This window comes from Candidatus Protochlamydia phocaeensis (genome assembly GCF_001545115.1).
In the GTDB taxonomy this organism is placed as follows: Bacteria; Chlamydiota; Chlamydiia; order Chlamydiales; family Parachlamydiaceae; genus Protochlamydia_A; species Protochlamydia_A phocaeensis.
In genome coordinates this window covers 115,343-173,013 of the sequence record NZ_FCNU01000031.1, presented here as the reverse complement: position 1 = coordinate 173,013, position 57,671 = coordinate 115,343, and the positions used below count along the sequence as shown (strand labels likewise).

Below are 57,671 nucleotides of genomic sequence, written 5' to 3'. Positions count from 1 at the left end.
ATCATGTTTATTTGCCTTTTGATTTTAGTTTTATTGTACGACGACTGATCAAACGCGCCTCGCCTGACCTTGTTATTTTGTGTGAATCCGATTTTTGGTTTAATTTTATGCGCTTAGCCAAAGCGCAAGGCGCAAGTCTTGTCTTAGTGAATGGGAAACTTTCCGAAAAATCCACGCATCGCTTTTGCAAGGTGCCTTTCTTTTCTAAAGCGCTCTTTGAATTGTTCGATTTTTTGTGCGTCCAAAATGCCTTATATGAAAAAAGATTTATTGAAGCGGGAGCTTCTCCAGAAAAAATCCATATCACAGGAAATCTCAAGCTCGATGATGAATATCCTCAATTAACGGCTGAAGAGGTCACCCAATGGCGGCAAAAACTAGGCATACAACCGGATCAGCTTGTTTTAACAATTGGATCAAGCCACCATCCGGAAGAACAGTTGATTCTGCAGCTTCTAAAAGAAATTTGGAAAAGCTTTCCAACTCTTAAGGTTATTTTTGTTCCGCGCCATCCCGAGCGCTTTCAGGAAGTAGGAGAGCTGTTAGAGAAGGAACGCCTGCTTTGGGTGGCTTTTACAGATATTAATCGACGGACGGGGAAGGAGCAGGCCATTCTTATTGATGCCATGGGAATGCTGAGAATGTGCTATCAATTGTCGGATATCGCAATTGTGGGGGGCAGTTTTACTTCTAAAGTGGGCGGGCATAATATTTTAGAGCCTTGCTGGTATAGCAAACCGGTTTTATTTGGACCCCACATGTATTCACAGCCCGAATTAGTGGATTTAATCAAGGAATATGATGCGGGTAAACAAGTATCGGAAGAGCAGCTTCAAGAGACGCTGTTTCATTTATTGGGAGATTCAGCGGAGCGTCAGCGGATGGGACAGAATGGATTAGAATTAATTAGAAGCTTAAAGGGATCAACCAAGCGCACCTTACACGTCATAGACCCTCTTCTTCATCAATTATCCGTTCAGGATATGGATAATAATGGTGAAGAATAAAATCAGTCTCTTCTTTCAAGAACCAATCTTAGCGGTTTTAACCGTCTAAGTCGGCTGCTTAAAAATATTTGATATATGAGCAGGTGAATATCTAAAAGGATTTACAATAAATGGAGATGTTTTTAAGGCTCTAAAAAATGTGTAAAGATGAAAAATGAAGAAAAAAACTTCTCTTTTTAATTTTTTTTATCCTTTCCACAGATACCTCAAAGCTGTAAAACTTAAAAAAAAGTGAGAAATGCGTTAAATTTCATTTGTTCTAAATATCACGCTTTGCTATAGTTATTCTTTCTTCAAGCAAACACTAACCTAGTTTGCGAGTGACGCGGGGTGGAGCAGGGGTTAGCTCGTTGGGCTCATAACCCAAAGGTCGGAGGTTCGAATCCTTCCCCCGCTATTTTTTTTATGGGGCGGTATAGCTCAGTTGGTAGAGCAACGGAATCATAATCCGTGTGTCGTCGGTTCAAGTCCGGCTGCCGCTACATCGTTTGTCTTTCACATGTTTTCATTTTAAACTACCCAATAGTTGCTTAGCTAAAATCACTTTTTAAATCTGAATTTTTTCCAGAAGACTTTTAAACCGCTCTCTTATTTCATGCACGACATGGAATTCCTTCATCCTTCAGATGCGGTTCAGCAGTTTAATATAGATAGCCAATCCCTCAGCGGAATTGTTGCCCAATATCCCCACTCTATTCAACCTTAAGATAAGGAATCAAAAAGGTAAAAGATTACTTAATCCAATGGCCTGCCATGTATTGATGCGGTGCACTAGCTAAAGAGGATTAGGTTCTTTCTGTTTATTTCCTTATCTTCCCACTTCCAAATTTCGTTAATCGCAAGCTGTTTAGAATGACTAAAAGAGTGACGCCGACATCAGCAAAAATGGCTAAAGCTAAATTAGATAGGCTTAAGAGAGCCAGGGTAATAAAGACAAGTTTCACCGCAATGGCAAATGTAATATTGGCTTTAATGGTTGATAAAGTCTTCCGGCCAAGTTCAATTAGAAAAGGGATTAACCTTAATTGATCGTTGAGAATGATCACAGATGCGGCCTCGATCGCCGTATCATTTCCAAGCGAACTCATAGAAATACCAACATTGGCCAGTGCAAGGGCCGGTGCGTCATTGATCCCATCGCCAAACATGGCTACCTTTCCATACTTTTGTAAAAGGTCTTGAACGGCTTGAGCTTTGCCTTGGGGAAGAAGGTCTGCTTTTACTTGGTCAATGCCAATTTTTTTAGCAACAGTTTGAGCGACATTTAAATGATCTCCTGTTAGTATAATGGGTTGAATGTTCAATCTTTTTAGAGTTGAAACAAATTCTTGGCTATCAGGGCGAATCTCATCTTCGAGAGCAATCATTCCTTCAACTTCTTTATGTGTGCTAACGGCAATGACGGTTTTTCCCTGGTTTTGATAAGCCTCGATTTGTTCAATAAAGGCTTGAGGGACTTTATGTTCTTCGAGAATGAATTGAAGCTTTCCGATGCAATGGTGCTCATCCTCGCAGACCATGCAATCCGCTTTTGCCCCCTTTCCAACAATACTTTCAAAATTTTGGACTTCATGAAGGGGCAAATTTTGTTTTTGGGCAGCATTGACAATGCTTTGAGCTAAAGGATGTTCAGACAATTTTTCTATGCCGGCCGCGCAGCTGAGCAGCAGTTCTTTTGAATGCCCTCCAAAAGGAACAATATCTGTCACTATAGGTTCGCCTATCGTTAAGGTGCGTGTCTTATCAATAGCCATAGCTTTAATTTGTCCAAGCGCTTCTAAATAGCGTCCGCCTTTAATAAGGGCGCCTGAAGAAGAGGCGTTTCCAATAGCGGAGAAAATGGAAACGGGCGTTGAAATGACAAGCGCGCATGGGCAGGCAATCACTAATAGGGCTAAAGCGTCTGCAAATCCTTGCGTAAAAGGGCGATTAAGAATCATCCAAGTAAAGAATATCCAAAAAATAGCTAAGAGAATAATGGCAGGAGTATAATATTGGGAAAAGCGTTCAATAAATTTCTGCGTTTCAGCTTTATGTTGGATTGCATTGAAAGTCATTTCCCGGATTTTTTCAATTGTTGAGTCCGCGAAAGGCTTTGTGACTTCTAATTCTAAAAAGCCTTGTTTATTTAAGCTTCCGGCAAAAATAAGATCGCCGGGACGTTTATCTTTTGCCAGCGGCTCGCCCGTAATGGCAGACTCATCGACAAAGGAAACTCCAGACTTAATGATACCATCCAGAGGAATCATCTGACCAGGTTTGATGAGGACAATTGTTCCGACTGAGACTGTAGAAATATCAACCGGCTGTTCTTGATCTTTGACCCATACGGTTTTAGGCATTTTATTGGCGAGAGAATCAAGAGCGGACTGACTTTTGGCGATTCCGATATCTTCCAATCTTTCTGCTAGCGTAAATAAAATAATTACAATTGTTCCTTCAGGGTATTCTCCTAGGTAGAAGGCTCCTGAAACAGCAATCAGCATCAAAAGATTGATGCTTTTAAAGTCTAGCTTCGCTAACGCCTGGAGGCCATGCCATATTGTTTGATAGCCGAATAAGAGAGTAAAGGCCAAAAAAAACGGCAGAGCGATCAAGTGTGGAAGCCGAGTCCCGCTTAACGATAAGAATTCAAAGAAGCTAATAAAAACTGCACCTATAATAAGCCAGCGGAGTTTGAGTGTTTGTTCCATCATAAATCCCTAATTCCTGTCTTGATCGTTAACAAAAAATAGCTACGTATAATCTACTTCATTTTTGCCCATTGCCATTAAGAGGGGAGTAATCAGGCCGCTTATAGCTTTTTGAGAAAAACCTTATATAAAGCGGGCAAAACGAGTAAGGTAAGTAAAGTTGCGCTAATCAGCCCTCCAATCACAACCGTTGCCAAGGGCTTTTGAACCTCCGCACCTGTGCCTGTGGCAAAAGCCATGGGAACAAAGCCCAAAGACGCAACGAGGGCCGTCATCAAGACTGGGCGGAGTCTAGTTAGGGCGCCGGTTGTAATGGCCTCTTCTGTTTCTAAGCCCTCTTTTCTTAATTGATTAATATAAGTAATTAAAACCAGTCCATTTAAAACGGCAATACCAGAAAGGGCAATAAATCCAACAGCCGCCGAAATAGAAAAAGGCATATTGCGCAGCCACAAAGACATAATTCCTCCTGTTAAAGCAAGCGGAACCCCGCTAAACACTAAAAGCGCGTAACGGGCAGAATTAAATGCAGAATAAAGAAGAAGAAAAATAAGGCCGAAGCACATAGGAACGACTATAAGCAACCGATTTCTTGCAGAGAGAAGGTTTTCAAATTGTCCGCCCCAATCTAGCCAATAACCTTCCGGGATTTTGACTTTTTGACTAATTTGCTGCTTGGCTTTCTCTACAAAAGTTCCCAAATCAGATCCTCTGACATTCGCTTGTACTGCAACAAATCGTTTGCCATTTTCGCGCTGGATTTCATTTAAGCCTTCATTGATCTCCAATTTGGCCACTTCGCTTAAAGGAACGTAAGGAAAGTGCACTTTCTTATCCCCTTCATTAGCGGCTAAAGGAATAGGCAAATTGCTTAAAGTGGTGGGATTTTCCCTTAAGGCATCTGGCAACTTGACGATAATATCAAAGCGCTTGTCTCCTTCAAAGAGTTGTCCGGCCTTTCCTCCTCCCATGGCGATACCGACCACTTCTAAAGCGTCCGAGACATTAAGCCCCAGGCGGCTGGCCGCTTCGCGGTCAATTCTAATATCCAACACTGGCAAGCCGCTGGTCTGAGCAATTTTGACGTCGGCTGATCCTGGAATGCTCTTTAAAATGTTTGCGATTTGTTCGGCCGTGCGTTGCATCTGATTAAAATCATCTCCATAAATTTTGACCGCTAAATCACTTCTAACGCCTGAGATTAATTCATTAAAACGCATTTCAATAGGCTGGGTAAATTCATAATTGTTTCCAGGAAGCGTAGAGACCGCTTTTTCAATGATGCCGATCAAGCTTTCCTTGGGAAGGTCCGGATCTGGCCACTGTTCCCTTGGTTTGAGAATAATGAACGCGTCGGAAACGTTGGGAGGCATAGGATCGGATGCCATCTCTGCAGTTCCTGTTTTAGAATAAATGTAGAGCACTTCTGGAATTTTCATTAGCGTTTTTTCAATTTCGCGCTGCATCTCGGTGGATTGGGATAAAGACGTGCTAGGGATGCGGATGGCATGCATCGCGATATCCCTTTCATCTAAAGTCGGCACAAATTCCTCTCCTAGGCGATAGAACAATAAAAAAGAAGCAATGACTGCCGCTGTAGAGGTTCCGATGGTCAACCAGGGAAATTTTAATGTTCCTTTAATTAAAGGCCTATAGAGATGCTTAGCTCCACTGACTAAAACATTTTCTTTTTCTTTGAGGCGCCCTTTGACAAAAAGGGCAATCATGGCAGGTACAAACGTCAAGGACAAAATAAAAGCGGAGATTAAAGCAAAAATGACTGTCATAGCCATGGGATGGAACATTTTACCTTCCACGCCTGACAAAGCGAGGATAGGGAAGTAAACGGTAATGATAATGGCTTGGCCAAAGACTGTAGGTTGAATCATCTCTTTGCTGGCAATCATGACCTCTTGCATACGCTCTTGAGGGTCTAAGCCGCGTCCGATAGCGTGCTGTTTTTGAGACAGTCTCCTTAAGCAGTTTTCTGTAATGATAACGGCCCCATCCACAATAAGGCCAAAGTCAATCGCCCCTAAGCTCATCAAATTGCCGCTAATTTTAGAGTGAACCATTCCAATAGCGGTCATGAGCATCGAAAGAGGAATAATCAATGCTGTAATTAAAGCCGCTCGAAAGTAACCGAGAAATGCAAATAGAATGACGATCACAAGGACCGCCCCTTCACTTAAATTTTTGGCGACTGTATGAATGGTTGCATTAACAAGCTTAGTCCGGTTGATCACGGCTTTAGCTTCAATGTCGGCCGGAAGCGTTTTATTAATTTCCTGTAGCTTTTTATCCACGTCCTGGGCGACAGTGCGGCTATTGGCTCCAATGAGCATTAGGGCTGTTCCAACGACCGCTTCATGGCCGTTATGTGTCGCGCTGCCGGTTCGCATCTCTTTTCCAATGCCGACATCTGCAATGTCGCGAATGCGAATGGGAATTCCATCGCGAGCGGCGACTACAATGCTCTCAATTTGGCGAGGGGAATCTAGACGTTCATCCGATTTAACAAGCAAGGATTCGCCTCTCTTTTCAATATAGCCGGGACCAATGCTGATATTATTTTTGCGCACCGCTTGAATCATTTCATCAAAGCTAAGGCCAAGAGCGATCATTCGCTCTATATTGGGTTCAATGTGATATTGGCGGACATAGCCGCCAATCGAATCGACACCGGCCAGTCCTTGAATGCCTTTTAATTGAGGCTTTACAATCCAATCTTGCACTGTCCTAAGATATGAGGCTTTTTCAACATCCGTTTTTAGGACCTGTCCCTCGGGGGTTAAATACGACCCATCAGATTGCCAACCAGGCATGCCATCTTTAATTCTAGCTCCTTTCCCGTTAGGGGATTTAAAGTCCACCGTCCACATGTAAATCTCGCCAAGGCCTGTCGAAATCGGACCCATGCGCGGTTCTGCCCCTTCCGGTAAATTTTCTTTGACTTCGCTTAGGCGTTCATTAATTTGTTGGCGAGCAAAGTAAATATTGACGTCGTCATCAAAAATGGCGGTCACTTGAGAAAAGCCGTTCCTTGAAAGAGAACGGGTCATTTGGAGTCCTGGAATTCCGGCAAGCGCAGTTTCAATAATGTAGGTGACTTGTTTTTCGACTTGTAAGGGAGAAAGTCCGGCTAAAACAGTATTGATTTGCACTTGATTATTGGTAATATCGGGAACGGCATCAATGGGCAGGCGGATAAAGGAATAAATTCCATAAGCAGCGATAATTAGAGTAAAAAGTAAAATTCCGAAGGGATGCTGGACAGAAAATTTTAAAATTTTTTCAATCATAATTAATGCTCATCTTCAGCGCTGCTTTTCTCAAGTTCCGCTTTAAGTAAAAATGTTTTATCCGCCACATATTGTTCGCCAGGCTTTAGGCCGGAAACGATTTCAATATTTTCATTATCGCTTCTGCCGAGCTTCACAAAGCGCCTCTCCAGCCCATTAGGCGTGGAAACAAAAACAAAATCTTTGCCATCGCTATTTTGAACAGCCTCTTTAGGTATCACAAGCGGAAAAGTCGCTTCTTCAGTGGCAATAGTGACGTTAACAAAAACGCCCGGCCTCCAGATGCCCTGTGGATTATCTAGTTCTGCGATGGCTTTCGCTGTAATTGTCTCCTCGGCAATAATAGGGCTAACGTAGATGAGCCTGGCTTGGGCGCCCTTGTTCTCAATGGGGATCATCACGTCCACTAATTGTCCTTCTTTCACGCGGTACAAGTCTTTTGGATAAATTCCTATTTCGACCCATACTGTGCTTAAATCTGCCACCTCGTAAATGGTTGTGGTGTTTTTAACAAATTCCCCTTTAGTTATATGGCGCATAATGACGGTTCCGTCGATCGGCGAGCGAATCTGATAAGTGCGAAGGTCGGGGTCTGCCTGATCTGTTAAGTGTTGGATTTCTTCATCGCTTAATCCATCAGCGCGCAGTTTTTGACGAGCGAGCTGCACATTGATCATTGATTCTTCATAGACATTTTTAGCGTTGAGATAGTCTTGTTCGGCCGATACTTTTTCTTTGTATAACCTCTCTTCTCGTTCCAAAGCAGAAATCGCAAGCCTTTGTTTGCTTAAAGCGGCCAAGTAGGAGGCTTTAACATCTGCTATATCGCGGCTTTCTAAAATGGCCATGACATCGCCTGCTTTTACAAAGTTGCCAATATTTTTATTGGCTTCTCTTGCAACGCCTGAAACTTTGGGAATGATATGAGCTAAATGGTCTGGTTGAAGAATAATTTTACCGCGAGTAGATAGTGTAAAGAGAAGCTTGCCAGGGCCGGCGGGTTTAAATATAAGCCTCATTTTTTGAATTTGATCTTCGGATAATTCCACAATATTTTCATCGTGGTGAGGGTCTTCTTCACTTTGCTTCTGTTCTTTTTCCTCTTCCGCCTCTGCAATCTCTTTTGGCGGTTGAGATTGCATGAATCCGCCTAATTGAGAATTCATGTCTTCCCAATAAAGACTGATCACAGAAGCAAGCGCTGCCCCGAATAAAATGGCAAATCCATAAGAAAAGATTTTCTTCATAACTTCAATCCGTTTGACTGTTTAAATAGTCAATATCTGCTCGGCTTGTGTGATAATTGACTAGGGCTTGAATATATCTTTCTCGCACCTCAAATAAGGTCCGCTGGGCATCTAAAACATCCAAATATTCAAACTTTCCCTCTTGGTAGCCTTTTTGTGCCAATTCAAATGCTTGAGTGGCGTAGGGCAGGGAAATATTTTTAATGCGCTCAGCTTCTTCATAAGCCTGGAGCAATTTTTCGTAAGAAATCGCAAGTTTTGATTCTAAAATAAGCCAGATCAGCCTGCCTTGATCGCCTGTTTTGAGCATGTCAAAGTAGGCATTCCCAATGTTTCCTTGATTGCGGTTAAAAAGGGGAATCGGAATAGAAACCCCAGCGATCATCCCTTGATTATTCTCTTCATAGTTGGCTTTGTAACCCACTTGCAAAGTGACATCCGGAATGCGGTTAGCTTTTTCTAATAACCAGTTTTTATTGGCGCTTGAATAGTTATAAAGTGCTTGTACGACCTCCGCTTGGTTGCAAAGATCGGCTAAGCACTGCTCAAGGGGAATAGGGGCTGTGATTTCAAAGAGAGGAAAGAGGGCTTGCTCAAAGTCTGGGCAGGGATTAGACCAAAGAAGAGAGAGGCGTCTTTTGGCATTGTTCCCTTCCGCTTTCGCTCTATCAACAGCAACAAGGGCAGTCGAATAAGCAACCTCTGCTTTATTTTGTTGGATAGGGGAAACTTTGCCCGCTTCGACTTTTTTAGTGGCGATCCGTAAAATTTCCTTGGCAGCTTCTGCCTGATCAGTCGCTAGTTTCAATAACTCCTGCGTTGCCACGACATTAATAAATGCCCGATGCAGACGGTTGAGCACGACTAATTTGGAAATATCATATCCGACAAGCGAAGCATAATATTGGTAAGATGCCGCTTGTGTACGAAGATGCCTTTTGCCTGCCGTTTCAAAAAGTTGCGAGTAAAAATAGCGCTCCTCTCGATTTTTCCATCCTCTCCACTTATTATTTCCTGCAAAATCTTCAATTTCATAGTTAAAGCTGGGATTGGGATAAAGGCGTGCTTGCTTGACTTGATAGCGCCTGGAAGCTGCTTCTTTACTTGCCATATGTAGACTAAGGGATTGCGTTAAAGCCCGATAGACAGCAGTGTCAAGATCTAGATCCTTTATCGGTGCTTGTTCCATTTTAACACAAAAGTCATGTGCATGAATGACAGCAAAAGAAAAAGAAAAGAAGAGAAAAAGAAGCCGCATATCTTAGAAAATCCAATGATCATTAAAGCTTATGTAGTCGCTACCTAGTGGAAAGTCGCTAGATTAAATTCTAATTTTTTTTAACACATACCGGAATAATTAAATAGGTAGGATTAAGAAATTTTGGCCTCTTCATTTGAATAGAAAACGCCCCTATCTTTTATAATGATTTATGAGGCGCTTTCTTGACCTAAAAAAATCCACGTGTTGCAATTTCATAGGGGCTTTCCAATCTAACCAGTTGAAATGTTCTAGAAGGGAGGGGTAAAATCTTTTAGAGGGATATTAAAGCTTTATAGGAGGAAAAACGTGTCAACGACGGAGCTTAGCGTTCAAATATGCACTACACCACAGGAAAAAGAAACCGCTCAGCGGTTCAGGCAAAGGCATTTCTTTGATAGGTTAGCAAGCAAAGATCCCTATGCATGGACTTTCAATCAGGAAGGGCATGCTCATCTTATGCTTTATAAGAAAGGGCGAATGATCGGCTATGCCCACCTTCAATATTGGCCAGGCTATAGAGCGGCTCTGCGCATGATTGTGATAGACGAAAAAGAGCGTAAGCGCGGTTATGGCTCGTCTTTGCTAAAATCCTGCGAGCAAAAGCTCAAAGAAGAAAGAATCAAAATCCTTCAGACAGAAGCAGCTCCTGACGCGATCGAATTTTATCGGAGCTTAGGATATACTGAAATGCCGTTCGACGATCCAGAAAAGCATCCGTCTGACGAGAGAGACATTCCCTTGGGAAAAAAATTATAAACGAAGTTGTCGCTGATATCGATTGCCTATGGATTATAGGCTCGCGTTTTAAATTTATTTAACCAATTAAAAATTATTAAAGGTTTCTTCTTAAACGCTGCAAAAGAGAGTAAAGATGCATAAAAAACGGCCGCTTATTTCCATTTACATAGCAACAAGCATTGATGGCTATATTGCACGTAAAGACGATAGCCTTGATTGGCTTGATCGGGTGGGCGGCTTTAATGAGGATTATGGTTTTCAGAAACTGCTTGATAGCATAGATGCGGTAATTCTAGGGCGCAAGACCTACGAGATAGCGGCCAGTGTCCCTGATTGGCCCTATAAAGGGAAAAAAATAGTTGTTCTAAGTAAAAGCCTAAAAACTGTGAGGGAAGAGGCGGAGCTCTTTCAAGGAGATTTGACTCAATTAGTCTCTCACCTTGATTCAGATGGAATCAAACATGTTTGGATCGATGGCGGATTGACAATTTCGCAATTTCTAAATTTGCAAATGGTGGATTTTATGACTCTGTCTGTGATCCCCGTGTTGCTTGGGGAGGGAATACCTCTGTTCAATTCCATAGCGAAGGAACTCTCATGCCGTTTAGTTTCCTCCCAATCTTATCCAAGCGGATTAGTTCAATTGCACTATGAAATAGTAAAATAACTCCAAATACAGGTTATTAACCATTCTTAATTTTACGCATTAATTGTCTATAGGGTATGGAAAAAATAAAATAGGCAAAAAAATGTTCTTGCTTAGGGCGTGTTGCCAATCAACCACTGAATGGCTAGGATTTGAAGTTGTGTTCCTAGAGAAAATTAAATAGGGTATATTGCCTGTTGGCAATATACCCTAGGCAAAGAAATTAAGATTTCTTAAAAAATAGATCTGGATCAGAAGGGGAAATAAGAGGCCGGACGACTAGATCAGCGCTGTTTAAACTAATAGGCATTGCTTTTAATCTAGCTTCTTTTTCGCTCGAGCAAGCCTTACAGGCCTTTTCTAATTTAAGAAGCGAAGTCAGCTTTTGTATAGCCTGTTGTTCTTCATCTTTTCCTGTCGCCCTGTCTTCTTTTGCCTGTCCGGACTCTAAATTTCTTTTAGCGTTAATTAAAAAGACGCAATAGGCTTTAAAGGAAGAAATCTGTTTGGTTGTCGCCTCTAACTCTTTTATCTCTGCTCCTAAGAAATTCTTATCAGTGAAAGGAGAAATAATCGTCACTTTTTTGTTATTTAAATTGCCCTTTGGAGGTTCGATATTTGTTAAATGGCGATTAATCCGGCACTCGAAGGCTGCAAAATCAACAGAAAGAGAAAGGAAGGCTGATTTGATAAAAAAAGGAGTCGCAATGATGTTGAATTGTTTGCAAGTGAATAGGCAAGCCTTTAAATCCCTTAGTCCAAGAAATCCAAACAGATGCTTCTGCAAATCTAAGGGAAAAATAGCTAAGAATAAAGAGGTTGTTTGCGCTTGTATGGGCGATAAGCCGGTACGGGGAGACAAAAGAGCTTCTTGGATCTCTTCTTCACTGAGCACGTTATAGTTAAGGTAAGCTTTATCGCAAAATGACTGTTGCTGTCGAAGCTGATCATCCAAAATTCCATAAAAAGCGAAAGCTGAGTTCATCGGATTGACTTGCATGATTTTCCTCCAGAATAAAATTGTTGGCTATGCATAATAACAAATGTTTTGTTTAATTAGAATTAATATTTTTTATCTTTGTTTGAAATGAAAAGAAATAATTATTTAAATTATCTAGTTTGTTTTTTTTATTATTCGCATGCCTGCTGGCGCAACATGCGCGTCCCTTCCTCATGTTCGGGTAGAATGTTTCCCTTTTCGATTGCAATCGGATTTAATAAATTCTTTTTTATAAATAGGTAAATGTTTATTTTAAGATTGAGTTGCTAAAATGGCTTAAAAAGGAGGTTCTTATGGCTAATCAATCAAAAGATCCTGTTTGTGGAATGCAAGTCGATCCCAATCAGACGCAATATAAGACTGATTACCAAGGTAAGCACTATGCGTTTTGCTGTCAGCAATGCTTAGCTAAATTTAAACAGAATCCCACCCAATATAGTCACAAATAGGTATGGCAGACGAGCAAGTAGATGTGGTTTGCGGGATGTCTGTCAATCCCGAACAGACAGCTTATAAAACGATCTACCAGAATCGTCAATATGCATTTTGCAGTCAGCACTGCCTTGATCGCTTTAAAAATAATCCGGATCAATATTTAGATCCGGATGTAAAAAAAGCGCTTCCAAGGGGAGCTATTGAATATACCTGTCCCATGCATCCCGAAATCGTTCAAGACCATCCTGGAAATTGCCCTATTTGCGGAATGGCTTTGGAGCCTAAAACAGTGGTGAGCGAGGAAGATCTATCTGAATACAACGCGATGCGGTTGAGATTTTGGATAGGGCTCATTCTGTCTATCCCTGTCCTTGTGTTGGCGATGGGAGAGCTAATCCCTGCTTTAAGACCGCTTACAGAATCGAATTTGTCCCGCTGGCTGCAATTTCTTTTAAGCACTCCTGTCGTTCTATGGGCCGGCTGGCCTTTTTTTGTAAGGGGATGGCAATCTCTCGTCAACCGCCATCTCAATATGTTCAGCTTGATTTCATTGGGAATAGGAATTGCCTATCTTTATAGTTTGGTCGCTTTTTTCTTTCCGGGCTTTTTCCCCCTTTCTTTTGTCCATCGAGGCCAAGTTCCTCTCTATTTTGAAACGGCCTCCGTTATTACAGTTTTGGTGCTGCTCGGTCAAGTGCTAGAGCTGAAGGCTAGAAGCCACACAAGCCGAGCGCTAAAAGCATTGCTGGGAAGGGCGGCTAAATCTGCCCGACGGGTGAAGGATGGAGAAGAGCAAGAAATTCCAATCGATCAAGTTGGTGTAGGAGATATTCTGCGCGTGCGTCCAGGCGATCAAATTCCGGTTGATGGCAAGGTCATAGAAGGGCAAAGCTCCATTGATGAGTCCATGATTACAGGCGAGCCCATTCCTGTAGAAAAAGGAAGCGGCAGCTCGGTTGTAGGCGGGACAATCAATCAGACTGGAAGTTTTCTCATGCGAGCCGAAAAAGTCGGTAGTGAAACATTATTGTCGCGCATTGTTCAAATGGTGGCAGAAGCCCAGCGCAGCCGCGCGCCCATTCAGAGCTTGGCCGATAAAGTCTCCGGCTATTTTGTGCCGGCTGTTGTCTTAGTGGCTATTCTTACTTTTATCATATGGACCTGGATAGGGCCTGAACCTTCTTTTGTTTATGGGCTCGTCAATGCCGTCTCTGTTCTCATTATTGCTTGTCCTTGCGCGCTGGGGCTTGCCACGCCTATGTCCATTATGGTTGGCATGGGACGAGGAGCAGAGGCCGGCGTGCTTATCAAAAATGCAGAAGCTTTGGAAAAATTGGAAAAAGTCAACACGCTTATAATTGATAAAACAGGGACATTAACTGAGGGAAAGCCCCAGATCAATCAAGTGATTTCCAAGAAACCGGGACAAGAAAATGAAATCCTGCGCTTGGCTGCAGCAATTGAGCAAAATAGCGAGCATCCGCTTGCCGTTTCGGTTGTCCAGGGAGCCAAGCAGCGATCATTGGACGTGCCAAAAGTCGAGAACTTTCAGTCTTTCCCTGGCGGAGGAATCAGCGGGCGGGCCGATCAGCATGACATTTTAGTTGGCAAATTCGCCTTTTTAAAAGAGAGGAATGTGAGAGGGCTGGAAACTCTTCAACAGAGCGCTAATCAATTGCAGGCTCAGGCTTTGACAATGATTTTGGTCGCTATTGATGGGCAAGCAGAAGGCGTGATTGCAGTCAATGACCCTATTAAGCAGTCGACGCCTTCTGCCGTTAAAGAATTGCATAGGCTTGGACAAAAAATTACCATGCTTTCGGGCGATAATGAGCAAAACGCACAAGCGGTAGCCAAAGCCCTAGGCATTGATCAGGTGCATGCAAATGTCGCTCCGGCCGATAAACAGGCTTTTGTCCAGCAAGAAAAAGGAAAAAATGGATTAGTCGCCATGGCCGGCGATGGCATTAACGATGCGCCTGCTTTAGCGGCCGCTGATGTGGGCATCGCAATGGGAACGGGAACTGATGTGGCAATGGAAAGCGCAGAAGTGACCCTTGTAAAAGGGGATTTAATGGGGATTGTACGCGCTATTCATTTGAGCCGAGCAATGATGGCCAATATCCGCCAGAATCTATTCTTAGCCTTTATTTATAATATTTTGGGAATACCCATTGCTGCAGGCCTCCTTTATCCGTTTACCGGCTTGCTGCTTAATCCCATGATCGCAGCCCTGGCAATGAGCTTAAGTTCCGTTTCCGTGATAGGAAATGCACTCAGATTGCGCAAAGCGCCATTATAAATTCAAGTTATGCCTGGTTTGTCATTGGCTGATTGATCGTTCATCTTAATGTTAAATAAAATAGCTAAATCAGTTTCTCTGCAAAGTGCTTAAGCGCTTTTATCATTTGATTTTCTAATTCTCGATAGATTTTCTCTAAGTGGTCTAAGACTTTTTGGGGAATAAGAACGCAATAGCGCCTCTTGTTAAAAAAAATTCGCGTTTCTTCGAGAGTCGGGTCTTTCTCATTTAAAGGATTGGGGAAATGGTGCAGCCCTGCGATAATATAATATTTCCGGGCAGGAAATTGATTAATAGTTTTAAACAAGGACTTCTGTCTGGCTTGAAATGTCTTTTCCGTATTCTCGAGATTTTTTCTCTCTATTTTATATCCAATTACATATAGCGCTTCTTTCAGGCTGGAATATAGCCAAGATAGGTTCTCAGGAGTTAAGAATTTATCGGGATATTTTCTTGTAATGAAGTATAAGTGTTTCAGGCTTTTACTTTGCCAACGTTTTGCAAAATTTTTAAGTTCTTCTTGCTGGCAGAAAGAAATAAGGCTTTTATCATTAAAGCTTTTATCCAAAGCAGCTAGGTAATTTTTAATAAAGCCTTCCTCTTTCTCGTGGCAATTATATTGTTCTTCAAATAAGGCCGTGTCATCCCATCCCCGCGTACAAGTCGTTAAAATGACTTTTTTTATTTGGGGGTTTGTGCTTTCTCTTGCCTGCTTCCCTGCTGGGAAGCCTTCAAGAAGAATGAGATCTTGCGGCGTGCTAACTTGTTCTAGGAATTCCCATTCTTGCTTCTCAACGCTTGCCATTTTATGGATATCGCTAAAACAACATAATTGCGCTTCACCAAAAGAAGAATTGCCCCAAGTTTTATACGGATAGCCATGGAGGGTTAAACTAGGCATGCTTTGCATGCAACGGATCGCGCTTTGCTTTGTTTTGATCTTCTCTAGTTCTTCTGTCAGATACTCTTTAGGGTGGATAAAGTCCGGTTCAGCCATATTGATAAATGACATATTCCTATCCTTTAGGTCATCCATTGTTAGATTCGATAAGCCGAACTGTCTGTAAACAAGGTTAATTTAAATGATAATTATCTCCGTATAAACTAGGGGCAGGCTCGATGCGAATATTTGCTTGAGAAAGAAATTGTAATTGCTGCAATAGCAGTTGATGCACTCTTTCGGCAATTTGGTGCCCTTCTTTTATAGGAAGCGCTCCGTTTATTGTAAGGGTCATCTCCGCGTAAAGATAGTGTCCCAACCATCGCAAACGCACATTCTTGACCTCTTTTACTCCTTTTACTTGATTGGCAATCTGTATGATTTGATCGACTAAATGCGGGTCGACTCCATCTAACAGACGCGTCATGACGGCGATAGAAGACTCCCAAACAATTTTAAAAATAATGGCTGTCATAATCAGCCCAATAATCGGATCTGCCAAAGGATAGCCTAGCCAAATTCCAATTACGCTAAAGACGACGCCTAAACTGACAATGCCATCCGTTCTTGCATGATAGCCATCTGCAATAAGGGCGGCGCTGCCGATCTCTTTTCCAACCTTAATACGAAAAATTGCCACCAATTCATTGCCGATAAAGCCGATAAGTGACGCTAGTATAACAGCGTCTAGATGTACAACTTGTCGAGGAAAAAAGAATCTTTCGATAGAGGCATAGCCAGCGAAAAGCCCGCTAATCAGAATGGTTAGGACAACAAAAACTCCAGCTAAATCCTCTAAGCGTCCATAGCCATAAGTAAAGCGTTTAGTTGGCTTTCTTTGACCGATCATAAAGGCTAATCCAATGGGGACGGCTGTGAAGGCATCTCCAAAATTATGAATCGTATCGCCTAGAAGGGCGACGCTTCCGGAAAGGGAAACAAAGAAGGCTTGGATGATCGCTGTAAGCAATAAGGCTCCAAAAGACCATTTAACAGCCCATAACCCCCTTTGCGTGACTAAAATACTGGGATCGATCACTCCATGTGTATGTTCATGCGGATGGTTAGGCATTGATCACTCCACGGTCGCTTTGAGGGGCTATATCTCCATTCATGAGACGCTAGCTTAAACTCATTTAATCTATAGATTCTTAAATGAAAGAGGCTGAACCAAATTCCCTGGGTTAAATTAGCGCAGGCTATAATAAGCTGTGCAGGCTTCTGTATATTGGACACCAAGAGAGGCCGTGCCATTATGGCCTTCTTCGATGCACTTTTTGCAGCATGCTGCACAAACGCTCATGCATTCCATCATGGCATGCCTATGGCGCGTATTATAGTTTTCTCGTGTCTTTGCCTTGCAAGCTGATTCATAAAGTTCCCTTATGTGTTTAGTTTATTTATGATTTTCACCTTGCTTCATCATGTTTTGCTGCTGCATCATTTGCATTTGAGATCGGCAGGAAAATTGATTGGCAGCCTTGAGAACTAAAGCTTTCTGCTGAGGATTGAGTTGCTGGTAGATGGCTTTATCTTGATCGGTAAAAGAAGAAATCATTTCCTCTTCTGTAATATTTTCCATCATTTGCTTCATCATTCCCATCATAGGATCGCCTTGTGTGGGATTCTCTAGCGCTTGGTTGCTCATTGGATGAGCATATATCTGATCGACAAGGAAAATTGCTGAAAAAAAGACGGGAATAAAAAGCTTCATATTTTTTTTCTTTGGCTTAGTATTAATTTTAATTGCGACAGGCTAATAGTTGTCATGATGCATATGGGGGTTATCTGACATTCCTTGCTTATCTATTCTATTTAAATGTTCATTCATATGCATATGGCGATATTCCATACTGTCTTCAGGCCTGCTCTGCATCCAATTGATTGGCTTTTGGTTGAATGAGGAGGCACTATTTTCTTCTTGGCCGAGCCAACTTACCTTGCTCATATCCCTAATGGGGACATTTTGTCCATTTCTTTTATTTGCCCGGGAGAGGTCGAAATGGCATTCCAAAAATTCTTCATCTTTACTATCAATCAGTTGAGCCCCTGTTCCTGGAGGGTGTTGATACCAACCTGGATCGGCATACCTCTCCAGATTCTCCCTTACTTTAAAAAGCGTGAACATGCCTCCTAGTTCGATAACGCCGAAAGGACCTGGATTGCCAATAGGGGAAAGGTTGGCGGGCAATTTAATGGGCATGCTCATTTTATTCTGATCCGTTCCGTACATTTCAAACATTTCGCCCATTCCGTTGATGCTCATCAATCCCATAAAATCAGGAAAATAGGAGCGAATCTTTTCTTCAATGGACGCTTTGTTAATGCCTATCAAATTTGGCAAATCATGGCGCATTTGATTCATGACATGATGAGACTTATGGCAGTGAAAAGCCCAGTCACCAGGATTGTCGGCAATGAATTCAATATCTCGCGTTTCACCCGGTGCGACGTTCACAGTGTTTTCTGTATATTGGGCTGATGGGGGAATGCGCTGGGCTCCTCGCCTGGTGACGACGAATTCGTGACCATGCAAGTGGATGGGGTGGCTATTCATCATGACATTGGCTAAGCGAATGCGGACACGGTCTCCTTTTTTAGCGACAAGCGGCTCAATTTGAGGATAGAGGACACTATTGAAAGTAAAAATGTTAAAATCAAGCATTTCAAAAGGCAGAGGCGTTTGGGTTCCCATGGGAATGCGCCATTCATGCAGAAAAATGGCAAAGTCGCGGTCGATAGGAAAATCTTCTGCCTTTTTTGGATGAATAATAAAAAATCCCATCATGCCAAGGGCGATTTGCGTCATCTCATCTGAGTGGGGATGGTACATAAATGTGCCGTTTTGCTTGAGAGTAAACTCATACTTGAATGTTTCACCCGGTTGAATCGATCCCTGAGTCAAGCCTGATACGCCGTCCATGCCGTTAGGAAGAAGGATGCCATGCCAATGTACAGAAGTGGGTTCATTCAGTTTATTGGTAACGTAAATTCTTACACGCTCTCCTTCAACGGCTTCAATAGTTGGACCAGGGCTTGAGCCGTTATATCCCCAGCAATTGACCCAAAATCCGGGAGCAAATTCTCTTGTGATAGGTTCTGCAATCAAGTGGAAAACTTTGACTTGCCCATCCATTTTCCAAGGAAGCGAGCCTGCATTGGGAGTAATGATCGATGGATATTTTGAAACTCCTTTTAGCAGAGTTGGCTTGCCTTCTTTTTGGCAACTCGTTTGGTGTTGATCTGCTATCGATTGGCTGTTTGGCATAGGCATAGAGGATGGAATAGAAGAGACATGATGGAGGGACATTGGCATATGGCTGCTTGATTCGTGCTCGTTTTGAGCAGATAAAACAGCAAACAATAAGCTTATGGCGCTCGTGCAGAATCGTTTCATTCTTCCTTCCCTCCTTCTTCGCAACAGTCGTTTTGATAGGCGGGACCAATTAAATACAATTTGCCGCCGATGGCTTTATCTAATTTTACTCTTGCAATCCAATAATCCCGCAAAGCTAAAAGATAATTGAGATAGGCTTGAAGCTGATTGCGCTTGTTATCTAAAAGCTCAAATACTCCCACTCCCATGACATTGTATAATTCTTCGGTTGAATGGACGATTTGTGCTTGGTTAGGCAAAATCTTGCCTGCATATAAGCTCACTTGATTGCGTGAGACGAGTAAAAGTTCTCTTGCTTCACGAACTTGGGCATAAGTATCGATTTCCAGAGCCGCTAAGCGATCCACTGCTTGCCTAAACTGGGCAAAGAGGCGATGCCTGTCTGCTTGTCCGAAATTGAATAAGGGAAGGCTGGCGGAAAACTGTGGACCTGTGACGCGTATGCCGTCCGCATCTCTTTCTGAGGAGAAGCCGGCCTGCAAGCCTGTAAAAGTCCACCATTGGACGGTCGGGAAAAACCTCGCCAGGCGCTCAACATTCCAGCGGGCTGCTTGAATATCCAGCCGTTCATAAAAGGCGATAGATTCTAAACAATCGAGATTGGGCTCTGAAGAAGGTATATAAGGCAATTCATTTTCTACCGTCCAACAGACCTTACCACTTGCAAGGCCCATTAGGGAATTGAGCTTTTCTTTTAGCTGAATAAGCGCTCTTTCCGCGTCAGCTAGCTCGACTGTCTTTTCAAGATACTGCGCTGTCCGCAACTGTAAGTCTAATTTGTAAATCGTGCCCACTTGAATCTGAGCCAACGCGATTTGATTGGCAATATCGGCCAGCTCAATCATCATCTTTAGAAGATCTCTTCTTTGATAGGCCGCCACCAGGGCGTAGTAGGTTTCCTCTACTTCAAAGGATAAATCAAGAATCTTGCTGCTTGTTTCGTAGAGCGTTTGCTGTAATTCAGCCGAGGCAAGGCGTCTTTTTAAAGGGATGAGAAAAACATCTAGAAAATTCTGCATGACAGAGATTTCAGCATCAATTTTTGCTCTTTTTGCATCAGGATAGCGCATGAATCCTTCAAAAACAGGATTGGATAAAAGGCCCGCTTCAATTAAATCGGCCTGTGCGATTCCAATCTCTTCAAAAGCTTCTTGTAAACGGGGATTATTCAATAGCGCTACTTGGACAGCTTGATCAACGCTAAGCGTTTGACTGACTGCATTTTGAATGAATTCAGCGATAGCTGGATCTTGATGGCAAGCCTTTTGCCAGCAGGTATTTTTTGCGATTCTATCTTGAACTAAACCTGAGACGTATTCCTCATTTTGCTGAGGAAGTCTTGTGCAATTCGATAATAAGGCGGCAAGAAGGACCGCTGCGCTTAATTTCTGCCATTTATTCATTTTGCCTGCCTAATTGAAATCATATAAGGCCCTCCATTCTCTTTATGTTAAAAATGAAATTTTTTGTGTAAAAAAATCTTGAAAATATGAGGGTGGATTTATACTTTGCAGATAAAGCGTTTTGTCGCATTCGTCTAATGGGAGGTCTTTATGTTAGTAGAGGTCTTTGAGACAACCGTGCAAAAAACTTATTCATGGTTGCGCGATTTAATGGAAATTCTGGATTGGAATGATGAGCATAAAGCTTATTTGGCTTTAAGGGGTACACTGCATGCTTTGCGGGATCGGTTAACCGTCAATGTATCCGTTAAATTAAGTGCCCAGCTGCCTATGTTGGTTAGGGGATTTTATTTTGAGGGATGGGTGCCCGCCACCACTCCAGTGAAAGTCAAAACGGCAGAAGAGTTTTTTGGGTTGGCCTCTTTTCATTTTAATAGCTTGGAATTAGGACAAGAGAACAGTGAAGTCATCGTACGAGCCGTCTTTCTTCTTCTTAGTCAACATATTTCTGTAGGGGAGATCAATCGCCTCAAACAAGCCCTTCCCGTTTCCATTGCAGAGCTATGGCCCTCTTCAGAATATAAGGAAGGGCAAGAAGTACTGCGGAAAGAAGCCAAGCATGCGTATAGGCATCGATAAATTGCCGTCAACACTTTGCTCTTTCATGAAGCTGTCCATTAGGGCATGCAAAAGGTGTTTACTCAAGTATTTAAAGAGTTTGAGTGAAAATAAATTTTTAATTTTATGCTAGACAAGGAGACTGGCTTCATGTAAAAGTAATTAGACCCAGGTTTAGAAAGTCGCTCTCATTAATTGGCTGTCATTTTTCAAGTAATTTTATGAAAGATAAAGAATTTCAATTCAAGCTCTCGGTGATTCTTTCAGCCGTTGTCATGCTGGTGTCAACCGCTTTGGTCCTTATTTACAGCGACAAAATCGCCATGCTAAATCCAAAAGGACTCATTGCTCTCAAAGAGCGCGATCTTATTTTCATTTCAATCGGATTAATGCTCCTTGTTGTCATTCCCGTGCTGTTGATGACGCCTTTTTTTGCCTGGCTTTACAGAGCAAGTAAAAAGCATAATAAATATGAGCCTAATTGGGATTATAGTTTTATTGCCGAGGCCGTTTGGTGGGGAGTGCCATGCATTATTATTTTCATCATTGCCATCATTACTTGGAAAACGAGCCATGAACTGGATCCCTTCCGCCCTATCGAATCGGATAAAAAAACATTAACCATACAAGTTGTCGCTTTGCAGTGGAAATGGCTTTTTCTCTATCCCGAGCAAAATATTGCAACCGTTAATTTTTTGCAGATCCCGGAGAAGACTCCCATTAAATTTGAAATCACGGCTGATGCTCCCATGAATTCTTTTTGGATTCCTCAGCTCAGCGGTCAAGTGTATGCCATGCCGGGCATGAGAACCTTATTGCATTTAATCGCGGATGAACCTGGCGAATACAGGGGATCTTCAGCGAACTTAAGCGGAGAAGGATTTTCCGGCATGTGGTTCACCACGCATGCCTCTTCAGAAGCCGATTTTGAGCGATGGGTGCATTCCATGCAGCAGTCGGCAGATAAACTAGATCAAAAAGGCTACGATCAGCTGGCTAAGCCCAGCAAGAACAATCCCCGTTCTTCTTTTATATTGGCTGATAAGGGGCTGTTTGATCAAATTATGATGAAATATATGATGCCAATGCCTTCTAAGTAGAGAAAAAAACTATGTTTGGAAAATTAACTGAACAAGCTTTCATACATAATGCGATCGAAGACTTTGTCGGAATGGGCATTATTGCCGTTTCCATTCTTCTTATCGTGATTACGACTTATTTTAAACGTTGGAAATGGCTTTGGCATGAATGGATCACGACAGTGGATCCAAAAAGAATTGGAATCATGTATCTCGTGGTCGTTCTCCTCATGCTTTTTAAGGGAGTCACAGAGGCTTCAATGATGCGTGTCCAGCAGGCTATCTCTACTGGGGATTCACATGGCTTTTTAGCGGCTGATCATTTTCAGCAGATTTTTTCCGCTCATGGGACCACTATGATCTTTTTTGTCGCCATGGGAGTTTTTTTTGGGCTCATGAATTTAATTATTCCCTTGCAAATTGGGGCGCGCGACGTTGCTTTTCCTTTTTTAAATTCAGTCAGCTTTTGGTTATTTGCAGTTGGAGCGATGCTCCTCAACATATCCATGCTTGTGGGAAAGTTTTCTGAGACGGGCTGGCTGGCTTATCCACCGCTATCTGGATTGCAATTTAGCCCGGGAGAGGGGGTGGATTATTGGATATGGATTGTACAAATTTCAGGGATTGGAAGCCTGCTAGCAGGGATTAATTTCCTTGTGACCATTCTTAAGATGCGCTGTCCAGGCATGACGTTAATGAAAATGCCTTTATTTGTATGGACATCCCTAGGCAGCTTAATCCTCGTTCTTTTTGCTTTTCCCATTCTGACTGCTACGCTCTTTATGCTATCGTTCGATCGCATCCTTGGCATGCATTTTTTCACTGCAGATGGGGGTGGGAACTTCATGATGTATATCAATCTTATTTGGGCTTGGGGGCATCCTGAAGTCTATATTCTCATTCTGCCTATCTTCGGCATCTATTCCGAAGTCGTGGCCACCTTTTCGGAAAAACGCTTGTTTGGTTATACAGCCATGGTCTGGGCGACAATGGCCATTGCTTTTTATTCTTATATTGTCTGGGTGCACCATTTCTTTACTATGGGAGCCGGTCCAAACATCAATGCGTTCTTTGGGATTATGACGGCCATTATTGCCATTCCAACAGGCGTGAAGATTTTTAATTGGCTGTTTACCATGTACCGCGGGCGCGTGCATTTTACGACTCCCATGCTTTGGTTTTTTGCCTTTCTCTTCTCTTTTAGTATCGGAGGAATAGCAGGCGTTTTGCTCTCGATTCCCGCCGCGGATTTCCAAGTGCATAATAGCTTGTTTTTAATTGCCCACTTCCATGCCATGGTTATTGGCGGCGTTTTATTTGGCTTTTTTTCCGGCTATTCTTATTGGTTTCCCAAGGTTACGGGGTTCAAGCTCAATGAGACGCTGGGACATTATGCCTTTTGGTTTTGGTTTATCGGCTATCTGATTGCTTTTATGCCGCTATATGTGTTGGGATTTATGGGAGCGACAAGACGACTAGACCATTATGAACTAGATACAGGATGGCAGCCTCTTTTTATTACTGTCGCCACTGGAGTGATTTTTATTATTCTGGGAATCCTCTTTCAGAACATTCAATTGTTCTATAGCATTTGGAAGCGCAAAGAGTATAAAGATGTCACAGGCGATCCATGGAATGGTAGAACATTAGAGTGGTCGATTCCTTCCCCTCCACCTATTTATAATTTTGCCCTGATTCCCCAAGTAGAAGAGCGCGACTCATTTTGGGCGACCAAATTGGTCAGAAAAAATGAACATCCGCAGTATGAAGATATTTATATGCCTAAGAATACACCGATGGGTTTTTTTATTGGTGTTTTTAGCCTCTTCTTGGGGTTTGCCCTTGTTTGGCAGATCTGGTGGCTTGTCATTGCTGGATTGTTAGGGAACATTGCCTGCTTAATCATCCAGACTTCTAAGAAAGACTCGGAATACGTTATACCAGCTGAAGAAGTAGCAAAAATAGAAGCTTCAAGGAAACAGTACGCATGACAGATTCTATCACCGCCCAACATCATACACAGGACGTCTATTCACGGACTGTTTTTGGCTTTTGGCTCTATTTGATGAGTGATTGCATCTTATTCGCCACTTTATTTGCCACTTACGCGGTCTTGCACAATAATACTTTTGGTGGACCCAGTTCTCGAGAGTTGTATGATTTGCCTTATGCTTTGATCGAAACGCTCATTTTATTGACAAGCAGTTTTACGTGCGGCTTGGGCATGTTATATGCTCGCCGCTATGAGTATGCAAAGGTGTATGCTTTATTTGGCATTACCTTTTTGCTGGGCCTTTCTTTTTTGACTTTGGAATTAAGGGAATTCGTCCATATGGTCCAAGAGGGAAATAGCTGGCAAAGAAGCGGATTTTTATCCAGCTATTTCACCTTGGTCGGTACACACGGATTGCATATCACTTCTGGCTTACTATGGATGATAGTCGTTATGGCGCTCATTCTTTTTAATGGCTTAACAGATGCAAACTTGAGAAAATTGATGTGCTTTAGCCTGTTTTGGCACTTCTTGGATGTGATCTGGATCTTTATTTTTACGATTGTGTATTTGATGGGGAGCTTCACATGAAACAAGAATTTGGTATGGGCGGAACGGAGACAAATCCGGAAAAAACCTCTGTTGCATCCTATATAATCGGATTTATTGTCTCGCTTGTCTTAACGTTGGCTTCTTATTTTTTAGTTACCGAACATATGCTTAGCAAGTGGGCATTAATTGCCACTATCGCTGTTCTTGCCGTCATTCAAATGATCGTTCAAGTGTTGTACTTTCTACATTTGGGTGAAGAATCCAAGCCTCACTGGAATACATTGTCTTTTCTTTTTATGGCCATGGTCGTTGTTATTTTAGCATTCGGCTCGCTCTGGATTATGTTCACTTTAGACAATCGAGTTATGCCGGAAATGAATATGGACCTCAGGCAGCAGAGAAATTTATAAGGCTTTCCCAATGATTAAAACCTACTATATGCTTACCAAACCGGGAATCATCATGGGCAATGCCATGACGGCTGCCGGTGGATTTGCCTTGGCTTCAAGGGGACATATTAACGTGTGGTTGCTTTTGGCCACTTTATTAGGAGTTTCCCTCGTTGTTGCTTCATCCGGCATTTTCAATAATTACTTGGACCGGGAAGCAGATGAGAAGATGGAAAGGACTAAACATCGCCCTCTTGCCCGGAAGTTGATTAAGGGGAGCAATGCCCTTATCTTCGCTAGCTGTTTAGGAATAGGCGGATTTCTTATTCTGGCTTTGTATACCAATATGCTAGCTGTCTTTACTACAGCTGCCGGGTTTGTTATTTATGTGGGTCTTTATGGCGTTTGGAAATATCGCTCCATTCACGGAACGCTTATCGGCAGCCTTTCAGGGGCTGTTCCGCCCGTAATTGGATACTGTGCGGCCAGTAACCGCTTCGATATGGGGGCTTTAATTCTATTTTTAATTTTAGTTCTGTGGCAAATGCCGCATTTTTTAGCGATTGCCATGTACCGGTTCGATGATTATAAAGCAGCTGATCTTCCCGTTCTGCCCATTAAAAAAGGAATGCATGTGACAAAAGTCCATATGCTCCTTTACATTCTTGCCTTCATTGTTGTCGCTCTTATGCCGACAGTTTTTCATTATACGGGATATGCCTACTTATTCATGGCAGCCTTGTTAGGCCTTATTTGGCTCGGGTTGTGCATACAGGGCTTTATGAGCGATAATAATCGCTTGTGGGCGCGCAGCATGTTTCGTTTCTCGCTTGTGACAATAACGCTCCTATGCGTAATGTTATCCATTGATACGGCTTGATCGAATAAAGGATTTTATTTCGAGTATTTTATTTTTTTTATTAAATATAAAAATCAAGAGCTACTTGTTTAGATAGTATTTTTATAATTGAATTTTTTAAACTATGTTTATTCTGATTTTAAATAAATATGATTTATAGACGATCGCTGAATTCATAATGGCCTCAGTCAAATTCCTAGAGCAGGGATTAAACTCAAAATTGTCTGGCATAGAGAAGAAAAAGGCCTGCTAATTAAATAAACTACGCAAGTCATGCATGGGCAGTAGCCTCGTCAGTGGCGATGTGAAATCCCATCTTTTTCAAAAGCTGCTTTTAGCGATGTTTTTTAATTTCTTATTCTAAATTTTATCTTTAATTAATCCACATTTGAGAAAAATAAGCTTTAAACTCAGGTTGTTATTTAAATTCAATTCAGAAATGGTACAAAAATGAATTGTTATTATCATCGGGAATCAGCAGCTAGTGGAATTTGTAAGAATTGCAATAAAGGCGTATGCACACAATGTGCAATTGATGTGGGGAATGGAATTGCCTGCCGGAATTCTTGCGAGCAAGCCGTCAAGGAAATCAATGCAATTATTCAAAAGAATAAAAAGGTCTATAAAATCACACGGTCCAATTATTATAGAATGGCCGCCATTTATGGATTATTGGGCTCTTTTTTTATTATTTATCCCTTAATCGACTCTTCCCCTATAAGCCACTTTTTATTTCCCGTTGGAGCCTGTTTTTTAATGGGAATGCTCCTAGTTTTTTATAGTGGAATGAAATGGGAAAGCAAATAAGAAAAAGACCAATAAAAATTTGCTCTAAGAGGGGATTTTGAAATTCATTAACTATTAATATTTAATGATTTAGTTTGTGTGAATGATTAAATATAAAATTAGAATGAGTCGAAAGAGTAAAAAAAATCAAACGTAAGTTAGTATTAGAATCTGCTATCTTCATCGTTGAAAATATTTTAAGTCTGAGAAGCCTTTTTATTGACTAAAAATTCTATTTAATTCTCGATTAGTTGCTTTTTTTGTTTGGGTAAATTTGTTTTTGTTTAACAATTATTAATGTGATAAAATAAAATTATACAAATATTATTTTTTAATTTTAATTTTTTTATGATTCAAAATAGTTATAATTTTCCAACGAAAGAGCAACAAATCAAGGATATGATTCCTTTAGAAGAAAGTTCTTCTCAAAGAAGAACAAAAGTGATGTCTTCTTTTGAGTCAGGAATGTTTAAAATTAATCGCATCAAGGAAATTGCTAAGGTAGAACTAGAGGGAAAGACGGAGCAACCGGACATCGCTCAGTGGCATCAAGTTCTAACCGATCAAATTGAAGTTTGCAAGGAAGCAATTAGATGGTTAAAAGATAAAAAAACGGATAGTTCCACATTAGCAAAATTAAAAGAATTAAAGATCGAACTACAGATATTAGAGAAAAAAGTTGCTGAGCAAGAAAAAATCATGACCAATCGCGAGCAACTGTACGGAACGAGGGAATTAAAGGGCGTTTCTTCTTTTGAACACACATTGAATGAATTGACTATTGAACACCCATATTTAGCAGAAAACTTTGAACATTTGCAGAATATTTTAAAACGGCATGGGCATGTTATCGGTGAACCCATCACTTATGCCGACTTCTGTAAATTAAAAGATTTTTACCTAAAAGTAGAGGGAAGTAAAGAGGAAAAATTAACTGAAATAGCAGCCCTCGTCAAACATGAAATTGATTTAGTGGAAAGAACCTTTAGAGGAAAAAAAGAGTTACTGAAGGATTTAAGCGCGCATCTGCCTGAGCTTCAAGAGCAGGTTCCTTTTGCTCAGTGGTCAATTGAAAGTAAAATGCATTTTTATGTCAAAAGTCAACAAATTTTGCATAATCCTTTCGAGGCTCCTCTTGATTTTCTCGATTTTCAATCCCATTCGCAAGAAGACAAAACAAATCGGGCATTTAATGCGCTTTGCGGACTTATAAAAACGGAGCAAACCGTTACTAAACACGCTAAAGAAGAATTTTGGGATGGTGTCCCTCTCTTTGAAAAAAAAGCACATGAATTAGCGACGACCAAAGAGCTGAAGACGTTTTTATATCAGGTAAAAATGGAAGGCTTGAGGCATATTTTATCTAAGGTAGAAAAACAAGCGGAAAAAGAAGTTCTTGTGATTGGGGGCGGGCCAGGAGGACTGATTAGGGCCTTTGCTTTAGGCTTTACCGGTCATGATTATCGAGTTATCGAAAAACGTTCTAATGAAATCGCTAAGCGGAGCAATGTGATTACTTTTGGAAAAGGGGATCCAAAAGATGTGTCCATTTTACTCTTTTTAGGACTCATTTCAGCAGCAGATAGAGATGGAAAGGCGAGTTTTGGGCATTTAAAGCCTAACTTGGTAGAAATTCAAATTGGAGATGTGGAAAAATATTTCATGCAAATTTTGGCTGAAATAGATCACACGAAAAATATTTCATTTCAAACAGAGCCGCTTTCCATTACCAAGAATGGAGAGGGACAAGCAGAAGTCAAAATTAAACACCACAATGGCCGAGAGGAAACCATTTATCCCTCTATGGTAGTGGCGACTGACGGAGCTTCTAGCCCGACTCGTGCCATGCTTGGAATTTCTAGAGTGATCTTAGCAAAGACAACTCAGATTGCTTATACGACCTTTAACGCTATTGCTTCTCCTTCTTCTTTTCATAGCCTCATGTATCGCGTGCATAACTTTTTAAGAGGAGTGGCATTAGCTGCTGCAGTAGGGATTTATGCCTTGGTTTTTCAAGTGTCATTGGAAAAGGCATATGGACATGTTGCTGAAGGAGGACCAACCGCAATTTTTCGTATACCTGAGCATGACTTTGTCCCGGGTCTTGATCTTCCTCTTTCAGACAAGGGGAATGAAGCAAAAGGAAAAGTTCCTGCCCATGACTATTTAATTCGAGTGTTGAGAGAGAAAGAGCAAACCTTTATTGATTCCTATAAAGATAAAGTAAATACGGCCGCTTTCAAAATTAGTAAAACTGAGCAGAAGATTAAAAAAGAGAGCAATAGAGATAAAAAAGCCAAGCTGGAGCAGAAACTAGAATCGCTTAAATTAGAATTTGAAAAGTTGAAAAGACAGCAAGAAGAGGTTCTCACCCAAAGAGCGCAGCACATGCATGGGCTGCTCGATGTTGTCAGCAGTTTAATGAGCAAAAACCATTCTATTCAGCAAATGTCTGTAGAAAAAAACTTTTTGGTCGATATCTTTGTTGGAAAAGCGGAGCAAAGTTTAGTTCAAGTGGGAAAAACGCCTTTTGCTTTAAGGGGGGATGCAAGTCATACGACCGATCCTTATAGCGGCTATGGCTGTAAGACTGCTATTGAAGAGATACTTGCGGATCAGTTTTTATTTAGTTTTGGCCATTTAGGCGGAATGAACGAAACGGCTCTTAGCTGTCATAATTGGATGCATCAATTTTATCAAGATAAGATGATCAATCAAGGGTTGAGAGAGCGTTCTCTTTATCGGACGGGGACAGAACTTTTATCTCGCTATCTTGATCGCGGAATAAGGGAAGGGGTATTAACAAGAGAAGAGGCGCGCAATTTTCAACTCATCGCAGATAAAGCTGAATTAAATCACACGCATGGATCTTCTTCTTTTATTTCTTTTTCTTCTTCGGAAGAGCAATTCATGAAAGAACAGGGGCGCATTCTTACTGAAAATTTAAAAGCGCAATGGAAAAGCCAGGGGAAAACGGTAAAAGGCTTAGATGCGTCCTGGCAGCATTCCTTGACGCATGCAGAAGCTAAAAAGCTAAATGCCTTCATAAAGAATTTAATTGATTTTCCTCATCTAGTGAATGCCAAGGCAATTGAGGAAATGACACCTATCTTAAGTAAAATGGCTTATGAAGAGGCAACGTTAGCACCAACCATTAGCCTGCTTATTCATTGCCTTCCGTTTATGTCTGTTTAACAAGCTTATTCAATCTCTTGCAAAGCGTGGTCTAAATCTGCGCGCAAATCCTCGACGGCTTCAATACCGACCGAGAGGCGGATGAAATTATCTGTGATGCCCAACCGCGCGCGCTGATCGGGAGGGATGCTGGCATGCGTCATAATGGCCGGATGTTCGATCAAGCTTTCTACTCCGCCCAAGCTTTCGGCCAAAGCAAATAGCTGGCAGCGCTCTAACATGCGAAGCGTATCAGCTAAGGAGCCTTTGAGCTGCACGGAAATCATGCCGCCAAAATGGCGCATCTGCTCTTTGGCCAAAGCATGCTGGGGATGAGAAGGAAGTCCCGGATAAATGACGCGCTGCACTTTGGGATGCTGGCTTAGCCAATCAGCTAGTTCCATCGCTTGTTGGCAATGCCGTTCCATGCGAACGGCCAATGTCTTGAGCCCGCGCAAAGCCAAGAAACTGTCGAATGGACTGGCTATGGCTCCGACGGCATTTTGCAGAAATTTTAATTGATCAGCCAAAGCCGTATCCTCGCCGATCACAATGACGCCGCCGATAATATCGGAGTGACCGCCCAAGTATTTTGTAGCTGAATGCACGACTAAATGGAAGCCATAAGCCAAAGGCTGCTGAATAAGAGGCGTGGCAAAGGTGTTATCCGCCACGGCAATCAGATTATGTTTGCGTGCGATAGTGGCAATTTGCTTGAGGTCAATTAATTTGAGCAGGGGATTGGTTGGCGTTTCAACCCAAATCATGCGCGTTTCCGGCCGAATGGCCGCTTCAACTTTATCTGGCGAAGACAGGTCGACAAAAGAAGCCTGAAGTCCGGCGGATCGCTTGCGAACCTTTTCGAATAGGCGATAGGTTCCCCCATAGACATCATCGCATACAATCACATGGTCGCCGGGTTTCAAGATTTCTAGAGTAGTGGCAATGGCTGCCATTCCTGAGGCAAAAGCCAGACCACATCGTCCGCCTTCCAAATCAGCCATGCAGCGCTCATAAGCTAAGCGTGTTGGGTTGCCGGTGCGCGAATATTCAAATCCTTTGTGTTTTCCTGGGCTTTCCTGGACATAAGTAGAAGTCGCATAAATCGGCGTCATAATGGCGCCGGTTGTAGGATCCGGCTCTTGGCCGGCATGAATAGCGCGTGTAGCGATCGCGTAAGGCTGTTTAGTCATGGGAAGTCTCGCATTAAAGTTAAACTTGAAATCCTTGTTCTTGCATCCAACGAGTATCGACGAATTTGGAAAGATAATTGCGAATGCTGTCTGGTAGGATGATCAAGCATCGCTGCCCTTTTTTTAGGCTTTTGGCCGCTTGCAGAGCACCCCAGACGGCAGAGCCGGAAGAGCCGCCAACTAATAAGCCTTCCTCTCGGATTAGACGCCTGGCCATTAAGAAAGAGTCTTGGTCATTGACTTTGACATATTCATCTACCAAGCGATTGTCCAATACAGGGGGAATGAAATCATATCCGATGCCTTCAACTTTATAGGGATGGATATCTGTTCCGCCTCCTAAAATAGACCCATAGGGGTCAATGCCTACAATTTTCACTTGGGGCATGCGTTCTTTTAATCGCTTGGCAACACCAGTGATGGTTCCGCCTGTTCCCACGCCGATCACGACCATGGCAAGCTGATCGCCCATGTCATCCAAGATTTCTTGAGCAGTCGTTTCATAATGGACAGCGGGATTGGCGGGATTGCTGTATTGATCGAGAAAATGAGCGTTAGGCAGCTCTTTCGCCAGTTTTTTGGCAAGCGAAATATGGCTTTCAGGCGAATCCCAAGCGGCTTCGGTTGGAGTGCGGTAAATTTTTGCACCCAAGGCCTCAATGACCACCTCTTTTTCATGGCTCATCTTGGCAGGCATTGTAATGATGACCTTATACCCCTTAATCGCTCCTGCCAAGGCAAAGCCGATTCCCGTATTACCGGAGCTTGCTTCAATAAGCGTATCGCCGGGCTTGATTCTGCCTGTTCTTTCAGCCTCTTCAACCATTTGGTAGGCGATGCGGTCTTTGATAGAACCTCCTGGATTCAAAAATTCGCACTTGCCATAAAGGTCGCAATCGAGATCTTGGCCGATTCGATTTAGCCGCACACAGGGCGTTTTGCCTATTGCTTCAAGAATATTATTGAGCTTCATTTAGCCTCCTTGCAGATGAAAGAGCTGAAGTTGGATAATCGGAATGAATGCTTGTTCATTTTCTCATTAAGGTCATCTTCATATCATATAATAATCAAATTTTGACAAGCTTTATGATGAAATGACGCTTTTTGGGCTTCTAGACCGACGTCAATTTCTCCACAATAGAAGATTCACTTAACTTAAAAGCCTGTCGACTATATAGTTAAAAGGTTGTTGGCTTGAATGTGAGGAGAAAATGTCTACTGTAATTCAAACAGAGCGATTAATTCTGCGTCCATGGTGCGAAGAAGATATCCACTCATTTGCCCGATTGAATGCCGATCCGCGTGTGATGGAATTTTTCCCCGCAGTGAAAAGCGAGCACGAGACAAAAGAAGAATACTGTCGCATTCAAGAGCATTTTGCAAAATATGGCTGGGGATTTTGGGCTGTCTCTCTAAGAGAGGAACCAGCCTTCATCGGATTTATTGGGCTTCGCTTCGTTGATTTTATTGCTCCTTTTACGCCCACTATTGAGATAGGATGGAAATTAGCCTTTGATCATTGGGGGAAAGGATATGCGCCAGAAGGAGCGTGCGCGGCGCTAGACTATGCATTTGAAAAGCTGCATGCAAATGAAGTCGTCTCTTTTACGGCTGTGCCCAATATACGCTCTCGCTCGGTCATGAAGAAGATTGGAATGGTTCATGATCCAGAAGGCGACTTTGATCATCCCAAGCTTTCCGATGGGCATTGGTTGAAGAGGCATATTCTTTATCGGATAACGCATCAAGCTTGGCAGAAAAGGAAGAAAACCCACTCTTAATGAAATCCGTTATATAGAGACTGTCATCTAATTGCTAATCGTCTATTCAAAATTATTTTGAATTATTATTATGAATTTGGATGACAGTCTTAACGAAAAAAATACGCTAATTTAAAATATAATAAAATTGCCTGCGCGCTGAGAATTAATCTTTATTTTTTTTTAGGCATAAAGATCTTAAAGTCCAAGAAAAAAGTAGTCTCGCATTTTATTTCTTCCCATGTCTTTTCCGTAAAGGCAGTGACATTCTCTTGATCGGCATTGGTTTTAGAATCTAGGGGCCTTAAATCCTTGGAAACCTCTTCTTGGGAGTTGATTTCGGAATCTAAAATTTTTTTGTTTTTTTTAGGTTTAAAAATCTTAAAATGAGAGAAAAGCGTATTATCGCACTTTATTTCATCCCAGTTATCTTTTGCAAGGCTTGTGTTTAACCTCTTGTCTGTGCCCTTAGCCTTATCTACAGGTTTAGATTGATAAGGCTTAAATCGATAAGTCTTATTATTTTCTTTCCGCTGAATTTCAGGTAGGGAGGAAACGGGGGGATGAGAAGAAGAAGGGGCAAATTGGTTTGGAGAGCGAAGAAAGGACTTCACTTTATGCTTTGCAAAGTTTGCAAGATAATCGCTTGCCTTGCCTTTCAAACTTTGAACAAGCAACTGAGAGGTATCTTCTTTTCCATCAAATAACTGATCAAGTTGAGTCTCCGTAATCGTCCTTGATAGTTGTTGATTTTGAGGAAGAAGAAGTTGGGCTGCATAAAGATAAGAGGATTCATAGGGAGGAAAATTCTCTTTGTTTTGACTGGAAAACAGGGCTGTAGAAGCCGCCGCTTTTGTAGAAGAAGAAAGTTGATGAGGGGCCGTTGAGTCTTTAGACTGTTCTAATGACGAATAAGAAACAGAACTTGAGGAAAGCGGTCGTATTGTAAAATCCATAAACCTTTCAATAAAAATAAAGTTAAGAAATTTATATGCAAAATTAACTAAAATTAAGAACTAAATCAAAATATAGCGATCAATATTAAGAATAAATAGACTAAAATTATAAGGCAAAAAAAGCAAATTTTAAATTCTGTTTTATTGCTTAATTTATCACAAATTTGACCCTCATTTAAAGCGGCCTCTTTAAGCTACAGAACAGGTTGGGGTAAGTCCTAGGCTTTCTTGCTCGGAATAATTTTTTAATGTCGCTGACCTAGTCAGTTTTTTGGTGGCATAGCCAATTTTTGATGGCTAAGAGTAGAAAATTCCCTGTCCAAATTCAGGTTAATAGACAGGGAGTTTGATTGCATAAGAAAGAACTTAGTGGGAATGCGTATTATACCATTCAACGGTGTTTTGAATCCCTTCTTTTAGAGAAATGGTCGGTTTCCATCCCATTTGCCTAATTTTATGAATATTCAAAAGTTTTTGAGGAGTCCCATCGGGATAAGAGGGGTCGAAAACCAAATTTCCTTGATAGCCGACCGCATCTTTAATCAGGAATGCCAGTTCGGCAATTGTCAAGTCTTCTCCACAGCCAATATTGACCGTTTCATTGCCTTCGTAATAGCGCATTAAGAATAAACAGGCGTTGGCCAGATCATCAACATGGAGAAATTCTCTGCGTGGAGAGCCGGATCCCCAGATAGTCACTTGATCTTTCGATTGCTCTTTTGCTTCTTGAAATTTACGAAGGAGTCCGGGAAGAACGTGAGAAGTTTGTAAGTCAAAATTATCATTGGGTCCGTAAAGATTGGTGGGCATGCAGGAGATAAAGTGCGTCCCATATTGACGGTTATAAGATTCGCAAAGCTTGAGGCCTGCTATTTTTGCAATGGCATAAGGCTCATTTGTTGGTTCAAGCGGGCCAGTTAACAGATAAGACTCTAACATGGGTTGCGGGCATTCTTTAGGGTAAATGCAGGAAGACCCCAAAAAGAGCAACTTTTTGACTCCGTAGACATAAGCGGCATGAATGACATTTGTTTCAATCATCAAGTTTGTGTAAATAAATTCGGCCGGATAGTCCATATTAGCCTTAATGCCGCCTACTTTGGCTGCTGCAAGAAAGACATAGTCAGGACGTTCTTGTTCAAAGAAATTATTCACAGCTTGTTGAGAAGTAAGATCTAGCTCTTGTGAGGAGCGTGTGAGAAGATTGGTATATCCTTCGCTTTGTAATTTTCGTACTAGAGCGCTTCCAACGAGGCCGTTATGGCCGGCGACATAAATTTTCGCATTTAGAGGAATATCTGTGGCCTGAAGGATAAAAGAATAAAGGAGGCAAGCAAAAATGAAGCTAAGATAAGCGATCCGTTTTTCCATAAAATCCCAATTGTTTAGTGGTTAGGTGAAACGGTGGTCACTATACGGAAGAAAATTAAAATTAATCTATTATTTTTTCGACCTTCATTTTAAGAGCTAAATGCATGCTAATCGCTCTTGTGATTTACTTTGGAGCCAAGCCTTTTCACTCGCCGGCTAAGTGCTAAATTGCCTGGACAGCGATCCAATTTAAAAGGCTAAGAACAAGAAGTTTTCTCTAGTGCATCCTTCTTCTCTTCTGTATTTCAGGCAGCTTTTATTAAAGTCTATACGCGCTTGTATCCCAAATAATCTAGGCCATCGTGAAATCGATGGCAGCCTTTTAGCTGATAAGCCATGGAGGCCAATCAAAAGCTGTAAAGGAGCCAAATTAACGTTTCCTTGTTTTTGCTTGCTTAAGGGAAGTGACAAAAGGTCATAGCAGCCGTATAGAAAAGGAAGTACGAGTTTATTATCGGTAAATTAGCAGTTTTAAGAATTTATTTAATAAATGCCAGAAAGAGAATTAAACGATAATAAGCCTGCTGATATGCGGGTGTGGAGACTTATTGGTGATGGTTAAAATTTTATTTGATTCTTTTTATTTCCCTCTTTATGGTTACAAGACCATATCCAAAAATGAATAGGCCGAATAAAAATCATGAATTCAAAGAAAATTCTCATTACTTCAGGACGTTCTCCAGTCACTCTAGATTTAGCAAGACAATTCCATCAAGCAGGACATGAAGTCTATGTTGCTGAAACCATGCATTTGCATATTTGCCGTTTTTCTAATGCTGTTAAAAAGAGCTTTTTGATTCGTAGTCCTCGGCTTCAGTCAAAAGAATTCATTGAGGATATGGTTGACATTGTCAAAAGAGAAAAGATTGATATGCTCATTCCCATTTATGAAGAAGCGCTTTATCTAGCTCAGGAAAAGCATCGATTCCCTTCTCATTGCCAGGTATTTGTTTCATCTTTTGATTTATTGAATCAATTACATAACAAGTGGCTTTTCAATCTAAAGCTTAAAGAATTGGGGATGGAAGCTCCCGAGACATTTTTAATTAAAAGTTCTGACGATCTTAAAAAATTAGATCCTTCTCGTTCTTATGCTTTAAAGGCTTGTTATTCGCGTGCAGCAATTAATCTTAAGGAATGGACGCTTGGCCAGCCGTTGCCTGCTATTCAAATCGAGCCTCATAATCCTTGGGTTGCTCAAGAATGGCTGCAAGGAAATAAGTATTGTACGTATAGCATTTGCCACCAAGGAGTTGTTCAAGCGCACGCCACTTATCCCGTAGGTTATACTGTCCATGGCAGGGGATGTGTGGCTTTTAAAGCCATCGATTATCAGCCTATTTTGAAATGGATTGAACGATTTGCCAAGCAAACACAATTTACCGGCCAGATCGCTTTTGATTTTATTGAGTTGCCTGGACAACGTTTATTTGCCATTGAATGCAATCCGCGGGCAACAAGCGGAGCCCATTTATTTAGTCCAAGCGATCGGTTAGATAAAGCCTTTTTCAATAACACGTCTTTCCCGATTTATCCTCAAACCGGCTATAGCAAGCAATTGGCCATTGCCATGTTGCTATATGGATGGAAAAAATCTGCTTATCCGGACAACAACATGAAGAAATTCTTGAAAGCCCTTTTTAGCGTAAGAGACATCGTTTTTAATGGGCAAGATATTATGCCGTTTATTACTGAGCCTGTTGTATTTGCCGGCATCTGGATGAATAGCTTGAAGTACAAGCTGACTTTGCCCGCTTTCTTCATGTATGATTATGAGTGGAATGGGGAAATGAGCCAGAAAATCTAGAGGATGGCTTGCTGCTTTTATTCCTATGCTTCCTTAAAGCAGTTCGATCCAATTTGATTGCCTATTCATTCATGCCATGGCTTACCCAAGAAAATCAGCTGGACTGCATAGCTGAAATTTAGGTTAAGGCTCGGAAATGGCATGGTTCTTGGTTTCCGGCATGAGGATCAGAAAAAATAATACTCCCACGATTCCGATGCCGGCAAGGGCTAAAAAAGCTGCGTTAAAACCGAGCGATTTAGCCACGAATCCAGCGAATACATTGCTTAAAGAAAAACCGATGCTGGTCGATAAAGACCCTAGGCCTTGCAAAAAATTGAATCGTCCGGTTCCTATAGCAAGATCCGAGTTAATAACAGTTCCAATGACACCTAGAATGCCCGCAGCAGTTCCGTCTAAAATTTGAATGGCTAGCAAGAGATAGGCATTATCCGTCACTGTATAGAGAAAGGCCCTGATAGGCAAAATAATAAACGCAGTGAGAAAGATCTGCTTTCGGCCAAAGCGATAGACGACGTGGCTCATGATATAGGCGACAAGGATCATGACAAGTTCTGCAATAATCATACAGGCGGCTAAGAAAAAAGCCCCGCTGCCAGGATAATTATGAGCTAATAGCTGGCCCACTAACGCTATTTGGGCTCCATTCGTCATATAGTAGAGAATCATGGACGCATTAAAGATTAGCACGGCTTTTCGCCTTAATAAGGCTTTTAATGGAGTCGGTTTGGGGATTTGAGACTGAAGGGGAGATTCAATCAGTTCTCGTGCCACATTATGATCAATTTCTTTGGGGCGGATAAAAGAGAGGGAAATTAAGCTTAAGAGTCCTAAAATGATCACAGTATAGAAAATCCACTGGTAACCCAGAAGATAGCCCAGTAAGCCGGCTGAAAAGGCCGTAAAAACATTGCCTGCATGATTCCACATTTCATTTTGGCTAGCCCGTTTAGGAAGCATGCGCCTGCCAAAAAGTCCAAGAGTAATTCCTCCAATAGTGGGAGGAATCATAGCAATTGCTATCCCCATTACCAACTGGGCACTAATAATTATGCCAAATGTCGGATGATTTAAAATCAAAATGCATCCGCTCATAATCAATAAACAAGAAAGAGCAATGAGGAAGCGTTTATACTTTGTTGTATCGACAAGTAATCCGGCAGGGGTTTGGGCAATCGCTGAGGAAACATCTGTCATGGCAAGCGTTATACCGATGCGGGCAGCATCCCATTTTAAGCTGCCTTCTAAATAAATAGAGAGCAAGGGGCCTACGCCATGGCGTACATCAGAAATAAAGAAAAGCAGGCTGTTTAAGCCCCTTATTGTTCGCTTGGAAGGGGCTGGATCAGGTTTAACAGGGGTAGAAGATGTCTGCATGCCTAACCTTCAATAGGAGGGCCATTAAAAATTACTCTAACAAATGCTTTTCCTTTTTCCTATCTATTTAGCAATAAATTAAATAAATTTTTAACGAACCAAACAGGGCATCGCGCAGAAATTTTGCCTATTTCTCACAGGCTAGCCAGCCAATAAAACTCAAAATCGCCTATGGAATTCAGCTTATTGTGCGCGTTCTGATTTATTTGATTCATAATTATCGCGAAAATTAACTTTAGAGAATGTATTAAAATTGCTAATGGCCGGATTTGAATGCTTTTTCCCTGGTCAAGTAGGGAAAAGACGCGAATCTAAGCCATTAGGGGGCATACGCCTTCTTATAGAACGTATAGTAAAGAATTAAATAAAATTGGAGTGTTCTGTTTTCATTTGGTTATACAGTTAATTAGAGGAGATTATGGAGCAGACTGAACGAGATATTTTAGCAAAAGAGCGTACAATGCTAGCAAGTGAACGCACGCTCCTAGCTGCAGAGAGAACATTCTCAGCTTGGATTCGCACAGGTCTTGCCGGAATGGCAGGAGGATTTGCGATTGTCCGTCTAATTAGTTTTCAAAGTTTTCTTCACAAAATCATCGCCAATTTCGCCGGAGGATTTTTAATTGTATGGGGAATAGCCGTCTTTCTCTTTGCTTTGAAAAGATATAGAAAGAGCGTAGAAAAACTGGAGGAGACGACAGGTCATTCCGTTCCCATATGGGGAGTGGCTGTTATGATTTCTTGTTTAGTTTTCATTTCTCTACTTTTGCTCTTTATAGTCATTTAAGAAACCATCCTCAACCTCAAGATTTCTAATTAAGATAATTAAATCTGTTGTTAAACAGGAATCTCTAGGCCATCAACAGTTTTAAGGGATCTTCTAAGATGGGTGCGGTTAAACCTTTTCCAGAATCCCTCTTAGCTGTGCTATCTCTCAGGCAAACCCTAGACTCTTTGTTAGGGTTGTCATTAATGAATGATCAAGGTCGGCGGTGGATGGCAAGGGCAATTCGATAGTCTTTAATAAATTAAAAATAAATGATTGCTTTTGATCGGTATGGGAGAAAAGAAAAGTTTAAATTTTATTTTGATATTCAAGTGAGCATCCTTTATATTCAAATTAATCTTGGTTTCTAACCTTTTCAGGCTTATTAAGAAAAGCTAGCGAGAGAGTGGAAGGAATGCCAACCATTTAGAGAGTGTGTTAAAACCGCCAATGGCCTAATTCGAGGGTTTTCCCTATTTGGGCCTTCTCCTAGGGATAAAATAATCTTAAATATAGGCGATGATGAGCTTTAATACGCCCTCTTAGAGATCGGGGACAGTCTTTTAGAACCACTAAACAAAGGAGTTGTTATGATTCAGTTTTTGAAAACCGGGGTTAAAAAAACACTAGCCTGCAGTTTACTTCTTCTTCCTTTTGCTCTTTTTGCGGATCATCATGGTGGAGATGGGGGACATGGAGGGGGATGGAGTGGCAGCAGACAAGGGCAGGCCAATACTACCTATAATCAAGGAAACGCTAATAGGCAATTTAATGCTGTAGATAGACAGCAATACACAAGCGGCTCCCAACAATGGAATGGCTATCATGGCCATTGGGATGGTTATGATCATGGAGACCACTGGAATGACCATCATGGATATTACTATCATCCTCATGATCATTATTACAACAACTATTATTACTACTCTGCTCCAGCCCCTTATTATTACTATAGTTCTTACGGCGATCCTTATGCCGATTTTTATTATGGCTATCCTTATGCTAATTATTATTATGGCCAGCCCTATGAGGGGCCAAATGCAGGAGTGTATTTCCAATTTGGTGGATAATATTTTCTTTTACTCAAGGTGGAGAGCTCAGCTTTCCACCTTGAATGCCTTCATTTCTTTTTTCAGCGCATATTGACAAAAAAAAATTAACGGAAGAATGTCAAAAGCATTTCATTTAACAAGAGATGCTTTTTATGTTTATTCGCATTGTTTTTTGTTGTTTCACTCTTTCCTGTTCTCTTTTTTTTCAGCAAGCCTATGCAAACTTGGAGATTTTTGATACTCGCTTAGAGAGTCCTTATTTAAGTGTTATTAAGCAACTGACCTTTCCGGAAATGGGATTCGAAAAAGCTGGCGAAGGCTATTTTTCTCCTGATGGCAGAACGATTATTTTCCAAGCCGTTCCTGTCGGGCAAAAGCATTATCAAATCTATACCATGGATCTAGAAGAGGGTATTCCTCGCATGGTCAGTACAGGCAAGGGAGCGTGCACCTGTGCGTTTTTCAGGCCGGATGGAAAGAAAATTCTCTTTGCATCGAGCCATTCAGATCCCTTTTTGGATGATCCTAATTATGCACTATCTGTGCCGGGTTATAATCGCAAAGGAGAAGATTATAAATGGGATTTTACTCCCTATATGAATATTTATGAGGCAGATCCGGACGGGTCAAATTTGAAAGCTCTAACAGAAGGGCCTTTTTATCACGCTGAATGCGCCTATTCCCCTGATGGATTGCGTATTGTCTTCGCCAGCAATCGGGAGGGAAGTATGAATATTTATACCATGAAAGCTGACGGGACAGATAGGCAACAGGTGACCCATACTGTAGATTGCTATAATGGCGGATCGTTTTTTTCTCCTGATGGCACACAGATTATTTTCCGGGCCGATCGAGAGAAACCGCACTATTTACAAGTATTTGTCATCAATGCTGATGGATCCGACGAGCGTCAGTTAACAGACAATCACGCGGTCAATTGGGCTCCCTATTGGCACCCGAATGGCAAGGTGATTGCTTTTACCACTTCTCTTCACGGGCATGCCCATTATGAAATCTATTTGCTTAATATCTTTACAGGAGCAAGCCATCGATTGACCCATCATTCCAAATTCGATGGGCTTCCAGTTTTCAGTCCGGATGGGACAAAAATCATGTGGACATCTAAACGTGGCCCCGATCAGACAAGCCAGCTCTTTTTGGCAAACTTTATTCTTCCCCAACACCTTAATTAATGGAAAAACTATGAAAACTTTATTTAAGCGTATTACGTGCTGTCTACTTTTAGCCGCGTTAAGCAATACGACAACTATGTGCGCTGATAATCAGACACCAACAGTCAGTCCTATTTTTTCTGAACAGGGCCTGCCTTTCCGCGTGCAAATAGAGCTTGCCGACTTCAATTTGCCTACAGGGCTTCAATCCTATGTATCAGCTATTTATAAAGATAAATGGCTATTGCTCGCTGGTCGTGCGAATGGTTTGCATGGCTTTAGCGATACAAATGATAATTTTCCTCCTTTACAGCAGAATCGAGTGGTTTATGTCGTTGACCCGATCAGAAAGACTGTGGCCTACCGTTCCCTAGAAGGCCCCGGCTCGGGCCTTACTTTGCAACAGATCGATCTTCTGTCAGTGACGAGTGCGCAATCTTATCAGGTTAAGAATACCTTATATATAACCGGCGGCTATGGGGTTGACCAAGAGAATGGAAATTTCTCTACAAAGCCCTTTTTGACCGCAATTGATGTGCCCGGATTGATGCATTGGGTAATTAATCCCGCTCCCGGCGAGAAAGCTGCCCAATACGTGCGGCATCTTTTTAATCCGCTTTTTCAAGTTTGTGGCGGTTACATGACACAGATGCAAAACCAGCCTTTTTTACTTGTTTTTGGGCAAAACTTTCAAGGCTTCTACAATTCCAATTCCAATGGAATGTATAGCCAGCAGGTACGCAGATTTTATCTGCTTGATGATGGAGATTCCCTGGCTGTGCTTCCTCAAGATCCAAAACCCAGTTTTCCGAATCCCCATTTTAGGCGCAGGGATTTAAATGTGGTCCCCATTGTTAAGAGCAAGCATGGATATTTATCTCCGGCGCTTATCGCTTTTTCGGGCGTTTTCACCGTAACAGGAGGTGTCTGGAACGTGCCTGTTGAAATCAGCGCCGCTGGTACGCCCGTCATGGCTGATCCCGCTTTGCCTGATACATTTAAGCAGGGAATGAACAATTATAATTGTCCAACTATTGGATTATTCTCCAAAAGAAGCCGCGACATGTATACCATTTTTTTAGGAGGGATCAGCTACGGATTTTTTTCCAATGGACAATTTGAAACGGACTCGGAAGTGCCTTTTATCAACCAAGTTACAACGATTAAAATCGACCGTGCAGGCAACTATACTCAGCATTTAATGGATGCGGAATATCCCCTTATTCGCTCTTTGTTCGTCAATACGGGCAATCCGTTTTTATTCGGAGCAAGCGCTCAGTTCTTTCCTGCCGATGGCCTTCCGCAATATCGAAATGGAGTCTTGAAGTTAGATAAGCTAGATCGGCCGCAAGTGATAGGACATATCGTAGGAGGGATCGCAAGTACGCTGCCAAATACGGAAACACGCTTGGACAGTACGGCTTCTCCTTATATTTTTAAAGTCACGCTTATACCAGTATCTGACTAAATCAGAAGCCTTTAGTTAAGGGGGATGAGAATAATTTATCGACATGCTAGCATGAGCTCTTGAACTCAAAGAAGGAGTCTATATGCAGATTTCATTCTCATTCCCTATACCGCCAGGAGCAGCCATATATGGCCTTCAGCTGGCCTATCGTAGATATTCCCAGCATAAGGCCTATCAGGTCAGCCAGCAGGTCCTCGCAGGGCAAGGTCCTTATTTTAATGGAACACGCTGTCGTTTTTATAGTTTGCGACTAGATCTTTCCGATACGGGCTTTCCAGCCACAGAGGAAAAAGAAGAGAACAAGCAAAAAAAAGCTGCAGAAAAAGCGCATTGCCAGCAAAAGTCGCTTTTTATTCAACAACAAGATGCCCAAGACTTCTTTCATCAAGCCATTAAACATAATTGGCTTGCCGGGATTCAATATCATGGAAAGGAAGTCATTAGGCTTACGCAAGAGCTTGTAAAAGAGAGCGGAAAAAAGGAAAAAGAAAAGAGCTGAGCACAGGGTGGCTTTACGGAGCCGTCTTGATTAAATTAGAGGATGGCATCCTTTGGAAGGCTTAATCCGTTTCCTGTGCTTGCAATCAAACAGGCACTTTTCTCCTCAGGGACACGGTAGACTCTAAGGGGATTAAGCAAGTAATTAAAAGCAGGCCAGGCAATGGAAAAACTGCTGCTTTTTAACCAAACTAAGGTATCTTCAAATAAAGCAGGGGAAAAGGCTGCGCTAGAGCAGAACAAGCAAGAAGAGGCAAGGCCACAGCACTTTCTACAATCGCTCCCAAAGCGATCAAGGTATAGCTACATTGAGCTTTTATTTTTTTGATGGCGACTTAATGTCATTCCCATTATCAAGCTGCTAGATAAGTTATCGATAGATTTTTGAAGAGATGCTCGGAGATTATTAGAGAAGGTATTAGAAACGCTAGCGACCTAGATTCGAGTTCTTTTTTCCTGTAAACTTCGTTCTAAGGGAAAATAATCGCAACTATCGATAGCCTAAAATATTGTTCTCTATTTATCCAAAGCAGCAGCTTTTCTTAATGCACGTTGACGGCAATCTTTAGAATTAATTAAGGCAATGAGGCAACATGGAAAATTTCCAAACGCTTGTTTGGTTAATGGGGACTGCTATGGCGTTAGTGGGCATTGCGCAGTTCTTTAAGTTTCCTTATCCCCCTGTCTTAATTTTTGGAGGAGCTGCTATTGGATTTATTCCACAGGTCAGTGCTCTTTCCATTGATCCGAATTTGATTTTAATCGTAGTGCTTCCTCCGATTTTATATCATGCTGCCTATAGCCTGGCATTTGGAGAATTTAAGCGTCATATCATAGAAATTTCTTCCCTTGCGCTTGGGCTTGTTGCAGCAACGACGCTTGTTGTAGCTGTGTTATTCAAATGGCTTTTCCCTCAATTTCCTTGGGCGCTTGCTTTTGCTTTTGGAGCAATTATTTCTCCGCCGGATGCTGTTGCCGCCATTGCTATTCTTAAGCGTTTTCGAATTAAGACAAAGCTCATTACCCTATTGGAAGGGGAAAGCTTGATCAATGATGCGTCTGGCTTAGTTCTTTATCGTTTAGCCGTTATTGCGCTTTTATCAAGCTCTTTTTCATTGAATCAAGCGAGTGTAGAATTTATTAAAGTCGTTTTTGGAGGGACGATCATTGGATTTGTTTTAGGATATGGCCTACATTGGTTTTCCAGTCACTTTTTTGGTTCGGTGATGGCTGCTGTTTTTTCTTTTGCCATTCCCTATATTCTTTATCTTGTTGCCGATTATTTAGCTGTGTCGGGGGTATTAGCTGTCGTCATTGGAGGGTTGATCGGATCCCGTCTGTTTAAGACGCATTTCTCTTCTTTAACACGTGTGATTAGCTTAGCTGGATGGGATATTTTTATTATTATTCTAAATTGTTTTGTTTTTATGCTCATCGGTTCGCAATTTGGGGCTGCCGCCAGGCAAATGCCTCTCGATCGATTGATTATTTACTCCGGTTATGGCCTTCTAATCACCTGTATTACCATTTTGGTTCGCATGGTGTGGATTTATACAAATGAAGCCATTCAATATGCGCTTAAAAAAGAAATGGCTAGGCTGGCAGCAAAGAAGCATATATTAAAAGATACCACTTTATTGAGTTGGGCAGGCATGCGTGGAATTGTATCTCTAACAGCAGTGCTTGCTTTGCCTTTCTATCTTCCTAATGGAGCCTTAGTGCCAGGCAGGGAAGAAGTGGTTTTTATTACTTTTATCGTTATTTTTCTCACTCTTCTAATTCCAAGCCTCTCGTTACACGCCCTTATTCAATGGCTAAAGATCACTCCCGAGGAAAGCGAAGAGGTGGTTCGGCGAGTGCGCCAGCACTTAGCCCGCGTTGCGGAAAAAGAATTGCATCATCAATATGCGCAAAAGCGGATTGGTGAGAACGAGTATTTCTTTCTTTTAACTTATTTCAATACCCGTTACCGCATTTTTGAAATCTCTTCCCACATGGAATCCAATTTTCATTCTATAGAATGGGTTAGGCGCGACATTTTGCGCATCCAGCGTATCCATCTCATAGAGATGTGGGAAAGGCATGAAATTGAAGACGGATTATTAAATCTGCTTGAGAGAGAATTGGATATTGAAGAGACACAGGTAGCGCGCGCGGAATTAAAATGAAATAAAGAATATTTATAAATCTTTGCTTTTCTTTTGTTTATAAAAAAATAAACCGAAGTTTTGCTTGGCAGACCTCTTCTAAGAAGCTGTATTAACTCCATAAATTATATTTGAGATTATTTTCTTCTAGGAGAAAAGAACTCGAATCTAGATGATTGACCTGAGTTTAGAGTTTTTCCCATCTTTAATTTTTTTATTTTATTAAATGGCTATGGTTAAGTCTGTAGAGAATTATGTCGAACGCTATATCAAGCGCTACCATCATAAAATTAAGCAGGTATGCGAGCCTCTCAAGCAGGCTTTTGGAATCAATTACTTTACGTATCATTCTCTTACTTCGGATGGATATTGGCGCCCTTTGGTAAGCCGTCCTGATTGGGCTGACCATTATACTCATCAAGAGCTATATCTCTTAGATCCCTTGATGCTGCAGCCGAGCTGCTATCAGACAGGAGCCTTATTTTGGACGCATTATGTTCAAAAGGAAGAGCAAATAACCGCCCTTAAATATGCTAAAGAAAATTTTGACATGTCGCATGGATTTTGCTTAATTGAGAGGCAAAAAGAGCGATGTGAATTTTTTGGTTTTAATGCCCCTGCCAGCCATGAGAAAATCTATTCAACCTATTTGAATGACCAAGCATTGCTTAAGAAGTTTTGTCAATTTTTCAAAGAGGAACTCCTTCCTATTTTGAATATGGCGGAAGCTGATCCAATCGATTTATTTCAATTAAAGGGGACAGCCTTTCGCGCGGAAGATTCTCCTTTTGAGCAGCCTAGCCCTGCTAAGGATCTATTTTTAAATTTTATCCGCGCCAAACCTTCTATTCAACTCTCAAGGCGGGAAAAAGAATGCTTGAACCATTATAGTGATGAAATGCGCATGCAAGATGTCGCCGAAAAGCTTGGATTATCTGTCCGCACTGTAGAGTCTTATCTTAACCATATTAAAAACAAGCTGAACTGCGCTAATAAAAAGGAATTGATTGCCAAAGGCCATGAATTGCGGTCTTTAGGCCTGTTACAGTAACAACTACCGTATTTTCCCTCTTTTCTACTGAGTAGAATGAACAGTCTCATCAAAAGGAGGAAAATATGCATCAATATGACGCTCTGCAATGTATTCTTAAAGGCCGTCAGGAATTTTTTGGATCAAAAGCTGAATACCGGTCATTTCCCAAAGCCGATTTTAATGAATGTCTAGACTATACAATCTGCTTTTCCGGAACAGAAGGGGCTGTTTCCAATGCTGTCTGGCAGCATTCAGACCAGATCAGCAGACAGAAGGCCCAGCAAATTTTAGTGGCTGTTGAGAAAAAAGGCTTGCCATTTTTTTGGTGGGGAGCTCCTCAGTTATTAGGCAAAGCCGGGCATTCGCCAAACCCATCATCTGAATTGTCGAATTGGTTTGTTCAAAAGAATATGCAGCCAAGCGGAATGCTGCGAGGCATTTGCGCTTCTTTAGACCGGCCTCTATTGCCCGCTGTCAGCCTTTCTTCAATTCACATTCGCCGGGTCGATTCTCAGACCGAGTTGAAGCAATTTTGCACGTTGATCTTTTCCCTCTTCGGCTTTTCTTCAGCAGTCATTGAACAGCTCTATCAGATCACAAATCGAGCGACACAAGCAGGCAAGGAAATCCATTATTTAGCTTACGAAAACGAGACGCCAGTCGCAGGATTGACATTGGCAATGGGGAAAATGGCGGGAATTTGGAATATGGGAACGCATCCTAGCCATCGGCATCATGGTATAGGAGCAGCCTTGATCCAAACCGCTCTTAAAGAAGCTAAAAAGAGGGAATATCAGTCCATCATGGCTATTTTGATGGAAAATGAATTGATGCGTTTATGGAGCCAATTCCATTTTCAGGAAATTTGCCAGTTCCCCTTTTATATTCATTCTTAGCTATTGCTGAAATCCAGGAGCCGTTCGGCTCCCGGCCCATTTATTTAATCTTAAAGAACTCCAAATTCAAGTTAAAAATACAGCTTAAAGGCATTGATCAATTTATGTTTGCTGGCAAAGCAGCCTAGTCTTCCCATTTCTTGGCTGCCTTTTATAAAAGGGCAGCCGGAAATCCCGCAATCTTATACAGGTTCAATAAATCTTCTTCCTCTGCATTTAAATAGCAATGCGATAAAAATGGCCATCACCTTTATCAAGCTCATCCACGATGAATACATCAAAAGCAGAGCGAAAAGATAAGGGAGTGGTTTGAGAATCACTGATCTTCAAAAGAGCGATCAACTGGCGGTTCTCTTGTTGAAGGAAGCGGGCAGGTATTTTTTCCTATCAGCTGATAGAAAATGCACCAGCCTGCAAGGGATTCATATAAAGTAAATAAGGCAAGCGCTAGGACAATCCAACTGGGGAGCCACCAAGCAAAAAAGAAAAGGACAAGCGAAATGAGAAGACGAATAACACGGTCTGGAGTCCCGATATTTTTTTTCATGGTGATTCCTTTTTATTCATTCCATCGATTTTAAATAATTTTTTTATCAAGCTTTTATTGTCTTATGGCAAAGAAACCATGATAAATGAAATAAATACCTAACAAAAGGACAATAGTCCAAATGAACCAATAAGCGTTAGAGAATACCTTTAGATCAAACGTTTTCATGCTTTCGGGAAAAGAGAGGCGGATAATGCCGGCCACGATGCCCAGATAACCCAAAAAGGTGATCACTCCTCGCCAATCCCATTCCCATATGGGATGAATAAGAACAATGGCTAATCCAAAGAGAAGTTTGGAAATTCCAGAAAGGGCCATTAATCCTGGATGAGTGAAGAGATGATTGATAGCAGGTTCTACCTGGTTTCTTCTCGATAAGCCAATGAGACCTATAATCAAGAAATAAAGGCCGAAATATTTAGCAAAAAATAAGGAAATATCCATTTTGACCTCATTTTGTGTGTATGATCATGAGTTGTTTTAATACAGTCTCTTTTAGCGGTATTAACTATCCCTCTTGGTTTGAAATGATTTTTTTAATTTGTAGATAGCATTCTTCTCGATTAGGAACTGTAAGCTTGAAAATGCCAACATCCTCTCGAGCTTTGATCAGGCGGGTAAAAGGGCTATCGTGCCAACGGATGGAGGCTAATACGCGTTTATGACTATCCAGCGATTTTAATAAAAGTTTTTTTAAATCCTCGCTTTGTTCTTCCATTTTTCCAATTTCGTCAACGAGGATCCATTCTTTATTTACATCTTGCAAAGCGGATAGAAGAGCGGGAACGGCCAAGTGATCCAGCACTTCTATATGAATGCCGTAGCGGCCTAGCCGATAAGGACTTGAAATATCGACTTCTGCCAGCATGCCTGTTTGTCCGTCTAACGTCTGCAGGCGGAAGCCCGAGCGGCCGCGGATGCCTTCGCCTTGGACTTCCTCGGTAAAAAATCCCCCCGCTCGCGGGCCAAGCCATGAGGCGCAACATTTGATAAGGCTGGATTTGCCGACACGCGGGCGTCCTGTAATGAGGATGTTCTTACTTTTATTAGTCGGGAAATTTATCATTGAAATCCATCCCCTCATATTTCCTACTTATTCATGCAAATGCCATTTATCTGAAAAAAGAAAAAGCATAGAATGCGGATTTAAAAGAATTTTTACAAAAGATTTTATTTATCAAGGGGACGTTATGCCATTATTTATCAATCCCTTTCATACCTTGCAAACGCTTGAGGGAAAAACAGAGCGCTATCATTATTACTCGTTGCCTGAACTGGAAAAGCAAGGAGTGGGGAATATCCGACGCCTTCCTGTGTCTATCCGCATTATGTTGGAATCTCTCTTGCGCAATTGTGATGGGAAGCTCGTCAAGGAAGAAGATGTCGTTCGGTTGGCTAAATGGAGTGCTGTAAAGCCCCCAGATGGCGATGTCCCTTTTGTCGTCTCGCGCGTCATCTTGCAGGATTTTACGGGCGTTCCTTTACTTGTCGACTTAGCAGCAATGCGTGATGCCGTTGCTGCTCAAGGATTTGATCCGGGCATCATCGAACCCCAAGTGCCTGTCGACTTAGTCATTGACCATTCAGTCCAAGTTGACCGGGCAGGAACGGACGATGCTTTTCTTTTCAATTTAAAGATTGAATTCCAGCGCAATCGTGAACGCTATTCCTTCCTAAAATGGGGACAGCAAGCCTATAAGACCTTTAAAGTCATTCCGCCCGGAATTGGAATTGTACACCAGGTCAATTTAGAATACATTGCTTCTGTCGTGACGGTAAAGCAGCAAAATGGTCATTATCTTGTTTATCCCGACACATTGGTTGGAACAGATTCGCATACCACTATGATCAATGGACTGGGTGTAGTCGGTTGGGGCGTGGGGGGGATTGAAGCTGAAGCGGCGATGCTAGGGCAGCCTGTTTTTCTGCAAATGCCCGAAGTCATTGGCGTGCATTTGAGCGGAAACTTGCAAGAAGGAGTAACGGCAACAGATCTGACGCTGCGCATTACGGAAATGCTGCGCAAAGAAAAAGTGGTGGGAAAATTTATTGAATTTTTTGGAGAAGGAGCGGCTAGCCTAACGGTGGCCGATCGAGCGACGATCGGCAATATGGCGCCCGAATATGGAGCCACCATGGGATTCTTTCCGGTGGATGATAAAACCCTCGATTATTTGAGAATGACAGGCCGTGAAGAGAAGCATGTTCAACTTGTGCGAGACTATTTAGAAGCTCAGCAACTGTTCGGCATTCCTAGAAAAGGAGAGGTGGACTTTACCAAAGTCTTAGAGCTGGATTTAAGCGAAATCCGCCCTTGCGTGTCAGGCCCAAAACGTCCACAGGACCGCATCGACTTAATTGCTGTCAAAGAACGGTTTCAGGAATTGCTTGCGGCTCCTATCTCAGCCGGTGGATATGAAAAATCGCCCACAGATCTTCTGCCTAAAGTTTCTGTTCATTCGGATGGATCTTTCATCCTCTCCCATCCGCATGAATGGGGAGGAACCGAGTCTCTATTAGAAAAAGATGCTCATCCGCAAAGCTGGGGAGAGGTCGAAATGGTGACAAATAGGCCTTATAATCCTCCTGTCATCAATCCCGGTTATTCAGAAATTGTTCCTTCCGATCTTATGTTGCGACACGGATCCATTGTCATTGCAGCGATTACTAGCTGCACGAATACGAGCAATCCAAGCGTTATGATAGCGGCAGGTTTGCTAGCGAAAAAAGCCGTTGAAAAAGGACTTGGAATCAATCCTTTAGTCAAAACGAGCTTGGCGCCAGGTTCGCGCATTGTCACGGATTATTTAGATAACACGGGCCTTCAAAATTACTTAAACGCGCTTGGATTTCAATTAGTCGCCTATGGCTGTACGACGTGTATTGGCAATAGCGGACCATTGGATGAAACCCTTGAAAAGGCCATTAAGGACTATGATATCATCACAGCCAGCGTGCTGAGCGGCAACCGCAATTTTGAGGCGCGCATCCATGGCGCCGTTAAAGCGAATTTCCTCATGTCCCCTCCTTTGGTTATCGCCTATGCAATTGCCGGACGTATTGATATTGATTTGGATAAAGAGCCTTTGGGGGTAGATCAAGCAGGCCATCCTGTCTTTTTAAAGGATATTTGGCCTTCTTCTCAAGAAATTGAAGAGGCGATTCAGCGGGGATTGCGGCCAGAGATGTTCAAGACGCGTTATTCCCATATCTTGGAAGACAATCCCGTTTGGAAAGAAATCATCACTCGCGAGGGCGCTCAGTATGATTGGGAGATTGCCAGCACCTATATTCAACAACCTCCTTATTTTGAAGGATTTACTTTAGAGCCTCCCAAACAGAAAGAACTTAAGCGCATGCGGGTTCTGGCCTTATTTGGCGATTCGGTGACAACAGACCACATCTCACCGGCCGGATCTTTTAAAGCGGATTCTCCAGCAGGTAAATATCTGCTTTCCTTGGGAGTAAAAGAAAGAGAATTTAACAGCTATGGAAGTAGAAGGGGAAATCACCTGGTTATGATGCGTGGAACTTTTGCGAACGTGCGCTTGCGCAATAAGCTGGCAGGCGATAAAGAGGGCGGGTATACACGCTTAATGCCGGACAATAAGGAAATGGCGATTTTCGACGCTTGCCAAATTTATAGCGAAAGAAAAGTTCCCCTCATTGTTTTTGCAGGGAAAGACTATGGAATGGGCAGCTCGCGTGATTGGGCGGCTAAGGGGTCGGCTCTTTTAGGGGTCCGAGCCGTCGTTGCGCGCAGTTTTGAACGCATTCACCGCAGCAATTTAATCGGAATGGGCGTTCTACCGTTGGAATTTAAAGATGATCAAAGCTGGGAGTCTTTGGGAATTACAGGAGAAGAGCAGTTTTCTATCTTAGGCCTTGAAAACGGACTTCATCCCAATCAAGACCTTATTCTTGAAATTGAGCGCAAGCAAGGAAAAGAGCAGATAGCGGTCATTGCCCGGTTAGATACGGCAATTGAAGTAGACTATTATCACCAAGGCGGTATTCTGCCTTATGTGCTGCGTCAAATTTTAGCTTCCACTGAGGAAAAGGAGGACAAGTAAGAGGTCAGCGGCTATGAACGTCTCGTTGCAGCTCTCGAACGTCTTTGCGAAGCTCTTCAATGGATTGCTCGATGGAATCAAAACGTGCATTTCTTTCCTTGGTTTGCTGAAAAGAAAGGATGAAATAAATTAAAAAGGAAATGACTAAAATAAGGATCAATTTGGCACTAGAAATTTGATTCATTGTTGATACCCTAAAAGAATTCGATAAATGTATTAAATAGAATTTTTGTTAAATTTAAGCTACTAAATTGTGCTTTTCTGAGAGTCAATGAAATTTCTATGCGATGAAATGCTGGCGCGCTTAGGCCGTTGGTTGCGTGCGGCTGGATATGATACGGAAATTATCACGCGTTCGCTTTCCGACTCAGCCGTTTATCTCTTAGCTTTGCAAGAGCGGCGTTTATTGATTTCCCGCGATCGCCACTTTTTAGAGATAGATCCTCGGCAAGAGCATGTGCTTTGGCTGAAAGCCAATGAATTGAAAGAGTGTATACAAGAAATCAATGCGAAGCTTCCTCTCAATTGGCTTCATCATCCCTTTAGCCGTTGTTTAATCTGCAATCAAATGCTTGTCAAAGCAGATGAACAAGCTAGGAAAAGCGTTCCAAAAGATATAGGGGAGAGAGAAAAAGATTCCCTTTTGTATTGCATGCATTGTCAAAAAACATACTGGGAAGGAAGCCATACCAGACGCATGCGCGAAACGCTAACAAAATGGCAGAATCAAAGGGAAAAGAGTAAAGATTAAGAGGGTTTTTTAGAATTTTTTTCCTTGTGAGAAGAAAGCCTTCCTTTTTCTCTCTCTTGCTTTTCCCCTTTTTGCTTCTTCTTTTTTAATTCTCCTTTTTCTGATTTGGCGGTCATAATTTCAAAGGGTTTGGGGAGAAGAATATCGATTTGCTGAGTGATAACATGGCGGTGCGCCTTTTGCAAGGCATACACTTCAATGTCATATTGAGAATAAGGAGGCAGTTGGTTAGAAATGGGATCCATAAAATACCCATAGTAGATCAATCTATCTATTTCTATTATAATTTGTCTTTGATTTATTTATCAAATAGACGCACCTTGCAATTGCACTCGGTTTAAAATGAATTGCCCTAGTCATCCGATAAGGGAATTCCATTCAGGTCTCTCGCCAGTCTTCGCAATAATTGTCTTCCTATAGTTGTTAGGTGCGTTTTGCTTTTATTGGCTAATAAGACAATTCCAATTTTTTTATCGGGGATAAAGCCAATATAGCTGGAAAACCCTGCCATGCCTCCATTTTTATCGATAATCAACCAGGGAGGACTTTGAAAGCGCTGCCAGCCTAGGCCAAGAGTTAAATGAGGATTGACTTGAAAGAATCCTTGCTGAGCGAATCGCATCGCTTTTTGAAGAAAAATCGGTCCTCTGAGCCCTAAATTAGCCTCCAGGAATTTGAGCATATCTTGGCTTGTCGAACGGATAGCTCCGCTTCCTGCATTTAACATGGGCTTATAAGAAGGAGGAATGGGTTGCCCTTCTTTGTTGTACCCTCTAGCAACATGCGTTCGCAAATCCGATGGAACGAAGATGACAGTCTCTGTCATATCTAAAGGAAAAGTCACCCATTGCTGAATAGTTTGCTCATAAGTTTTACCCTCGGCATGGGCGATGGCTTTGCCTAGTACGCCGAATCCTAAATTGGAATACGCATAACGTGTTCCGATGGGATATGCAGGCGTCCAATTTTCCAAGAAATGAATGAGGAAAGTTTGATCAGGCTTTCTGCCTCTATTCAAAGCGGGAAGAGTCCGCGGCAAGCTGGAGGTATGTGTCGCCAATTCGACTAAAGTGACTCGATCGATCGCCTGGGGATGTTTAATGGCTGGAAAATATTTTGTGACTGCATCATTTAAATGCATTCTTCCTTTCAGCACTTCTATGGCTAGAGCAGTAGTCGTGAATACCTTGGTAATAGAGCCAATTTCAAAAAGAGTGGATGGAGTGACCGGAATCCGACGTTCAGGATCGGCCCAGCCAAAGGACAAAAGAGAAGGATGGCCTTCATAGAGCAAAGCAACAGCGATTCCCGGAATGTTTTGTTGCTTCATAACCCGTTGAATAGACTGCTCAATGAGAGCCATTGTTGAATTTTTTTCGCTTGCTAGTTGTCCCAAAAGAGAAGAAAACGGTAACAAAGCTAAGCAAAAAAAAAGTTTTTTGATCATTCGAACCTGCTTTTTTCTATTATCATGCTATCAATTATTTGTACTTATTAAAAACAGAATGACGTGATTAATTCAAGCTTGTTAAAAATATGTTTACTGTTGTATAAGTTTTATTTCCTCTTAGAGCTTGTTAAATAACTCGAATTCAAACAATTAGAAGTTTTTTTGATGATCTCTTATCCATTTATCTTTTAGGAAGGAAAGGTACTCCTCAAAGTCGGGCCAAATAAAAATTGATTTGACGCTTTGACATCCTCATTTCATCTATTTGCTATCAAGTGCTTTAAATCTATAAAAAGCTATTCATCATTTTGTATCGATGGTTATTTGATTTGTTTTGTTTTTAAATATTTAATTTAAATAATAGTGAGATTTTTTTAATGAATATAATATGTGATTTTTCCCGGGATACAAAATTTCAATGTTCCCATGATATTTTAGTAGAGAACTGGAATCAAGATGGGTATGACCTTACAGTTACAGAGGGAGAATGTGGAATATGCGCGCAACGAGAGGTAAAAGTTTTAACTCAATTAGGGGCGGAAAGGTTTGGAGTTAAAGTTGGATTTTGTCCTTTATGTGTGGCTGTTTGTCTTCCAGAAACACCTTGTTTTGAAGCTTCGGTGGGATTTTCTGATTCAGAGGACAAGCATGTGATCAGAATGGATAGCGAAAAAGTAGAGGCCTTCCTGAAAGATCCCATACGCTCTGGTTGTTTGTCTGAGGAAGAAATTAATGGATTAATTGAAGGTGTTGCTAAACACAAAAATAATCCGAGTTTGGCTCAAGCAAGGGAATACAAAAAGAAGGCTTATCAATGTAAGGATTGCTTCGGATATATTTTGGAGATGGTTAAAGGAGAGAACTATACATTCAGTGATTTATCTAATTCAAGAAAGCACGGGTTTTATACAGTGGCATGCTTTGGGTGTCTTTCATTAGTTCAAAGGATAAATAATTGTTCCATGGTTATATGCCCAGATCCCCTTTGTCAGACGCAATGTTGTACATTTTGTTTAAACGGAGCTTCAATTGAAAAAGAGCTTCAGCATGATATTAAACTCTGTTCAGAGAGAATTTCCAATCAAGAAGTTCCGCCGGAGCCGCGTCTGTGTGATTGTCCCGATCAAAAAGAGCAGATTTAATTTCAAAAGCAGGCAAAAGTCTACGTGTCTAATTTTGATGCAATAGAATAATCCTTCAGGTAAAAAGGTTCTCTACGAGAGCCTGGTGTAATGGAAGCGGCGAATAAGGCGGCTAAAGCGACCGGAATTTTATCAGCTGCCCGCATGGTTTTTATGTCAGAGGCGCATCCTAATCCTTATGTCGAAGCGCGTATGCCCGATCAAATGTCGGAGATGATTCATCGGCAAGCCGATTTTCATTTAGATTTTCCTATATTTGTTTGAGGAGGAATGGGAACCGACTTTGAGCTCGCTTTGGAAGAGGCCGAACGGAAAGTCAATGTCTCGCATCCCACTCCTGTTCTTCTATTGGATTCATCAAGCTACTGGGAAAAAAGATCACTTCACGCTTTCATTGCAATCGAGAAGCTGGAACAATCAAAGGCAGAGACTGGATCAGCACCTGCTTCATTTGCGTTCAATCTGCAAAAGAGGCGCTAGAGGTTTACCAGGCTTTTATAGACGGACAGCTTGTAATTGGAAAAAAAAGCCCTATCTATGCAAGAGGATTTTGCATTTGGGCAAAAGATTATTCTCATTTTCATCAGGAGTAGACGAATGAAAAAGCATATCTTATCCGTTTTTACAGTGATAGGCCTGGTGGGCTTAAAAGGCCTTCCCTTAATGGCTGGAGGAGAAGGATTTAGCCAGGAGACGCAGCCATTAAATATGGAACGGGAAAGCATTGTTGAGTTAAATAGCAGCAATTTTGCTAGCGAAGTTTTAGAATCTGAGCAACCGGTTGTGGTTGATGTGTATGCGGACTGGTGCTATCCTTGCCAATGCCTGAAGCCTATTTTTGAGTCTGTTTCTCAGACCTTTAGTCCGACGGTTAAATTTGCCAAAGTTAATTATGATTGGCAATCGGAATTGGCAGATGAATATAATGTCAGGTGCCTTCCTACATTATTATTCTTTTATCAAGGAGAAGTGCTATTCAGCTTAAAAGGTTTAGTTCAGCAAGAAGAACTGGAAGGCTATATCCAGGCTTTCTTAGACAGTATTAATTCACCAGGCGTATTGAATTAATTAGTGGCCTTGCTTGAGGGAAATGATGGGGCTGTAGGCGCCAACTAAGGTCCGCTTCCACCACCATCCCTTTTCTTTTTTCTCTTTAAAACTACTGAACGTATAGTCGTACATGAGAGCACGGACATATTTAGGTGGTTTATCGGGAAACGGATTGTTGCGCAGAAGCTTTAGGACATCTGGAGTTCCTTTAAGCAAATGAAAAAGCAGGTGTTGGAACCATCTCTCATCCCTAAAGTCCGAAAAAGGCAGGAACCATGCCTGCCAATCTAGGCGTGGCTGATAAGGCGAAATTCTTCTTGGTCTGCGTGTAATCTCGGATGGCTTATAGTAGAACAGATATTCTTTCCACTCATGCATGTCTTCACTTCCTTCTATGATAATTTCAATGCGTTCCGTGGTCATCACGGCAAAGATGCCGTAAGGATTGACCAAATGAAAGGAAGAAAACCAGTTAAGCCAGCGCCCGATCTGGCGGTTGCGGTAAAAGTGATGCCATAAGCGCATGAGCTGCAAAGTAATAAAGAAGAGGCTAATAATAGTAATGGAAATATCAAGGTAAAGGGGAGGAGGAGATTGAGGGGGTAGAGCGAAAAAAGAAGAAAGAACAGCATTGCTAAGCAGAATGGTGGAAAGGATTGCCGTCAAGTAATTTAAAAAAGATAAATTGCCCGTAAACCAAATGGCGTATTGGAGTCCAAAAAGGGCAATAAAGACTCCTAGGCGAATGGTATCGGTTAAAAATATGCCAAAGGGAATGATTAGCTCGATAATGAACATCAGGATCGTCGACAATTGATGGAATTTCAAAGGGAGCTTATGAAAATACCAGGCTTGCGTATTGGGAAGCGGCTGTGTCTGGTAATGATAAGCAATGGCCGTATGGTTTCTCCAGTTGACGTCCCGGCTTTGAATTTTAACTGCTCCGGCTTGCACGTGAAAGCGGAATAAAAGAAGATTAATGCAAATCCATGCCATTAAGTTTGGAACGGGGGTCAAGCTTATGAGAAAGGCATAACACGTTGTCTCAAGCAAAAATCCTTCCCAGCCAAAACTTAAGAAATCTTGTCCCACAGAGACAATAGAAAGATACAAGCAATAAAGCAAGACAAGGCATAAAGAGGGATAAAATCCCCACATTAAACAAATGGACACAAGGATGCCGCTTACGACTAATCCCACCAACGCTCGATCGCTCCACTTAATCCAAAAAAGCGAAGGGGCATAAAGATAGGCGCGTTTACCATAATGCATTTTTAAGAGCTTTAGGTAGTCTGAGATAGGCAGAATCCCCTGGCTTCCAATCAATCCTTTAATCTGAAA

Annotated in this window: 51 protein-coding genes and 2 tRNA genes (2 of these 53 running past the window's edge); 31 read left to right on the top strand and 22 right to left on the bottom strand. The window is 41.8% G+C overall.

The features are described from left to right. The 3 genes from BN3769_RS12465 to BN3769_RS12455 all read left to right on the top strand — a co-directional run. Positions 1–1,007, top strand: the 3' portion of a protein-coding gene (locus BN3769_RS12465; protein ID WP_068471078.1) for a 3-deoxy-D-manno-octulosonic acid transferase. 322 nt of this gene lie to the left of the window's left edge; 1,007 of the gene's 1,329 nt are visible here — the last part of the coding sequence; its start codon lies beyond the left edge, outside the window; the stop codon is at positions 1,005–1,007. Positions 1,008–1,331: 324 nt separating this feature from the next. Next, positions 1,332–1,404 (top strand) — tRNA-Met (locus BN3769_RS12460). 12 nt (positions 1,405–1,416) lie between these two features. Next, positions 1,417–1,489, top strand: a tRNA-Met gene (locus tag BN3769_RS12455). 318 nt (positions 1,490–1,807) lie between these two features. Here BN3769_RS12455 and BN3769_RS12450 read toward each other — a convergent pair. The 4 genes from BN3769_RS12450 to BN3769_RS12435 all read right to left on the bottom strand — a co-directional run bounded on the left by BN3769_RS12450 (position 1,808) and on the right by BN3769_RS12435 (position 9,507). Further along, positions 1,808–3,703: a heavy metal translocating P-type ATPase gene (locus tag BN3769_RS12450; RefSeq protein ID WP_228840698.1), complete on the bottom strand. Its 1,896-nt coding sequence runs from the start codon at positions 3,701–3,703 to the stop codon at positions 1,808–1,810. A 98-nt stretch (positions 3,704–3,801) separates the two neighbouring features. Beyond that, positions 3,802–7,002, bottom strand: a complete 3,201-nt coding sequence (locus BN3769_RS12445; protein WP_068471075.1) for an efflux RND transporter permease subunit — start codon at positions 7,000–7,002, stop codon at positions 3,802–3,804. A 2-nt stretch (positions 7,003–7,004) separates the two neighbouring features. Further along, on the bottom strand, positions 7,005–8,249 hold the full coding sequence (locus BN3769_RS12440; protein WP_068471072.1) for an efflux RND transporter periplasmic adaptor subunit: 1,245 nt from the start codon (positions 8,247–8,249) through the stop codon (positions 7,005–7,007). A gap of 4 nt (positions 8,250–8,253) precedes the next feature. Beyond that, a complete protein-coding gene (locus tag BN3769_RS12435; RefSeq protein ID WP_068471070.1) occupies positions 8,254–9,507 on the bottom strand; it encodes a TolC family protein in 1,254 nt (417 codons plus the stop codon). A gap of 309 nt (positions 9,508–9,816) precedes the next feature. On the opposite strand from BN3769_RS12435, the gene BN3769_RS12430 reads away from it, so the two are divergent. Next, a complete protein-coding gene (locus BN3769_RS12430) occupies positions 9,817–10,266 on the top strand; it encodes a GNAT family N-acetyltransferase (RefSeq protein ID WP_068471069.1) in 450 nt (149 codons plus the stop codon). 115 nt (positions 10,267–10,381) lie between these two features. Beyond that, entirely contained in the window at positions 10,382–10,915 is a 534-nt protein-coding gene (locus tag BN3769_RS12425; protein ID WP_068471067.1) for a dihydrofolate reductase family protein, read from the top strand. Positions 10,916–11,117: 202 nt separating this feature from the next. Here BN3769_RS12425 and BN3769_RS12420 read toward each other — a convergent pair whose 3' ends face one another. Then, the gene (locus BN3769_RS12420; RefSeq protein ID WP_068471065.1) at positions 11,118–11,894 is read right to left on the bottom strand and encodes an F-box protein; all 777 of its coding nucleotides are present in this window, start codon (positions 11,892–11,894) and stop codon (positions 11,118–11,120) included. Positions 11,895–12,187: 293 nt separating this feature from the next. On the opposite strand from BN3769_RS12420, the gene BN3769_RS14545 reads away from it, so the two are divergent. Further along, positions 12,188–12,343 (top strand): YHS domain-containing protein, encoded by a 156-nt coding sequence (locus tag BN3769_RS14545; protein WP_079989557.1) that lies wholly within the window; start codon positions 12,188–12,190, stop codon positions 12,341–12,343. 2 nt (positions 12,344–12,345) lie between these two features. Then, complete coding sequence (locus tag BN3769_RS12415; RefSeq protein WP_068471063.1) at positions 12,346–14,631, top strand: heavy metal translocating P-type ATPase; 2,286 nt, start codon at positions 12,346–12,348, stop codon at positions 14,629–14,631. Between the two features lie 64 nt (positions 14,632–14,695). Here the strand turns inward: BN3769_RS12415 and BN3769_RS12410 are convergent, their stop codons facing one another. The 5 genes from BN3769_RS12410 to BN3769_RS12390 form a co-directional block, all read right to left on the bottom strand. Next, positions 14,696–15,643 (bottom strand): hypothetical protein, encoded by a 948-nt coding sequence (locus BN3769_RS12410; protein WP_068471060.1) that lies wholly within the window; start codon positions 15,641–15,643, stop codon positions 14,696–14,698. 61 nt (positions 15,644–15,704) lie between these two features. Next, positions 15,705–16,643 carry a cation diffusion facilitator family transporter gene (locus BN3769_RS12405; protein WP_068471059.1) on the bottom strand — a complete coding sequence of 313 codons (939 nt, stop codon included), beginning with the start codon at positions 16,641–16,643 and terminating at the stop codon, positions 15,705–15,707. A gap of 324 nt (positions 16,644–16,967) precedes the next feature. Beyond that, on the bottom strand, positions 16,968–17,285 hold the full coding sequence (locus BN3769_RS12400) for a hypothetical protein (protein WP_068471057.1): 318 nt from the start codon (positions 17,283–17,285) through the stop codon (positions 16,968–16,970). Positions 17,286–17,327: 42 nt separating this feature from the next. After that, positions 17,328–18,968 (bottom strand): multicopper oxidase family protein, encoded by a 1,641-nt coding sequence (locus BN3769_RS12395; protein WP_228840697.1) that lies wholly within the window; start codon positions 18,966–18,968, stop codon positions 17,328–17,330. Continuing rightward, positions 18,965–20,371 carry a TolC family protein gene (locus BN3769_RS12390; protein ID WP_068471055.1) on the bottom strand — a complete coding sequence of 469 codons (1,407 nt, stop codon included), beginning with the start codon at positions 20,369–20,371 and terminating at the stop codon, positions 18,965–18,967. Before BN3769_RS12390 ends, BN3769_RS12395 begins: the two co-directional genes overlap by 4 nt. A gap of 150 nt (positions 20,372–20,521) precedes the next feature. Here BN3769_RS12390 and BN3769_RS12385 point away from each other — a divergent pair, with 150 nt between their 5' ends. The 8 genes from BN3769_RS12385 (at position 20,522) to BN3769_RS12350 (ending at position 29,842) form a co-directional block, all read left to right on the top strand. Next, positions 20,522–21,010 carry a DUF2267 domain-containing protein gene (locus BN3769_RS12385; protein WP_079989556.1) on the top strand — a complete coding sequence of 163 codons (489 nt, stop codon included), beginning with the start codon at positions 20,522–20,524 and terminating at the stop codon, positions 21,008–21,010. A gap of 200 nt (positions 21,011–21,210) precedes the next feature. Next, positions 21,211–22,089, top strand: a complete 879-nt coding sequence (gene cyoA / locus BN3769_RS12380; RefSeq protein ID WP_079989555.1) for a ubiquinol oxidase subunit II — start codon at positions 21,211–21,213, stop codon at positions 22,087–22,089. Positions 22,090–22,100: 11 nt separating this feature from the next. Beyond that, on the top strand, positions 22,101–24,059 hold the full coding sequence (cyoB, locus tag BN3769_RS12375) for a cytochrome o ubiquinol oxidase subunit I (protein ID WP_068471053.1): 1,959 nt from the start codon (positions 22,101–22,103) through the stop codon (positions 24,057–24,059). Beyond that, positions 24,056–24,652, top strand: a complete 597-nt coding sequence (gene cyoC / locus BN3769_RS12370; RefSeq protein ID WP_068471052.1) for a cytochrome o ubiquinol oxidase subunit III — start codon at positions 24,056–24,058, stop codon at positions 24,650–24,652. Before cyoB ends, cyoC begins: the two co-directional genes overlap by 4 nt. Next, on the top strand, positions 24,649–25,023 hold the full coding sequence (gene cyoD, locus BN3769_RS12365; RefSeq protein ID WP_228840696.1) for a cytochrome o ubiquinol oxidase subunit IV: 375 nt from the start codon (positions 24,649–24,651) through the stop codon (positions 25,021–25,023). Before cyoC ends, cyoD begins: the two co-directional genes overlap by 4 nt. A gap of 10 nt (positions 25,024–25,033) precedes the next feature. Beyond that, positions 25,034–25,882 carry a heme o synthase gene (gene cyoE, locus BN3769_RS12360; protein ID WP_068471050.1) on the top strand — a complete coding sequence of 283 codons (849 nt, stop codon included), beginning with the start codon at positions 25,034–25,036 and terminating at the stop codon, positions 25,880–25,882. A 429-nt stretch (positions 25,883–26,311) separates the two neighbouring features. Further along, positions 26,312–26,668, top strand: a complete 357-nt coding sequence (locus BN3769_RS12355; protein ID WP_068471048.1) for a hypothetical protein — start codon at positions 26,312–26,314, stop codon at positions 26,666–26,668. 378 nt (positions 26,669–27,046) lie between these two features. After that, positions 27,047–29,842: an FAD-dependent monooxygenase gene (locus tag BN3769_RS12350; protein WP_068471046.1), complete on the top strand. Its 2,796-nt coding sequence runs from the start codon at positions 27,047–27,049 to the stop codon at positions 29,840–29,842. A 5-nt stretch (positions 29,843–29,847) separates the two neighbouring features. Here the strand turns inward: BN3769_RS12350 and BN3769_RS12345 are convergent, their stop codons facing one another. Further along, positions 29,848–31,014, bottom strand: a complete 1,167-nt coding sequence (locus tag BN3769_RS12345; protein WP_068471044.1) for a cystathionine gamma-synthase — start codon at positions 31,012–31,014, stop codon at positions 29,848–29,850. A gap of 19 nt (positions 31,015–31,033) precedes the next feature. After that, positions 31,034–31,987, bottom strand: a complete 954-nt coding sequence (locus tag BN3769_RS12340; protein WP_068471041.1) for a pyridoxal-phosphate dependent enzyme — start codon at positions 31,985–31,987, stop codon at positions 31,034–31,036. Positions 31,988–32,225: 238 nt separating this feature from the next. On the opposite strand from BN3769_RS12340, the gene BN3769_RS12335 reads away from it, so the two are divergent. Further along, complete coding sequence (locus BN3769_RS12335) at positions 32,226–32,795, top strand: GNAT family N-acetyltransferase (RefSeq protein WP_068471039.1); 570 nt, start codon at positions 32,226–32,228, stop codon at positions 32,793–32,795. A 152-nt stretch (positions 32,796–32,947) separates the two neighbouring features. Here BN3769_RS12335 and BN3769_RS12330 read toward each other — a convergent pair whose 3' ends face one another. After that, entirely contained in the window at positions 32,948–33,730 is a 783-nt protein-coding gene (locus BN3769_RS12330) for a hypothetical protein (RefSeq protein WP_068471037.1), read from the bottom strand. Positions 33,731–34,096: 366 nt separating this feature from the next. After that, positions 34,097–35,026: a GDP-L-fucose synthase family protein gene (locus tag BN3769_RS12325; protein ID WP_068471116.1), complete on the bottom strand. Its 930-nt coding sequence runs from the start codon at positions 35,024–35,026 to the stop codon at positions 34,097–34,099. A gap of 715 nt (positions 35,027–35,741) precedes the next feature. Between BN3769_RS12325 and BN3769_RS12320 the strand changes: the two genes are divergently transcribed. Beyond that, a complete protein-coding gene (locus BN3769_RS12320) occupies positions 35,742–36,908 on the top strand; it encodes an ATP-grasp domain-containing protein (RefSeq protein ID WP_068471035.1) in 1,167 nt (388 codons plus the stop codon). A gap of 123 nt (positions 36,909–37,031) precedes the next feature. Here BN3769_RS12320 and BN3769_RS12315 read toward each other — a convergent pair whose 3' ends face one another. Beyond that, positions 37,032–38,285, bottom strand: coding sequence for an MFS transporter (locus BN3769_RS12315; protein ID WP_068471033.1), 1,254 nt, complete (start codon positions 38,283–38,285; stop codon positions 37,032–37,034). A gap of 418 nt (positions 38,286–38,703) precedes the next feature. On the opposite strand from BN3769_RS12315, the gene BN3769_RS12310 reads away from it, so the two are divergent. The 8 genes from BN3769_RS12310 (at position 38,704) to BN3769_RS12270 (ending at position 47,317) form a co-directional block, all read left to right on the top strand. Next, complete coding sequence (locus BN3769_RS12310; RefSeq protein WP_068471031.1) at positions 38,704–39,072, top strand: YidH family protein; 369 nt, start codon at positions 38,704–38,706, stop codon at positions 39,070–39,072. Between the two features lie 569 nt (positions 39,073–39,641). Then, positions 39,642–40,121 (top strand): hypothetical protein, encoded by a 480-nt coding sequence (locus BN3769_RS12305; RefSeq protein WP_068471029.1) that lies wholly within the window; start codon positions 39,642–39,644, stop codon positions 40,119–40,121. A 134-nt stretch (positions 40,122–40,255) separates the two neighbouring features. Then, the gene (locus tag BN3769_RS12300; protein ID WP_068471027.1) at positions 40,256–41,296 is read left to right on the top strand and encodes a TolB family protein; all 1,041 of its coding nucleotides are present in this window, start codon (positions 40,256–40,258) and stop codon (positions 41,294–41,296) included. A 10-nt stretch (positions 41,297–41,306) separates the two neighbouring features. Further along, positions 41,307–42,743, top strand: coding sequence for a hypothetical protein (locus BN3769_RS12295; RefSeq protein WP_228840695.1), 1,437 nt, complete (start codon positions 41,307–41,309; stop codon positions 42,741–42,743). An 82-nt stretch (positions 42,744–42,825) separates the two neighbouring features. Continuing rightward, positions 42,826–43,242: a hypothetical protein gene (locus BN3769_RS12290; RefSeq protein WP_068471025.1), complete on the top strand. Its 417-nt coding sequence runs from the start codon at positions 42,826–42,828 to the stop codon at positions 43,240–43,242. A gap of 592 nt (positions 43,243–43,834) precedes the next feature. Next, positions 43,835–45,409 (top strand): Na+/H+ antiporter, encoded by a 1,575-nt coding sequence (locus BN3769_RS12280; protein ID WP_068471020.1) that lies wholly within the window; start codon positions 43,835–43,837, stop codon positions 45,407–45,409. A gap of 211 nt (positions 45,410–45,620) precedes the next feature. Then, positions 45,621–46,439, top strand: coding sequence for a helix-turn-helix transcriptional regulator (locus BN3769_RS12275; RefSeq protein WP_195155582.1), 819 nt, complete (start codon positions 45,621–45,623; stop codon positions 46,437–46,439). A gap of 65 nt (positions 46,440–46,504) precedes the next feature. After that, on the top strand, positions 46,505–47,317 hold the full coding sequence (locus BN3769_RS12270) for a GNAT family N-acetyltransferase (RefSeq protein ID WP_068471016.1): 813 nt from the start codon (positions 46,505–46,507) through the stop codon (positions 47,315–47,317). 316 nt (positions 47,318–47,633) lie between these two features. On the opposite strand, the gene BN3769_RS12260 is transcribed toward BN3769_RS12270, so the two are convergent. The 3 genes from BN3769_RS12260 to BN3769_RS12250 all read right to left on the bottom strand — a co-directional run bounded on the left by BN3769_RS12260 (position 47,634) and on the right by BN3769_RS12250 (position 48,930). Further along, positions 47,634–47,864 carry a YgaP family membrane protein gene (locus BN3769_RS12260; protein WP_068471012.1) on the bottom strand — a complete coding sequence of 77 codons (231 nt, stop codon included), beginning with the start codon at positions 47,862–47,864 and terminating at the stop codon, positions 47,634–47,636. Positions 47,865–47,918: 54 nt separating this feature from the next. Next, positions 47,919–48,308 carry a hypothetical protein gene (locus BN3769_RS12255; protein ID WP_068471011.1) on the bottom strand — a complete coding sequence of 130 codons (390 nt, stop codon included), beginning with the start codon at positions 48,306–48,308 and terminating at the stop codon, positions 47,919–47,921. 64 nt (positions 48,309–48,372) lie between these two features. Beyond that, entirely contained in the window at positions 48,373–48,930 is a 558-nt protein-coding gene (locus BN3769_RS12250) for a nucleoside-triphosphatase (protein ID WP_068471009.1), read from the bottom strand. 124 nt (positions 48,931–49,054) lie between these two features. On the opposite strand from BN3769_RS12250, the gene BN3769_RS12245 reads away from it, so the two are divergent. Beyond that, on the top strand, positions 49,055–51,937 hold the full coding sequence (locus BN3769_RS12245) for an aconitate hydratase (RefSeq protein ID WP_068471112.1): 2,883 nt from the start codon (positions 49,055–49,057) through the stop codon (positions 51,935–51,937). 4 nt (positions 51,938–51,941) lie between these two features. On the opposite strand, the gene BN3769_RS12240 is transcribed toward BN3769_RS12245, so the two are convergent. Next, positions 51,942–52,121 carry a hypothetical protein gene (locus BN3769_RS12240; protein ID WP_068471007.1) on the bottom strand — a complete coding sequence of 60 codons (180 nt, stop codon included), beginning with the start codon at positions 52,119–52,121 and terminating at the stop codon, positions 51,942–51,944. Positions 52,122–52,208: 87 nt separating this feature from the next. Here BN3769_RS12240 and BN3769_RS12235 point away from each other — a divergent pair, with 87 nt between their 5' ends. Then, positions 52,209–52,688: a DUF5615 family PIN-like protein gene (locus BN3769_RS12235; protein WP_068471006.1), complete on the top strand. Its 480-nt coding sequence runs from the start codon at positions 52,209–52,211 to the stop codon at positions 52,686–52,688. On the opposite strand, the gene BN3769_RS12230 is transcribed toward BN3769_RS12235, so the two are convergent. Continuing rightward, a complete protein-coding gene (locus BN3769_RS12230) occupies positions 52,685–52,933 on the bottom strand; it encodes a hypothetical protein (protein WP_068471004.1) in 249 nt (82 codons plus the stop codon). The genes BN3769_RS12235 and BN3769_RS12230 overlap by 4 nt on opposite strands. 107 nt (positions 52,934–53,040) lie before the next feature. After that, positions 53,041–54,135 carry a serine hydrolase gene (locus BN3769_RS12225; RefSeq protein WP_068471002.1) on the bottom strand — a complete coding sequence of 365 codons (1,095 nt, stop codon included), beginning with the start codon at positions 54,133–54,135 and terminating at the stop codon, positions 53,041–53,043. 380 nt (positions 54,136–54,515) lie between these two features. Between BN3769_RS12225 and BN3769_RS12220 the strand changes: the two genes are divergently transcribed. The 4 genes from BN3769_RS12220 (at position 54,516) to trxA (ending at position 56,348) form a co-directional block, all read left to right on the top strand. After that, complete coding sequence (locus BN3769_RS12220; RefSeq protein WP_068471000.1) at positions 54,516–55,280, top strand: hypothetical protein; 765 nt, start codon at positions 54,516–54,518, stop codon at positions 55,278–55,280. 90 nt (positions 55,281–55,370) lie between these two features. Further along, positions 55,371–55,544 carry a hypothetical protein gene (locus BN3769_RS14830; protein ID WP_154017912.1) on the top strand — a complete coding sequence of 58 codons (174 nt, stop codon included), beginning with the start codon at positions 55,371–55,373 and terminating at the stop codon, positions 55,542–55,544. Between the two features lie 6 nt (positions 55,545–55,550). Then, positions 55,551–55,760 carry a hypothetical protein gene (locus BN3769_RS12215; RefSeq protein WP_068470998.1) on the top strand — a complete coding sequence of 70 codons (210 nt, stop codon included), beginning with the start codon at positions 55,551–55,553 and terminating at the stop codon, positions 55,758–55,760. Between the two features lie 117 nt (positions 55,761–55,877). Next, positions 55,878–56,348 carry a thioredoxin gene (gene trxA, locus BN3769_RS12210; protein WP_068470997.1) on the top strand — a complete coding sequence of 157 codons (471 nt, stop codon included), beginning with the start codon at positions 55,878–55,880 and terminating at the stop codon, positions 56,346–56,348. Here the strand turns inward: trxA and BN3769_RS12205 are convergent, their stop codons facing one another. Beyond that, positions 56,349–57,671 carry the 3' portion of a lipase maturation factor family protein gene (locus tag BN3769_RS12205; RefSeq protein WP_068470995.1) on the bottom strand. The gene runs 90 nt beyond the window's last position, so the window shows 1,323 of its 1,413 coding nt (coding positions 91–1,413); its start codon lies beyond the right edge, outside the window — the gene reads right to left on this strand; the stop codon is at positions 56,349–56,351.

Excerpts from the sequence above, each read along its gene's own strand:
- BN3769_RS12450 (WP_228840698.1), bottom strand. The coding sequence starts at position 3,703 with ATGATGGAACAAACACTCAAACTCCGCTGGCTTATTATAGGTGCAGTT.
- BN3769_RS12445 (WP_068471075.1), bottom strand. The coding sequence starts at position 7,002 with ATGATTGAAAAAATTTTAAAATTTTCTGTCCAGCATCCCTTCGGAATT.
- BN3769_RS12440 (WP_068471072.1), bottom strand. The coding sequence starts at position 8,249 with ATGAAGAAAATCTTTTCTTATGGATTTGCCATTTTATTCGGGGCAGCG.
- BN3769_RS12435 (WP_068471070.1), bottom strand. The coding sequence starts at position 9,507 with ATGCGGCTTCTTTTTCTCTTCTTTTCTTTTTCTTTTGCTGTCATTCAT.
- BN3769_RS12425 (WP_068471067.1), top strand. The coding sequence starts at position 10,382 with ATGCATAAAAAACGGCCGCTTATTTCCATTTACATAGCAACAAGCATT.
- BN3769_RS12420 (WP_068471065.1), bottom strand. The coding sequence starts at position 11,894 with ATGCAAGTCAATCCGATGAACTCAGCTTTCGCTTTTTATGGAATTTTG.
- BN3769_RS14545 (WP_079989557.1), top strand. The coding sequence starts at position 12,188 with ATGGCTAATCAATCAAAAGATCCTGTTTGTGGAATGCAAGTCGATCCC.
- BN3769_RS12415 (WP_068471063.1), top strand. The coding sequence starts at position 12,346 with ATGGCAGACGAGCAAGTAGATGTGGTTTGCGGGATGTCTGTCAATCCC.
- BN3769_RS12410 (WP_068471060.1), bottom strand. The coding sequence starts at position 15,643 with ATGTCATTTATCAATATGGCTGAACCGGACTTTATCCACCCTAAAGAG.
- BN3769_RS12405 (WP_068471059.1), bottom strand. The coding sequence starts at position 16,643 with ATGCCTAACCATCCGCATGAACATACACATGGAGTGATCGATCCCAGT.
- BN3769_RS12400 (WP_068471057.1), bottom strand. The coding sequence starts at position 17,285 with ATGAAGCTTTTTATTCCCGTCTTTTTTTCAGCAATTTTCCTTGTCGAT.
- BN3769_RS12395 (WP_228840697.1), bottom strand. The coding sequence starts at position 18,968 with ATGAAACGATTCTGCACGAGCGCCATAAGCTTATTGTTTGCTGTTTTA.
- BN3769_RS12390 (WP_068471055.1), bottom strand. The coding sequence starts at position 20,371 with ATGAATAAATGGCAGAAATTAAGCGCAGCGGTCCTTCTTGCCGCCTTA.
- BN3769_RS12385 (WP_079989556.1), top strand. The coding sequence starts at position 20,522 with ATGTTAGTAGAGGTCTTTGAGACAACCGTGCAAAAAACTTATTCATGG.
- cyoA (WP_079989555.1), top strand. The coding sequence starts at position 21,211 with ATGAAAGATAAAGAATTTCAATTCAAGCTCTCGGTGATTCTTTCAGCC.
- cyoB (WP_068471053.1), top strand. The coding sequence starts at position 22,101 with ATGTTTGGAAAATTAACTGAACAAGCTTTCATACATAATGCGATCGAA.
- cyoC (WP_068471052.1), top strand. The coding sequence starts at position 24,056 with ATGACAGATTCTATCACCGCCCAACATCATACACAGGACGTCTATTCA.
- cyoD (WP_228840696.1), top strand. The coding sequence starts at position 24,649 with ATGAAACAAGAATTTGGTATGGGCGGAACGGAGACAAATCCGGAAAAA.
- cyoE (WP_068471050.1), top strand. The coding sequence starts at position 25,034 with ATGATTAAAACCTACTATATGCTTACCAAACCGGGAATCATCATGGGC.
- BN3769_RS12355 (WP_068471048.1), top strand. The coding sequence starts at position 26,312 with ATGAATTGTTATTATCATCGGGAATCAGCAGCTAGTGGAATTTGTAAG.
- BN3769_RS12350 (WP_068471046.1), top strand. The coding sequence starts at position 27,047 with ATGATTCCTTTAGAAGAAAGTTCTTCTCAAAGAAGAACAAAAGTGATG.
- BN3769_RS12345 (WP_068471044.1), bottom strand. The coding sequence starts at position 31,014 with ATGACTAAACAGCCTTACGCGATCGCTACACGCGCTATTCATGCCGGC.
- BN3769_RS12340 (WP_068471041.1), bottom strand. The coding sequence starts at position 31,987 with ATGAAGCTCAATAATATTCTTGAAGCAATAGGCAAAACGCCCTGTGTG.
- BN3769_RS12335 (WP_068471039.1), top strand. The coding sequence starts at position 32,226 with ATGTCTACTGTAATTCAAACAGAGCGATTAATTCTGCGTCCATGGTGC.
- BN3769_RS12330 (WP_068471037.1), bottom strand. The coding sequence starts at position 33,730 with ATGGATTTTACAATACGACCGCTTTCCTCAAGTTCTGTTTCTTATTCG.
- BN3769_RS12320 (WP_068471035.1), top strand. The coding sequence starts at position 35,742 with ATGAATTCAAAGAAAATTCTCATTACTTCAGGACGTTCTCCAGTCACT.
- BN3769_RS12315 (WP_068471033.1), bottom strand. The coding sequence starts at position 38,285 with ATGCAGACATCTTCTACCCCTGTTAAACCTGATCCAGCCCCTTCCAAG.
- BN3769_RS12310 (WP_068471031.1), top strand. The coding sequence starts at position 38,704 with ATGGAGCAGACTGAACGAGATATTTTAGCAAAAGAGCGTACAATGCTA.
- BN3769_RS12305 (WP_068471029.1), top strand. The coding sequence starts at position 39,642 with ATGATTCAGTTTTTGAAAACCGGGGTTAAAAAAACACTAGCCTGCAGT.
- BN3769_RS12300 (WP_068471027.1), top strand. The coding sequence starts at position 40,256 with ATGTTTATTCGCATTGTTTTTTGTTGTTTCACTCTTTCCTGTTCTCTT.
- BN3769_RS12295 (WP_228840695.1), top strand. The coding sequence starts at position 41,307 with ATGAAAACTTTATTTAAGCGTATTACGTGCTGTCTACTTTTAGCCGCG.
- BN3769_RS12290 (WP_068471025.1), top strand. The coding sequence starts at position 42,826 with ATGCAGATTTCATTCTCATTCCCTATACCGCCAGGAGCAGCCATATAT.
- BN3769_RS12280 (WP_068471020.1), top strand. The coding sequence starts at position 43,835 with ATGGAAAATTTCCAAACGCTTGTTTGGTTAATGGGGACTGCTATGGCG.
- BN3769_RS12275 (WP_195155582.1), top strand. The coding sequence starts at position 45,621 with ATGGTTAAGTCTGTAGAGAATTATGTCGAACGCTATATCAAGCGCTAC.
- BN3769_RS12270 (WP_068471016.1), top strand. The coding sequence starts at position 46,505 with ATGCATCAATATGACGCTCTGCAATGTATTCTTAAAGGCCGTCAGGAA.
- BN3769_RS12260 (WP_068471012.1), bottom strand. The coding sequence starts at position 47,864 with ATGAAAAAAAATATCGGGACTCCAGACCGTGTTATTCGTCTTCTCATT.
- BN3769_RS12255 (WP_068471011.1), bottom strand. The coding sequence starts at position 48,308 with ATGGATATTTCCTTATTTTTTGCTAAATATTTCGGCCTTTATTTCTTG.
- BN3769_RS12250 (WP_068471009.1), bottom strand. The coding sequence starts at position 48,930 with ATGATAAATTTCCCGACTAATAAAAGTAAGAACATCCTCATTACAGGA.
- BN3769_RS12245 (WP_068471112.1), top strand. The coding sequence starts at position 49,055 with ATGCCATTATTTATCAATCCCTTTCATACCTTGCAAACGCTTGAGGGA.
- BN3769_RS12240 (WP_068471007.1), bottom strand. The coding sequence starts at position 52,121 with ATGAATCAAATTTCTAGTGCCAAATTGATCCTTATTTTAGTCATTTCC.
- BN3769_RS12235 (WP_068471006.1), top strand. The coding sequence starts at position 52,209 with ATGAAATTTCTATGCGATGAAATGCTGGCGCGCTTAGGCCGTTGGTTG.
- BN3769_RS12230 (WP_068471004.1), bottom strand. The coding sequence starts at position 52,933 with ATGGATCCCATTTCTAACCAACTGCCTCCTTATTCTCAATATGACATT.
- BN3769_RS12225 (WP_068471002.1), bottom strand. The coding sequence starts at position 54,135 with ATGATCAAAAAACTTTTTTTTTGCTTAGCTTTGTTACCGTTTTCTTCT.
- BN3769_RS12220 (WP_068471000.1), top strand. The coding sequence starts at position 54,516 with ATGAATATAATATGTGATTTTTCCCGGGATACAAAATTTCAATGTTCC.
- BN3769_RS14830 (WP_154017912.1), top strand. The coding sequence starts at position 55,371 with ATGGAAGCGGCGAATAAGGCGGCTAAAGCGACCGGAATTTTATCAGCT.
- BN3769_RS12215 (WP_068470998.1), top strand. The coding sequence starts at position 55,551 with ATGGGAACCGACTTTGAGCTCGCTTTGGAAGAGGCCGAACGGAAAGTC.
- trxA (WP_068470997.1), top strand. The coding sequence starts at position 55,878 with ATGAAAAAGCATATCTTATCCGTTTTTACAGTGATAGGCCTGGTGGGC.